The organism is Selenomonas sp. oral taxon 892 str. F0426, assembly GCF_000468035.1.
Taxonomy (GTDB): Bacteria; Bacillota; Negativicutes; order Selenomonadales; family Selenomonadaceae; genus Centipeda.
Map to the genome: position 1 here is coordinate 1 of NZ_KI260546.1, position 57,671 is coordinate 57,671.

At 55.9% G+C, this 57,671-nt stretch carries 49 protein-coding genes and 1 riboswitch (1 of these 50 running past the window's edge); of the genes, 46 read left to right on the top strand and 3 right to left on the bottom strand.

Annotation, left to right across the window (positions count from 1 at the left end):
- The 45 genes from infB to HMPREF1992_RS09695 form a co-directional block, all read left to right on the top strand.
- Nucleotides 1–2,011, top strand: a 2,011-nt coding sequence (gene infB, locus HMPREF1992_RS09475; protein WP_021685676.1) for a translation initiation factor IF-2, incomplete at its 5' end; no start/stop codon positions are given.
- A gap of 87 nt (nt 2,012–2,098) precedes the next feature.
- Nucleotides 2,099–2,473, top strand: a complete 375-nt coding sequence (rbfA, locus tag HMPREF1992_RS09480; protein WP_037359505.1) for a 30S ribosome-binding factor RbfA — start codon at nt 2,099–2,101, stop codon at nt 2,471–2,473.
- Nucleotides 2,470–3,417, top strand: coding sequence for a bifunctional oligoribonuclease/PAP phosphatase NrnA (locus tag HMPREF1992_RS09485; protein WP_021685678.1), 948 nt, complete (start codon nt 2,470–2,472; stop codon nt 3,415–3,417). The genes rbfA and HMPREF1992_RS09485 overlap by 4 nt, the downstream gene beginning before the upstream one ends.
- Nucleotides 3,418–3,421: 4 nt before the next feature.
- Nucleotides 3,422–4,297: a tRNA pseudouridine(55) synthase TruB gene (gene truB, locus HMPREF1992_RS09490; RefSeq protein ID WP_021685679.1), complete on the top strand. Its 876-nt coding sequence runs from the start codon at nt 3,422–3,424 to the stop codon at nt 4,295–4,297.
- Nucleotides 4,298–4,401: 104 nt separating this feature from the next.
- On the top strand, nt 4,402–7,323 hold the full coding sequence (locus HMPREF1992_RS09495) for an insulinase family protein (protein WP_021685680.1): 2,922 nt from the start codon (nt 4,402–4,404) through the stop codon (nt 7,321–7,323).
- Between the two features lie 76 nt (nt 7,324–7,399).
- A complete protein-coding gene (dapA, locus tag HMPREF1992_RS09500) occupies nt 7,400–8,287 on the top strand; it encodes a 4-hydroxy-tetrahydrodipicolinate synthase (RefSeq protein ID WP_021685681.1) in 888 nt (295 codons plus the stop codon).
- 70 nt (nt 8,288–8,357) lie between these two features.
- Complete coding sequence (gene mmuM / locus HMPREF1992_RS09505; protein WP_021685682.1) at nt 8,358–9,284, top strand: homocysteine S-methyltransferase; 927 nt, start codon at nt 8,358–8,360, stop codon at nt 9,282–9,284.
- A 21-nt stretch (nt 9,285–9,305) separates the two neighbouring features.
- Entirely contained in the window at nt 9,306–9,917 is a 612-nt protein-coding gene (gene folE, locus HMPREF1992_RS09510) for a GTP cyclohydrolase I (protein WP_021685683.1), read from the top strand.
- Complete coding sequence (gene folP / locus HMPREF1992_RS09515) at nt 9,886–10,734, top strand: dihydropteroate synthase (RefSeq protein ID WP_021685684.1); 849 nt, start codon at nt 9,886–9,888, stop codon at nt 10,732–10,734. The genes folE and folP overlap by 32 nt, the downstream gene beginning before the upstream one ends.
- A 1-nt stretch (nt 10,735) precedes the next feature.
- Nucleotides 10,736–11,113, top strand: coding sequence for a dihydroneopterin aldolase (gene folB, locus HMPREF1992_RS09520; RefSeq protein ID WP_021685685.1), 378 nt, complete (start codon nt 10,736–10,738; stop codon nt 11,111–11,113).
- On the top strand, nt 11,104–12,069 hold the full coding sequence (gene folK / locus HMPREF1992_RS11950) for a 2-amino-4-hydroxy-6-hydroxymethyldihydropteridine diphosphokinase (protein ID WP_021685686.1): 966 nt from the start codon (nt 11,104–11,106) through the stop codon (nt 12,067–12,069). Before folB ends, folK begins: the two co-directional genes overlap by 10 nt.
- Nucleotide 12,070: 1 nt before the next feature.
- Nucleotides 12,071–12,766: a uracil-DNA glycosylase gene (locus HMPREF1992_RS09530; RefSeq protein ID WP_021685687.1), complete on the top strand. Its 696-nt coding sequence runs from the start codon at nt 12,071–12,073 to the stop codon at nt 12,764–12,766.
- Between the two features lie 30 nt (nt 12,767–12,796).
- Nucleotides 12,797–13,924: a peptide-methionine (R)-S-oxide reductase MsrB gene (gene msrB / locus HMPREF1992_RS09535; protein WP_021685688.1), complete on the top strand. Its 1,128-nt coding sequence runs from the start codon at nt 12,797–12,799 to the stop codon at nt 13,922–13,924.
- Nucleotides 13,925–14,027: 103 nt separating this feature from the next.
- Nucleotides 14,028–14,245: riboswitch (cobalamin riboswitch) on the top strand.
- A 164-nt stretch (nt 14,246–14,409) separates the two neighbouring features.
- Entirely contained in the window at nt 14,410–16,344 is a 1,935-nt protein-coding gene (locus HMPREF1992_RS09540; RefSeq protein WP_021685689.1) for a TonB-dependent siderophore receptor, read from the top strand.
- A 16-nt stretch (nt 16,345–16,360) separates the two neighbouring features.
- Nucleotides 16,361–17,458, top strand: coding sequence for an ABC transporter substrate-binding protein (locus HMPREF1992_RS09545; protein ID WP_196801407.1), 1,098 nt, complete (start codon nt 16,361–16,363; stop codon nt 17,456–17,458).
- An 11-nt stretch (nt 17,459–17,469) separates the two neighbouring features.
- On the top strand, nt 17,470–18,498 hold the full coding sequence (locus HMPREF1992_RS09550) for a radical SAM/SPASM domain-containing protein (RefSeq protein WP_037359510.1): 1,029 nt from the start codon (nt 17,470–17,472) through the stop codon (nt 18,496–18,498).
- Nucleotides 18,499–18,512: 14 nt separating this feature from the next.
- The gene (locus HMPREF1992_RS09555) at nt 18,513–19,514 is read left to right on the top strand and encodes an ABC transporter substrate-binding protein (protein ID WP_231366987.1); all 1,002 of its coding nucleotides are present in this window, start codon (nt 18,513–18,515) and stop codon (nt 19,512–19,514) included.
- A 38-nt stretch (nt 19,515–19,552) separates the two neighbouring features.
- Entirely contained in the window at nt 19,553–21,448 is a 1,896-nt protein-coding gene (locus HMPREF1992_RS09560; RefSeq protein ID WP_021685693.1) for a TonB-dependent siderophore receptor, read from the top strand.
- A gap of 85 nt (nt 21,449–21,533) precedes the next feature.
- Nucleotides 21,534–22,565, top strand: a complete 1,032-nt coding sequence (locus HMPREF1992_RS09565) for an ATP-binding protein (RefSeq protein ID WP_021685694.1) — start codon at nt 21,534–21,536, stop codon at nt 22,563–22,565.
- 22 nt (nt 22,566–22,587) lie between these two features.
- On the top strand, nt 22,588–24,498 hold the full coding sequence (locus HMPREF1992_RS09570; protein WP_021685695.1) for a VWA domain-containing protein: 1,911 nt from the start codon (nt 22,588–22,590) through the stop codon (nt 24,496–24,498).
- A gap of 24 nt (nt 24,499–24,522) precedes the next feature.
- Nucleotides 24,523–25,623, top strand: a complete 1,101-nt coding sequence (locus HMPREF1992_RS09575) for an adenosylcobinamide amidohydrolase (protein ID WP_037359513.1) — start codon at nt 24,523–24,525, stop codon at nt 25,621–25,623.
- Entirely contained in the window at nt 25,620–29,303 is a 3,684-nt protein-coding gene (cobN, locus tag HMPREF1992_RS09580; RefSeq protein WP_021685697.1) for a cobaltochelatase subunit CobN, read from the top strand. The genes HMPREF1992_RS09575 and cobN overlap by 4 nt, the downstream gene beginning before the upstream one ends.
- On the top strand, nt 29,300–30,286 hold the full coding sequence (locus HMPREF1992_RS09585) for an ABC transporter substrate-binding protein (RefSeq protein WP_021685698.1): 987 nt from the start codon (nt 29,300–29,302) through the stop codon (nt 30,284–30,286). The genes cobN and HMPREF1992_RS09585 overlap by 4 nt, the downstream gene beginning before the upstream one ends.
- A 9-nt stretch (nt 30,287–30,295) precedes the next feature.
- A complete protein-coding gene (locus tag HMPREF1992_RS09590; protein ID WP_021685699.1) occupies nt 30,296–31,108 on the top strand; it encodes an AAA family ATPase in 813 nt (270 codons plus the stop codon).
- On the top strand, nt 31,098–32,402 hold the full coding sequence (locus HMPREF1992_RS09595; protein ID WP_021685700.1) for a nitrogenase component 1: 1,305 nt from the start codon (nt 31,098–31,100) through the stop codon (nt 32,400–32,402). Before HMPREF1992_RS09590 ends, HMPREF1992_RS09595 begins: the two co-directional genes overlap by 11 nt.
- Entirely contained in the window at nt 32,395–33,672 is a 1,278-nt protein-coding gene (locus tag HMPREF1992_RS09600) for a nitrogenase component 1 (protein WP_021685701.1), read from the top strand. Before HMPREF1992_RS09595 ends, HMPREF1992_RS09600 begins: the two co-directional genes overlap by 8 nt.
- A gap of 80 nt (nt 33,673–33,752) precedes the next feature.
- Nucleotides 33,753–34,718 carry an ABC transporter substrate-binding protein gene (locus HMPREF1992_RS09605; protein WP_021685702.1) on the top strand — a complete coding sequence of 322 codons (966 nt, stop codon included), beginning with the start codon at nt 33,753–33,755 and terminating at the stop codon, nt 34,716–34,718.
- A gap of 27 nt (nt 34,719–34,745) precedes the next feature.
- Nucleotides 34,746–35,585: an ABC transporter ATP-binding protein gene (locus HMPREF1992_RS09610; protein ID WP_021685703.1), complete on the top strand. Its 840-nt coding sequence runs from the start codon at nt 34,746–34,748 to the stop codon at nt 35,583–35,585.
- Nucleotides 35,582–36,613 carry an iron ABC transporter permease gene (locus HMPREF1992_RS09615; protein WP_021685704.1) on the top strand — a complete coding sequence of 344 codons (1,032 nt, stop codon included), beginning with the start codon at nt 35,582–35,584 and terminating at the stop codon, nt 36,611–36,613. Before HMPREF1992_RS09610 ends, HMPREF1992_RS09615 begins: the two co-directional genes overlap by 4 nt.
- Before the next feature lies 1 nt (nt 36,614).
- Nucleotides 36,615–37,340: a TonB family protein gene (locus tag HMPREF1992_RS09620; RefSeq protein ID WP_021685705.1), complete on the top strand. Its 726-nt coding sequence runs from the start codon at nt 36,615–36,617 to the stop codon at nt 37,338–37,340.
- A 17-nt stretch (nt 37,341–37,357) separates the two neighbouring features.
- Complete coding sequence (locus HMPREF1992_RS09625) at nt 37,358–39,382, top strand: TonB-dependent siderophore receptor (RefSeq protein WP_021685706.1); 2,025 nt, start codon at nt 37,358–37,360, stop codon at nt 39,380–39,382.
- Between the two features lie 98 nt (nt 39,383–39,480).
- The gene (locus HMPREF1992_RS09630; RefSeq protein ID WP_021685707.1) at nt 39,481–40,449 is read left to right on the top strand and encodes a TIM barrel protein; all 969 of its coding nucleotides are present in this window, start codon (nt 39,481–39,483) and stop codon (nt 40,447–40,449) included.
- An 82-nt stretch (nt 40,450–40,531) separates the two neighbouring features.
- Nucleotides 40,532–42,451, top strand: coding sequence for a TonB-dependent siderophore receptor (locus HMPREF1992_RS09635; RefSeq protein ID WP_021685708.1), 1,920 nt, complete (start codon nt 40,532–40,534; stop codon nt 42,449–42,451).
- Nucleotides 42,452–42,618: 167 nt separating this feature from the next.
- On the top strand, nt 42,619–43,722 hold the full coding sequence (locus tag HMPREF1992_RS09640; protein WP_021685709.1) for a methyl-accepting chemotaxis protein: 1,104 nt from the start codon (nt 42,619–42,621) through the stop codon (nt 43,720–43,722).
- Between the two features lie 249 nt (nt 43,723–43,971).
- Nucleotides 43,972–44,631, top strand: coding sequence for an amino acid ABC transporter permease (locus tag HMPREF1992_RS09645; RefSeq protein WP_009655492.1), 660 nt, complete (start codon nt 43,972–43,974; stop codon nt 44,629–44,631).
- Entirely contained in the window at nt 44,624–45,343 is a 720-nt protein-coding gene (locus tag HMPREF1992_RS09650; RefSeq protein ID WP_021685711.1) for an amino acid ABC transporter ATP-binding protein, read from the top strand. The genes HMPREF1992_RS09645 and HMPREF1992_RS09650 overlap by 8 nt, the downstream gene beginning before the upstream one ends.
- A gap of 1 nt (nt 45,344) precedes the next feature.
- A complete protein-coding gene (locus HMPREF1992_RS09655) occupies nt 45,345–46,232 on the top strand; it encodes a DMT family transporter (RefSeq protein WP_021685712.1) in 888 nt (295 codons plus the stop codon).
- A 26-nt stretch (nt 46,233–46,258) separates the two neighbouring features.
- Entirely contained in the window at nt 46,259–47,239 is a 981-nt protein-coding gene (locus tag HMPREF1992_RS09660; protein WP_037359521.1) for a cell division protein FtsZ, read from the top strand.
- Nucleotides 47,240–47,271: 32 nt separating this feature from the next.
- Nucleotides 47,272–48,060 carry an HD domain-containing protein gene (locus tag HMPREF1992_RS09665; protein WP_021685714.1) on the top strand — a complete coding sequence of 263 codons (789 nt, stop codon included), beginning with the start codon at nt 47,272–47,274 and terminating at the stop codon, nt 48,058–48,060.
- Nucleotides 48,061–48,087: 27 nt separating this feature from the next.
- Nucleotides 48,088–49,749, top strand: a complete 1,662-nt coding sequence (locus HMPREF1992_RS09670) for a glutamine--tRNA ligase/YqeY domain fusion protein (RefSeq protein ID WP_021685715.1) — start codon at nt 48,088–48,090, stop codon at nt 49,747–49,749.
- A gap of 58 nt (nt 49,750–49,807) precedes the next feature.
- Nucleotides 49,808–50,104 (top strand): hypothetical protein, encoded by a 297-nt coding sequence (locus HMPREF1992_RS09675; RefSeq protein ID WP_037359523.1) that lies wholly within the window; start codon nt 49,808–49,810, stop codon nt 50,102–50,104.
- Nucleotides 50,105–50,134: 30 nt separating this feature from the next.
- On the top strand, nt 50,135–51,421 hold the full coding sequence (locus HMPREF1992_RS09680) for an SLC13 family permease (RefSeq protein ID WP_021685717.1): 1,287 nt from the start codon (nt 50,135–50,137) through the stop codon (nt 51,419–51,421).
- Between the two features lie 93 nt (nt 51,422–51,514).
- Nucleotides 51,515–52,441, top strand: a complete 927-nt coding sequence (locus HMPREF1992_RS09685) for a DUF1848 domain-containing protein (protein WP_021685718.1) — start codon at nt 51,515–51,517, stop codon at nt 52,439–52,441.
- 222 nt (nt 52,442–52,663) lie between these two features.
- Nucleotides 52,664–52,960, top strand: a complete 297-nt coding sequence (locus HMPREF1992_RS09690) for a zinc-ribbon domain containing protein (RefSeq protein ID WP_021685719.1) — start codon at nt 52,664–52,666, stop codon at nt 52,958–52,960.
- A 92-nt stretch (nt 52,961–53,052) separates the two neighbouring features.
- Nucleotides 53,053–53,823 carry a basic amino acid ABC transporter substrate-binding protein gene (locus HMPREF1992_RS09695; protein ID WP_021685721.1) on the top strand — a complete coding sequence of 257 codons (771 nt, stop codon included), beginning with the start codon at nt 53,053–53,055 and terminating at the stop codon, nt 53,821–53,823.
- Nucleotides 53,824–53,884: 61 nt separating this feature from the next.
- Here the strand turns inward: HMPREF1992_RS09695 and HMPREF1992_RS09700 are convergent, their stop codons facing one another.
- The 3 genes from HMPREF1992_RS09700 to uraA all read right to left on the bottom strand — a co-directional run bounded on the left by HMPREF1992_RS09700 (nt 53,885) and on the right by uraA (nt 57,456).
- The gene (locus tag HMPREF1992_RS09700; RefSeq protein WP_037359527.1) at nt 53,885–55,177 is read right to left on the bottom strand and encodes an ATP-binding protein; all 1,293 of its coding nucleotides are present in this window, start codon (nt 55,175–55,177) and stop codon (nt 53,885–53,887) included.
- Nucleotides 55,178–55,330: 153 nt separating this feature from the next.
- The gene (locus HMPREF1992_RS09705; RefSeq protein ID WP_021685723.1) at nt 55,331–56,200 is read right to left on the bottom strand and encodes an RluA family pseudouridine synthase; all 870 of its coding nucleotides are present in this window, start codon (nt 56,198–56,200) and stop codon (nt 55,331–55,333) included.
- The gene (gene uraA / locus HMPREF1992_RS09710) at nt 56,197–57,456 is read right to left on the bottom strand and encodes a uracil permease (RefSeq protein ID WP_021685724.1); all 1,260 of its coding nucleotides are present in this window, start codon (nt 57,454–57,456) and stop codon (nt 56,197–56,199) included. The genes HMPREF1992_RS09705 and uraA overlap by 4 nt, the downstream gene beginning before the upstream one ends.
- A gap of 160 nt (nt 57,457–57,616) precedes the next feature.
- On the opposite strand from uraA, the gene HMPREF1992_RS09715 reads away from it, so the two are divergent.
- Nucleotides 57,617–57,671, top strand: the 5' end (the start) of a protein-coding gene (locus HMPREF1992_RS09715) for a type I phosphomannose isomerase catalytic subunit (RefSeq protein WP_037359530.1). It continues 911 nt past the right edge of the window; the window shows 55 of its 966 coding nt (coding positions 1–55); the start codon lies at nt 57,617–57,619; the stop codon falls past the right edge of the window.

Consider the following 57,671-nt stretch of genomic DNA (forward strand, 5'->3'; position numbering starts at 1 on the left):
CGGCGAGAACAATGCCGCAGGCGGCGACCGCAGCCGCAGCGGACGTGGAGGCGCACGTCGCGACCGTGAGGAGCGCACAGATCTGCGTCAGGCAGAGCGCAGTCGCGGCGGCGCACGCAAGGGGCGCAAGGGGCGCGCAGCAGCACCGGCTCCGGCGGCGAAGGCAGAGATCGCGCGCCCGAAGCACATCAAGCTGCCGGAGACGATTGCGGTCAAGGATCTCGCGTCCAAGATGAGCTATACGGCATCGGATATCATCAAGAAGCTCATGCTCATGGGCGTTATGGCGAGCATCAATCAGGAGATCGACTACGACACGGCAAGCCTCGTGGCGGCGGAGTTCGGCGTGACGACGGAGGAGCTGCCGCCGGATGTCGATCCGACGCTGATCCCCGAGATCGAGGACGATCCGAAGACACTCAAGGATCGTCCGCCTGTCGTCACCGTCATGGGACACGTCGACCACGGCAAGACCTCGCTGCTCGACGCGATCCGCAACACCTCCGTCAGCACGCATGAGGCGGGCGGCATCACGCAGCACATTGGTGCATATCAGGTGGTATGTCAGGGCAAGAAGATCGTCTTCCTCGATACGCCGGGACATGAGGCATTTACGGCAATGCGTGCACGCGGTGCACAGATCACGGACGTAGCGATCCTCGTTGTCGCGGCGGACGACGGTGTCATGCCGCAGACCGTCGAGGCGATCGATCATGCGAAGTCGGCAGGGGTGCCCATCATCATTGCGATCAACAAGATCGACAAGCCGGGCGCGAACCCCGACCGCGTCAAGCAGGAACTCATGGAGTACGGGCTTGTCTCCGAGGAATACGGCGGCGACACCATCATGGTGCCCGTCTCCGCGAAGCAGCGCATCGGCATCGACGATCTGCTCGAGAATATTCTGCTCGTTGCCGAGGTTGAGGAACTTAAGGCGAACCCGAATCGTGAGGCGCGCGGCGTCATCATCGAGGCGAAACTTGACAAGGGGCGCGGTTCGGTCGCAACCGTCCTCGTTCAGAGCGGCACACTGCGTATCGGCGACTCCATCGTCGTCGGCACGGCGTACGGCCACGTCCGCGCAATGATCAACGACCGCGGCGACAACGTGAAGAAGGCGGGTCCGTCCATGCCGGTTGAGATTCTCGGCCTGAACGATGTTCCGTCGGCGGGTGACATTCTCGCCGTCGTTGACGAGAAGCAGGCGCGCTCGATTGCGGAGGCACGTCTCGGCAATCAGCGCCGTGATCTCATCAAGTCGAAGAGCGTCTCGCTCGATGCGCTCTTCCAGCAGATTCAGCAGGGCGATATCAAGGATCTCAACATCGTCGTCAAAGCCGACGTGCAGGGATCCGTCGAGGCGCTCAACTCTACGCTCCTCGGACTCAACAAGAATGACGAGGTGCGCGTGAACATCGTGCACTCGGGCGTCGGTGCGGTCAGTGAGTCGGATATCATGCTCGCGACGGCATCGAAGGCGATCGTCATCGCGTTCAACGTCCGTCCGGATGCGAATGCGCGCCGTCTTGCCGACACGGAGAACGTGGACATCCGTACCTATCGCGTCATCTACGATGCGCTGAACGATGTCAAGGATGCGATGAGTGGAATGCTCAAACCGAAGTACAAAGAGGTTATTCAAGGACGTGTCGAGATCCGTCAGGTCATGCGGTTCTCAAAGGCCCTTGTCGCGGGTTCGTATGTCCTCGAGGGCAAGATCCACAACAACTCGAAGATCCGCATCCTGCGTGACAATGTTGAGCTCTTCGATGGGGAGCTTGACTCTCTGCGACGCTTCAAGGATGAGGTGAAGGAGGTCGCTGCTGGATACGAGTGCGGCATCTCCATCGTCGACTTCCGTGATTTTCAGGAGGGCGACATCATCGAGGCGTATACAATGGAGGAGATTGAGACCTCCATCGCCGAGGCAAACAAGGCTGCGGAGCAGAAGCGCGAGGCGCAGGCAGCAGCCGCTGCAGCAGCAGCTGCTGCGGAAGAAAATGCAGAATAAGTATTTTTGAATATGGTGCAGTTCTTTGGTGCTTTTTTGCGCCGAGGGCTGTGCCAATTTCTATACAGAACTGAAAGGAGGCGTACCTTGGCAAAGGTTCGCGTTGAAAAACTACAGGAACTGATCAAACAGGAAGTCAGCGACATCATCTTCAACGAACTGAAGGATCCGCGTATTGGATTCGTAACGGTCACATCCGTTGCGTGTACGGAGGATCTGCGTGAGGCGAAGATCTACGTCAGTGTGATGGGCGATGAGAAGAAGGCACGCGACAGCCTGCATGGTCTGAGCAGTTCACTTGGCTTCGTGCGCCGTGAGATCGGCAAAAGGATTCGGCTCCGTTTTACGCCTGAGATCAGCTTTGCACTCGATACGTCACTGAACTACAGTGATCATATACAGAGGCTTCTCAATGAGCTGCACGAGGATAAGCCTATGATGGAAAAGGGGGATGAGGAATGAAGATCACAATGAAAGAGGCAGCACGCCTGTTGTGTGACGCGCAGACCATCATCCTCACCTCACATATTCGTCCCGATGGGGACTCGATCGGCTCTACGCTTGGACTGATGCACTATCTCAGATCGCTGGGAAAGGACGCACGCGTGCTGATCGATGATGAGCTGCCGCGCATCTTCAATATTCTGCCCGGGACCGAGACCATCGAACGCCCTGCAAAGGGGCAGCGCTATACGGCGGATTTGCTCGTTGTCTGTGATGTCGAGTTAAAGCGTACGGGGGCAGTTGTTCCGTCTGTCGATGCTCTGCACATCCTTAATATTGATCATCATGTGACGAATGATGAGGAGGCGGAGTATCTCTATCTGAATCCGGAGTATGCTGCGACCTGTGAGATCATGCATGATCTCATCCTGGAAATGGGAGGCACATTTACACTGGATATCGCTACTTGCCTTTATACAGGGATGGCGACGGATACAGGGTTTTTCCGCTTTTCGAATACACGCCCGCACACAATGCGTGCGGCGGCAGATTTCCTGGAGATCGGCGTTAAGCAGAGCAAGATTGCGATTGCGATGGAAATGAAGTCGTACGACGAAATGATGGCTCAGGTCAAGGCTATCCGTAATCTTGAGATGTTTTACGATGGCAAGGCAGCAGCCGTATTCATCGATGAGGAGAAGGCAAAGGAAGTCACAACAACGGAGGGGCTCCTCGATAAACTGCGTGTAATTGAGGGGACACAGGTTGTCTTCTTCATGAAGTGGCTTGAGAAGGATACCTACCGCGTCAGCATGCGATCGAAGGGCACGAACGTTTCGCGTATTGCGCAGGGCTTCGGCGGCGGCGGACATATCCGTGCGGCGGGGTGTACACTGCACGGCTCCTTTGAGGAGTCGAAGAAGCGGATTCTTGCTGCGATTGGGGAGGAGCTGAGCCGATAAGACCGTGGACGGATTTATCAATGTATTGAAACCAACGGGGCTTTCGTCGCACGATGTCGTCGATATCGTGCGGCGTATTTTTAAGCAGAAACGCGTCGGACACGTGGGGACACTTGACCCTGCAGCGGCAGGCATTCTGCCCGTTGCACTTGGACGTGCTGCGCGCCTCGTGGAGTATATGGAGGGGGCGGACAAATCCTACCGCGCGGAGATCGCGTTCGGCTATGCGACGGATACAGGGGATGTCTATGGCGAAGTTACGGAGAGCGTTCCGAAGCCCGTGCTTCCCTCGGAGGAGGAGCTGCGGGGCATACTCCTGCGCTTCGTTGGGGAGATCACGCAGAAACCGCCCGTCTACTCTGCAATCAAGGTCGGAGGACAGCGGGCTTATGATCTTGCGCGCCAGGGCGCAGAGGTGGAGATACCGGCGCGCAGAGTTATGATTCACCGGTTGGAACTCGTCCATGCGGATCCGGCACACGCCCGTATTCTCGTCGACGTGGACTGCGGCAAGGGAACATACATCCGCGCGCTCTGCACGGATATCGGTGCGGCACTTGGACTTCCAGCGACGATGCGGTTTCTCCTGCGCACGCGTGTCGGCGGATTCAGTCTTTCGGATTCGTATACCCTTGAGGAGCTGACAGAGGCGGGAGCGGCGGCACTATGTGCGCCTGATACGCCGCTCGATCTGCCGTGTTACGAACTCGACCCGCAGCGTGTGAAGGCGTTCTACAGCGGGCTCTCAACCTCGGAGCGGCGTATTGAACTCGTTGATGAATTTTACCGCGTGTATGCGGAGGGGATCTTTCTCGGCATCGGACGCTATGATGCGGCGGTACGGGAAATGTATCCCGCAAAGGCATTTTTGCCCACATGACACCAAGCCTCCCCAGCTTCGGCGGGGGCTTTTTTGTTGCGCTCGTTTTGAGAATTTCCCTCTCTGTGCTATAATGGCAAGAATGAAAAAGGAGGATATTTCACATGAAGATAGATGATATTATTCACGGCTTTCGCCTGATCCGCTCGGAGGAGATCAAGGAGGCGGACGGGCGGGGACATACATTCGTTCACGAGAAGACGGGCGCACGGCTCTTCTTCCTCGAGACGGCGGATGACAACAAGGTCTTTTCGATCAGTTTTCGTACGCCGCCCGTTGATGATACGGGAGTGGCGCATATCGTGGAGCATTCCGTGCTCTGCGGCTCGCGCAAGTACCCGCTGAAGGAGCCGTTTGTCGAACTCGTGAAGGGCTCGCTCAACACGTTCCTCAATGCGATGACGTTCCCCGACAAGACGATGTACCCTGTTGCGAGCCGCAACGATCGTGATTTTCAGAATCTCATGGACGTGTACCTCGATGCGGTATTCTACCCCTCGATGCGGACGAATCCGCAGGTTCTCATGCAGGAGGGGTGGCACTACGAGCTGGATGATGCAGATGCACCGCTTCGCTACAGCGGTGTTGTCTACAACGAGATGAAGGGCGCTCTCTCAGCGCCTGATGATCTGCTCGGCAGCCGTATTATGGCGGCGCTCTATCCAGACACAACGTATGGCTGCGAGTCAGGAGGCGACCCTGATGCGATTCCTGGACTCACGCAGGGGATGTTCCTGGATTTTCACGCGCGGTACTATCATCCGTCGAACAGCTACATTTATCTTTATGGCAATCTCGATATTGAGAAAAAACTTGCCTACCTCGACAGCGCATACCTCTCGCATTTCGAGCGAATTCCCGTGCCGTCACGCATTGAGCGCCAGAAGGCGTTTGACGGACTTGTCAAGGCAGAGCATTTCTATCCAATCGGGACAGAGGAGCCTCTCGATGAGAACAGTTTCCTCTCACTCAACTGGGTGATCGGCGATACGTCTGACCAGAGACGTGTCATGGCTCTCCAGATCCTCGACCATGCCCTCCTGCGCATGCAGGGCGCCCCTCTGCGTCAGGCACTTATCGACGCGGGGCTTGGTCGTGATGTGGATTCGAACTATGAGAGCGATGTCCTGCAGCCGTTTTTCAGCATTGTTGTAAGCAAATCAGAGACATCGCGCGCGAATGAATTCGTGCGAATTATCAAGGATACGCTGACGAAACTCGCGAACGGCGGTCTTGACCATACACTAGTCCAGGCAGCGCTCAATACTCTTGAGTTCCGTCTGCGCGAATCGGATTTCGGTTCCTCGCCGAAGGGGCTGATCTACGGCATCCGCATGATGAAGACGTGGCTCTACGATGGAACGCCTGAGGACTATCTCCGCTATGAGGATGTGCTTGCCGAGCTCAAGAAGGGACTGGAAGACGGTTATTTCGAGCAGGTGATCCGCGAGGCATTCCTCGAGAATCCGCATGAGGCGCTCGTGACGCTTGCGCCGAGCCGTACACTCGGACAGGAGCGCGAGGCGGTACAGGAGAAGATCCTTGCGGAGAAAAAGGCCGCGATGAGTGCCGAGGAGATTGCAGAGGTCTTGAACTCCTGTGCGGCACTCAAAGAGGCGCAGGAGGCACCGGATACGGAGGAAGCTCTTGCGTCTATTCCCATTCTCGCACGGTCGGACATCCGTGCAGAGGCAGAGCGTCTGCCTCTCGATCTGCGTGAGATTAAAGGGACACAGATTCTTTACTCCGACATCGAGACGAATGGCATCGTCTATCTGAATTTTTACTTCCCCATGGCTGCAGTCGCGCAGAAGGATCTGCCCTATGCCTATCTCCTCGCGGAGATGTTCGGTGCGGTCGATACCGCGCGGCACAGTTACGCAGAAATTTCCATGCTGCGGAATCTCTATACGGGAGGTTTTGGCGCGGATATTGTTGCGTATACGCGCGCGGGTGAGCCGGACTCTCTTCTGCCGCGTTTCAAGCTGCGTGCGAAGGTACTGAAGGAGAACCTGCCGCGTCTCTTTGAACTCCTCGCAGAGATCATGACAGAGAGTGACTTCTCTGGGAGCAAGCGCGTGCGCGAGCTGATTGACGAGGAAAAGACAGGCATGGAGCTGTCTCTGCAGCGTGCGGCAAATCAGGTTGTCGCCTCACGTATTGCAGGGTATTTGACTCCGTCCGGACGCTATGCTGAGGTGGGAGGACTGCCCTTTCACGATTTCCTACGCGCCTTCAAGGATGACTTCACGGCACGCCATGCAGAGATGCAGACGGCATTTCGCCGCATCCTGCCCCAGATCTTCAATCGCAGTGATCTTATGGTCAGTGTTACGGCACCTGCAGCAGACTATGACGCGATTGCGGCGGAGATCGCAGCGTTTCAGCAGAAACTCACATCGGAGACATTCCCTGCTGCCCCCTATACGTGGGAAATTGCCCCGAAAAATGAGGGCCTGATGACACAGAGCCGTGTGCAGTATGTGGCAAAGGGGGCGAACTTTATCAAGCTCGGTTACAGCTACACAGGCGTGCTGCGCGTGCTCGAGACACTCCTGCGCTATGATTACTTCTGGACGCGTATCCGCGTACAGGGGGGGGCGTACGGGACGATGACACAGTTCAACCGCAACGGCTTTATGGTATTTTCCTCCTATCGCGATCCGAATCTTGCGGAGACGTTCGATGTTTTGAACGAAACGGCGGACTATGTGCGGACATTTGATGTGTCGGACCGCGAGATGGACAAGTTCATCATCGGTACGATGAGCGGTGTGGATGCGCCGCTGACCCCGCAGATGAAGGGGGATATTGCAGCGACATTCCACCTGCGCGGCATCACCTGGGAGGATCGCCAGCGTGCGCGTGAGGAGATCCTGACGGCACGTCAGGAGGATGTGCGTGCACTCGCACCGCTCGTGGAGGCAGCGATGCGTGAAAACGTGCGCTGCGTGCTCGGCGGCGAGGAGAAGATTCGTGCAAACAAGGCTCTTTTTGGGGAGATTCGCCCCGCCCTGCGCACCTGATATGCGATAAAGTTTTTGACTTTTCGTGCCCTGCGTGGGATAATATGAGCAGCTGAAATTGAAGGGAGAACTTGCCATGAAAAAGACCATTTTCCGTGGTGCGGGCGTTGCCGTCATTACGCCGTTTACGGAGACAGGCGTGAACTATCCCGAGCTTGGACGTATCATTGAGGATCAGATTGCGGGCGGAACAGACGCCATTATTATCACGGGCACGACGGGAGAGTCCGCAACGATGACGGACGCGGAGCATCGTGAGGCGATCCGTTTTGCAGTGGAGCAGGTGAAGGGGCGCATCCCAGTCGTGGCTGGAACTGGATCGAATGAAACCTCCTATGCGATTGAACTGTCGAAGTATGCGGAGAAGGTTGGGGCGGATGCGCTCCTCCTCGTGACGCCGTACTACAATAAATGTACGCAGAATGGTCTCGTCGCGCACTATACGAAGATCGCAGACAGTGTCAATCTCCCCGCGATTCTCTATAATGTGCCTTCACGCACGGGTGTGAATATCAAGACGGAGACATATGCCGCCCTGGCAAAGCATCCGCGCATCGTTGCGGTGAAGGAGGCAAGCGGTGACCTCTCGGCGATCCTGCGTCTGCGCGCGGCGGTCGGCGATGAGCTTGCAGTCTATTCGGGCAACGATGACCAGATTGTGCCGATTCTCTCGCTTGGAGGTTTCGGTGTCATCTCCGTGCTCTCAAATGTTGCGCCAAAGACGACCCATGATATCTGTCAGCACTATTTTGATGGCAATGTTGCAGAGGCAATGCGTCTCCAGATTGCGTACACGGATCTCATCGATGCACTCTTCTGTGAGGTCAACCCAATCCCGGTCAAGACGGCCATGCGCCGCCTCGGCTATGAGACAGGTCCACTGCGCATGCCGCTCACGGAGATGGAGCCTGCCAATGCGGCGAAGCTGGATGCGGCTCTGCGTGCGCATAATCTGGTGAAATGATTCGATTGGGCGCTCTCCTCTTGTGCAGGATTGCCGTGGAGGAGGGCGTTTTTACTATGTGGGGACAGTTGTGAATGTGATCGAGGAGCGCCTTGCGGTGCAGGACGTGATTGTGCTCGACGGTGCGTTTGCGACAGAGCTTGAGGCGTGCGGATTTTCCGTGAACGATGCACTCTGGTCGGCGAAGGCGCTCTTTGAGCGTCCCGATCTTGTGCGTGAGGTTCACCTGGACTACCTGCGCGCAGGAGCGGATGTCGTGACGAGCGCGAGTTATCAGGCGACGGTGGAGGGCTTTATGAAGCGCGGCTTCTCTAAAGAGGAGGCTGCTGCACTCATACAGAAGTCCATTCAGTTGGCGCAGGAGGCGCGCGATCTGTATCTTGCAGAGCGCGAGGGAAACGGGCGGGTGCCGCTTGTGGCGGCATCGGTTGGACCATACGGAGCATATCTTGCCGACGGCTCTGAGTATCGCGGCGACTATGGTATCGACGAGGATGCACTTGTCGCGTTCCATGCGGAGCGACTTGCACTGCTTGCAGAGGAAAAACCTGATCTGCTCGCCTGTGAGACGATACCCTCGTTAGTCGAGGCGCGTGCGATTGTGCGCGCGCTGCGCGAAAGAGAGATACGGATTCCCGCGTGGTTCTCGTTCTCCTGCCGCGATGCTGCGCACATCAGTGATGGCATGGAGATTGCGGTATGTGCGCGGTGGCTGGACACTGTGCCGGAGGCTGCAGCGATCGGGCTGAACTGTACGGCACCGCAGTACGTAGAATCGTTGATTGGCGAGATCCGAAGGGAAACGACAAAGCCCATCGTCGTTTATCCGAACTCCGGTGAGACGTATGATGCCTCAGATAAATCATGGCATGGTGCGGCAGAGGATTTCGGTACGATAGCCCGCCGCTGGCGCACGGCAGGAGCGTGTCTCATCGGCGGCTGCTGCAGGACGACGCCGCGCGAGATCGCAGACATAGCTGCATGGGCAAAGAATTGAACAAGGTGAGGTGACGGAGCGATGGAGGAAGCATGCACGACGGTCGACCTCGCGCGTGCAGAGCGCGCCATGCGCGAATTTCTCACGGCGGTCGGAGTTGATCTCGCTGCACAGGGAATGGAGGAGACACCCGCACGCGTGGCACATCTCTATACGGAACTGTTCTCGGGGCTGCACGAGGACACGCGGGATCTCTGGACAGATGTACTGACGGAGGAGACGGACGGTCTCGTTGCTGTGCGTGCGATTTCGTTCCACTCCATCTGTGAGCATCATTTGCTCCCATTCTTTGGGACGGCGCATATTGTCTATCGTCCGCACGCAGGTCGCGTGGCGGGCTTTGGCGTCTTCACGCGTCTCGTCGAGCGCATGGCGCGGCGTCCGCAGCTGCAGGAGCGGCTGACAACGGATATTGCACGCGAGATGGAGCAGGGACTCGGTGCGGAGGGGGTGCTCGTCGTTGTCGATGCACGTCAGCTCTGCATGACGATGCGCGGAGCGCGTGCACACGGTACGAGGACGACAACCTCGGCGTGTCGCGGCATCTTTCGCGATGACAAAACGATGGAACTGCAGGCATGGCAGATGTTAGGTGAGTGGAATGACGGCAGAGAGAATATATCGCTTCCGTGACGGCAAGGAACTGACGATTGGCGGGCGTACGCTCGTCATGGGGATTCTGAACGTGACACCGGATTCGTTTTCGGACGGCGGCAGGTGGAATACGCGGGACGCGGCACTCCGTCACATGGAGGAGATGGTGCAGGACGGCGCCGACATCATTGACGTCGGTGCGGAGTCGAGCCGTCCCGGCTTCGTCCCAATGGGGGCGGCAGAGGAGACGGAGCGGCTGCTGCCGCTTCTTGAGGCGGTTTTGCAGGAATGCCCCGTACCCGTCTCCGTGGATACGTTCAAGGCGGAGACGGCGCGGGCTGCACTCGCTGCGGGGGCTGATATGCTGAACGATATCTGGGGGCTGCAGTATGCGGAGGAGTCGGGAGAGATGGCACGCGTCGCAGCCGAGGCAGATGCGCCCGTTGTTGTGATGCACAATCAGAATGGGACGGCGTACGATGGGGATATTGTCGGTGAAATGCGTGCGTTCTTTGAACGCTCATTTGCACTGGCAGACGCGGCAGGACTGGCGCGGGACAAGATCATCCTTGACCCCGGGATCGGTTTCGGCAAAACGGCGGAGCAGAATATGCACGTTATGCGCCGTATGGATGAACTCATCTCGTATGACGGTACGGATTATCCCGTCCTCCTCGGAGCGAGCCGCAAGAGCTTCATCGGTGCGGCGCTCGGTCTGCCCGTCGAGGAGCGCATGGAGGCGACGGGGGCGGCGTGCGTCCTCGGCATTGTGCGCGGTGCCTCGATTGTCCGCGTGCATGATGTGAAGCCGATCGCACGTATGTGTCGCATGACGGATGCAATTCTGGGGACGTAATATGGATCGTATTTTTCTGCGTGGAATGCGCTTTATGGCTTGTCACGGGGTTCTTCCGCACGAGCAGGAGATTCCGCAGCCGTTCGAGGTGGATGTGGAGCTTGGTCTTGATCTGCATGCGGCGGGAGAGAGCGATGATCTCAGTGATACGGTGAACTATGCCAAGGTTTACCGTGCGGTATCTTCCATTATGGATGGAGCGTCGAAGCAGCTGATTGAATCACTGGCGGAGGAGATTGCGGATGATCTCTTTTGGCAGTTTTCTCCGCTGCGCTGGGTGCGCGTCACCGTTCATAAGCCCACAGCGCCGATCAACGCGTTCTTTTCGGATGTTGGTGTGACAATCCTCCGCCGACGTAAGGATGTGCAATGGGAATAGCGTACATCGGGCTTGGATCGAATCTCGGCAATCGTGGGGAAACGATGCGTGCGGCTCTGCGGCGGATGGCGGAGCACCCCCATCTGCGCGTGGAGCGGATGTCGCATTTTTACGAAACCCCGCCGTGGGGAAAGACAGATCAGCCCCTGTTTTTGAATGCGGCGGCGTGCATTTCATTTGACGGAAGTGCACACGAGCTGCTCGGGGTACTCCAACGCACTGAACACGAACTCGGGCGCGTGCGTCATGAACACTGGGGTGCGCGGACAATCGATCTCGATGTCCTCCATGTCGAGGGGGCAACGTGTGCGGATGCAGCGCTGAGGCTGCCGCATCCCTATCTCACGGAGCGCGCCTTTGTGCTCGTGCCGCTGGCGGAGATTGCGCCCAATCTGATGGTGCATGGACAGTCCGCTGCTGCATGGCTTGCCGCGGCCGATACGGAGGGCATTGTGCGTGCGCGTGAACTCTCTGAGCCGTACCCAGTTGAACTGATTGCCGCCTGTGATGAGGAGGGGGGCATTGGACGGGCGGGGCAGCTGCTCACGGATTGCCCCGAGGATATGGCTCATTTTCGTCGGACGACGATGGGCGGCATCCTTGTCATGGGGCGGCGGACGATGGAGAGCCTGCCTGGACGGAGACCGCTCGCGGGGCGGGAGAATGTTGTGCTCTCACGGACGATGGAGCGGGCGGAGGGCTTTCATATCGTGCATGATCTTGCGGAACTGTGGTCGCTGCTCGGTACGATGACGCATTCCATGCCGCGGCCGATCTTTGCTGTCGGCGGCGTGGAATGCTATCGAACGCTCCTGCCGTACACGCGGCGGGCATACATCACGCGCCTGCCGGGGGCGTATGGAGCAGATGTATTCTTACCCCCGCTTGAAGGCTTTGCATTGACAAACAGTCGGGGCGGAGAGACCTGTATGTTTGAAATTTACGAGAGAGTTTAGCATGGCAAAGGAAATCTTTCACAACGATTGGCAGGAGCTGCTTGCAGACGAAATGGCGCAGCCGTACTATCGGGAGCTGCGCCAATTCCTCATTGAGGAGTATCGAACGAAGCGCATCTATCCCGATATGTTTGCGATCTTCAACGCACTGCACTATACGAGCTTTGCGGATACGAAGGTCGTCATCCTCGGGCAGGATCCGTACCACGGCGACGGTCAGGCGCATGGGCTTTCGTTCTCTGTGCAGGTCGGCATCGACCCGCCGCCGTCGCTGCTGAATATCTACAAGGAGCTGCAGGACGATCTCGGCATCGTACCGCCCGCGCATGGCTGTCTCATCCCGTGGGCGAAGCAAGGCGTGCTGCTCCTCAACACCGTGCTGACCGTGCGCGCCCATGCGGCAGCCTCCCATCAGGGCCATGGCTGGGAGCGGTTCACAGACCACATCATTCAGCTGCTCGGCGCGCGTGAGCGGCCGCTCGCCTTTATCCTCTGGGGCAGCCCCGCACGGAAGAAGCGCAGCCTCATCACGAATCCGCGCCACCTCATCGTCGAGTCGCCGCACCCGAGTCCGCTCTCGGCGCATCGCGGCTTCTTCGGCAGCCGTCCCTTCTCGCGTGTCAACGACTTCCTCACGCAGACGGGGGAGACGCCAATCGAGTGGCGTCTGCCTCCGGCGAGCGAGATCGAGGCGTAGATAAAGCTTTCCTATAGAAAGGAACACAATATGAAAATCAAGGTACTGCGCAGCATCTGCGCACTCGGACTGCTTGTCTGTTTCGGCGGCTGCGGCACGTCCGCTGTGACCTCGGCAGAGATGCCGCATGAGATCGTACAGCAGAATGTCCCTGTGTACGGACAGAAGGAAATCTATCTCGCGGGCGGATGCTTCTGGGGAACGGAACTCTATGTAGATCTGATCCATGGTGTTGTCTCCGCAGAGAGTGGCTATGCGAATGGGACTACCGCAAACCCCTCCTATCGTGAGGTGTGCAGCGGCAGCGATCATGCAGAGACGGTTCACGTTGTCTATGACCCGAAGATCGTTTCGCTTGATGAGATTCTCACGGCATTCTATGACTCCATCGACCCGACGACGAAGGATCGGCAGGGCAACGACATCGGACGTCAGTACCGCTCCGGAATCTATTATGTACCAAATACGGACGGCAGCGAGAGTGCGGATGCCGCCGTGGTCCGTGCCTCTCTCGATGCACTGCAGAAGCGCATCGGGAAAAAGGTCGTCATTGAGGTGGAACCGATTGTGAACTTCTACCGCGCGGAGGAGGATCATCAGGAGTATCTCGAGAAGAATCCGAACGGCTACTGCCATATTTCACCCGCACTCATCGCTAAGATGCGCGAGAAGCGTGCGGCTGCAGAGCGTGTGGAGGTATCCAATTCGACGCGTACCTACGAAAAACCGTCGCAGGACGAACTCAAGGCACACCTGACGGATCTGCAATACGCTGTCACGCAGGAAAAGGCGACCGAGCGTCCTTTCTTTAATGAATACGATCATGAATTCCGCGAAGGGATCTACTGTGACATTACGACAGGGGAGCCGCTCTTCATCTCGACGGATAAGTTTGACTCCGGATGCGGCTGGCCGGCATTCTCCCGACCGATTGACGATGCCCTGATTGCAGAGCACGAGGATCGCTCCTATGGCATGGTCCGCACAGAGGTAACAGCTGCATCCAGCGGCGCACATCTCGGACACGTCTTCGATGATGGGCCTGCGGCATTGGGTGGCCTGCGCTACTGCATCAACAGCGCTTCCCTGCGCTTCATTCCGAAGGAGGACATGGAGCGGGAGGGATATGGGGACTATCTCTATCTGTTGGAGCGGTAGATCATAAAAATTCTAACATAATAGAAATGATCTGAAAATATTCACTTAAATATATTGACAAGCAGTTCATTCGATGTTATCTTTATCGGAGTCTTTGAAAAACTTTATAGCAATTGGATCAGGTACGAATGTTTAATAGAAAATCCGGTAAATGGAATATTTCCAATGAAGCCGGAGCGGTCCCGCCACTGTGACAGTGAGCGAACCCGCTTGGAAATACAAATCGTATTTCCACGAATGCCACTGGGGGCATGCCCCTGGGAAGGCGCGGGCGAGCGACGAACTGGAGCCAGGAGAACTGCCTGATTGACAATCGCCGTTTGACCTGCGAGTGATAGGGATGGGGATTTTGATCCTTTGATTGAACATGTATAGCCCTTTTCTGCGATTGCAGGAAGGGGCTTTTTACTTACCTTAATGCCTTAAAGTTTTCCAAAATATGAATGCGGCGTATGGCGTACGAAAAAGAAAGGTGACAAAGGGTCATGACGAGAGAGAAAAAGTGGACGTTGGCAGTGCTTGCGGCATTTGCCGGGGCAAGTGTTGTTGGGACGGCGTATGCCGCGGAGCAGGCATCGATGGAGCGAATGGAGACGCATGCGCTCAGCGATACGGTTGTGACGGCACAGCGACGTGAGAAGCGCGATCTTGATACACCTGCAACAACAACGATCATCACGGCAAAGGAGATCGAGAAGGCGGGCTACCGCAACGTCTTCGAGGCCATCGATCAGCAGATTGGCTCAACGAGCACCTCCTATGGCGAGGCAGGGCAGGACTTTGGCTTTGCAGCGGGACGTCTCACATTGCGCGGCTATGACCGCGGCACCCTTGTCATGGTAAACGGTGTGCCGATGAATCTCAAGAACTACCCGAGTACGGAAAATATTCCGGCGAACATGGTCGAGCGCATTGAGATTGTCAAGGGGGCAGCGTCAACGCTTTACGGTGCTGAGGCGATGGGCGGTGTTGTGAACATCATTTTGAAAAAGCCGACCGCACAGGAATCGGAATTCAAACTCAGTCAAACGGTCGGAAACTATTTCAAGAAGAGTGAGGCAATCTATACGGGTGATCGAATCATGGTCGATGTGAGCCGCGAGTGGTCGAAGGATTTGCCGCACTCCAATGGCTTTGGCATCAGCAAGATTTCGTGGGTGGATTGGTGGGTTGGCAAGGGAAAGAAAAGCCGCGTTGGTGTAGCGGCGCAGCTGACGGATGAACTGTCTCTCAATTATAACTATATGGAGGGAGATATTACACGCGGAGGACTTCGCTATAAGAAAAACGGCGCCGGCACAGCTCTTGTCCCTGAGGGAACGAAATATAACTACCGTTATAATGATCTCCGCCATACGGTCAGTCTCGTTTATCAAGGCAAGGAGAATGGCATCCACGCAGTCCTTGGCTACAACTACCGCAAGACCGATGGATATGACTATATTGCGAACAGTAAAAATAGCAGCAATGCGGTGATGGACGGTCAAATCCTTGACGTGCAGAAAAACTGGAAGCTTGGGAAAGACTCCATGGTGCTGGGCTATTCCTATAAGCGCGAGGGAATTGATCTGACTGAAAAGAAACGTTCTGCGGTGCGGACGGGCAACTCCCTCTATGCCTCTTACAGCAAACAGTTCACGCCAAAGTTCAACGTTACGCTTGGCCTGCGCGGAGAATTCATCAACGATCCTGAGGAGGATCAGCGTGTCTTTATGCCGCAGTTCCAGACGAACTATCAGTTTGATCGGAATACAGCTTGGTATATCAACGTCGGCAAGGCATTCCAGATGCCGACGGTAGACGATAGCTTCCGCTATAATAATTTTAATCCGACTGGTCTAAAGCCGGAGAACGGTTGGACATACGAAACGGGGGTCAAGATTCGTCGCGGTAATGATACGTGGAAGGCCGCCGTATATCACATGGATATGAAGAATAAAATCGGCTGGCGCTATGATAGGGCGACAGATACGCATTATGCAGTCAATACGGGACAGTTCCGTAATACAGGGATTGAGTTAGAGTATGCAAAGCACTTCAATGATGCGTGGAGTCTGACGCTTGGGGGGGCTGTGTCCAATCCGGAAATACAGAATCCGACTGGAATAAATAAGGACTGGGTACAGGATGCCGGCCGCATCGAAGGGGTTGTCCGTCTCGACTATCAGATGGCAAAATGGCAGGGCAATCTCAATCTCAAGTACCTTGGCGATCGTGAATACACTGCGCAACGGTACGGTGCTGCGCAAGATGTGCCCGATAAGATTCAGCTCAATATGAACGTGATCTACACAGCGGGCAAAGACGACGTGGTGTCGCTCGGGATCTACAACCTGCTGAACCGTGAAAATTACTCCAACCGTTACGGCAACCTCGATCTAGGGCGCAACTTCCGCCTGACCTATACGCATGCGTTCTAAAGGAATCGCTAATAAAATAAAGTCCACTGGATTGGTACAGATTTTTCGTCCTGTCGAGGAGACAAACCGGACGCATAGCAAGAGCTATGTGGAGGATTTGTCGACAAAGAGAGGGCGGAAAAGATGTGCCAAGGCAGTGGTGCTGAATTTATCAGTGCTTCCTAAATTACAGCTCTGCGCGCTTCTCCTCCTCCTTGCAGCCGGTATTCTCTCCGGCTGCAAGGAGGAGCAGAATGCGGCAGAGCCATCTGTGTTTTATCGTGGAACGGATGGCATGGGGGTAGAGGTCGTCCTGCGGGAAAAGCCGCAGCGCGTCGTCTCGCTTGGCCTTGCGACGGATGAGATCCTGCTCGCCATTGCACCGCCCGAGCAGATTGCTGCGCTCACTGCCTACGCGGATGATCCCGGACTCTCCTCGATGACGGAGGTGGCGAAGGCTGTCCCCGTGAAACTAAAGGACCGGAGCCCAGAGCGTGTGCTTGCACTGCATCCGGATCTCGTTTTTACCACGGACGGCGTGCCAAAAGAACTCGTGGAGAGTCTGCGCGACCTCGGGCTGACGGTCTATGCCTCACGAACCCCGAAGCGCATCGAGGGTATTTTTACCCGCATCGAGGAGATCGGTCGGCTGACTGGGCAGGAGGAGAATGCTGCGGCCCTTATTGCTGAAAAGCGTGCCCGTCTTGCCGATGTCGAGCGCCGCGTTGGGGACATCCCTGAGGCGGAGCGGCCGATCATTGTGGCTTTTGCGTTCAGCGGCGTATTCGGGCAGAAGGACGGCCTCTTTGACGATATGTGCCGGCATGCATCCCTGCGCAATGGGGCTGCGATCGTTGGCCTGACGGTCGATACGCCCGTCTCGATGGAGCAGATTGTTGCACTCGATCCGGATGTATTCCTCCTGCCGACATGGAGTGCGGAGGGGGAAAAGACGGAGGACTTTCGCCAAAAGCTCCGCAATGATCCTCTGTTCATGCATGTCAAGGCGGTGCGGGAGAATCATCTCTATGCCGTGCCCGATACCTACCGCTACAGCGCGGGGCAGAACGCGATTGAGTGCGTCTATGAACTCGCACGTGCGGTTTACCCCGAGCGCTTTGCAGATGTGAAGTAAAGGAGACTGCGATGCCGCTGCGGATGTTGGTGCTGAGTCTCACGGGAGACTGCAATCTTGCGTGCCGCTACTGCTATGCATCCGGCCAAGACCGCAGAACAATGACGTGGGAGACGGCACGCCGTGCGATTGACCTCGCAGTGGAGGGCGGAGCCCCGTTCATCCTCCAGTTCTCGGGCGGTGAGCCGCTGCTGGCACTTCCTCTGTTGCGCCGGACTGCAGACTATATCCGCACCAATCGGATACGGGCGCGCATGGACCTCCAGACGAATGGGACACTGATTACGGATGAGACGGCAGACTTCCTGCACGGTGCGGGCATCGGCATCGGCGTCAGTCTCGACGGCAGGCCCTCTGTTCACGATATGCTCCGCTGTCATCCCGATGGACGCGGCACCTCGTCGGACGTGATCGCCGGGGTTCAGCGCCTCGCACAGCGCGGCATTGAGATCGGTCTAACCTGTGTTGTTACGGCGGAAAATGTTGGGGAACTCCCCGGCATCATAGAGATGGCATACTATCTCGGCAACGTGCGCCGCGTAGGGTTTGACCTCCTGCGCGGACAGGGACGCGGCGCGGCTGTTGCTCCTGCACGGCCGGAGGATATTGCACATGCGATGGCGCGTGTCTTTGACCTTTGCAGAAAACTTGAACGACTGACCGGGCAGCACATTGCTGTCGCACAGGCAGAGCAGGCTGCGTGCCTTGCGCATCGCACGGATGACGGATTCTCTCACTGTCATGCGATGAACGGAACCGGGATTCATGTGGATGCCGCGGGGCGGATCTATGCCTGCTCTTCCTTTGTCGGCAATGCGCGCTTTCTGCTCGGCGACGTGGAGCATGGCATTGATGTCCGGCGGCAGGAAGAGACCGCGCATGAGATGCAGAATGCAATGGGCTTTTGCAGGATGTGTGTGGATTTTTCAGCTTGCGGCGGCGCATGCTATGCACGCTGGGCGGGGCAAGAACATTCTGCTGCGTCTGATGCCGAATGTGCGTTGAAGCGATCTGCGATGAAGATAGCAGTGGAGAAATGACATCGGGGGCTTCTATGGCTGGAGTAAAGTATATATCGCAGGTTGTGTTGGTTGTTCTTTTGCTCTGTTTGATACAGCTGACCGCCGCCTGCGGCACTGTCAATAAGGATCGTACGGCAGAAGGCGGATACTCTGTTACGGATATTACGGGACGAACAATTCATTTTGATGCTCCTCCGCAGCGTATTGTTACATTGTCTTCGACGCTTGATCAAATCGTTCTCTCCGTCCTTCCGCCGGAGCGTATGGTGGCAATCAATGCGAGCATGAAGGAGCATATCAACTCCAATATGGTTGGGATTGCGGATCAGGTTGAAGAAACAATGCGCCGCCCAAGCGTGGAGTATATTGTCTCTCTGCACCCAGATATTGTCCTGATTGCAGACTGGCAGTATCTTGAGCTTGCCGATCCGCTGCGGGATGCGGGACTCAAGGTCGTCATTGGGCGAGGCCCTCACAATCTGGCGGAGGTGCGGGATCTCGTCCGTCTCACAACGGATGCGATTGGAGAGCATCGGCGCGGTGATATATTGCTGTGTAAGATGGATGAAAAACTGGCTGAGATCACGGAGAAGGTGCAGGCGATTCCTGAAAATGAGCGCAAGACGGTGGTTTTCCTCTCTCTCATGCCTTCATATGGGGGGATTGGGTCCAGTTTTGATGATGCCTGTCACTATGCGGGGGTTATCAATGGCGTTTCTGCCTATGGACTGCACAATGGGCAGGAGGTGACGAAAGAGGTCATTCTTGCCATCAATCCTGACATTCTGTTCCTGCCGGATTATCCATGGAAGGGAGAGGAATGGCTGGCTGCCCATATTCGGAGCTACACAGAGGATCCGGCACTCCAGCCGCTCAAAGCGCTGCAAAACCAGCATCTCGTTACGCCGCGCTCGTCATTCCTCTACAACTGTTCGCAAGACTTTGTCTATGGGGTGCAGGAGATTGCCTACCGGGTTTATGGGGATGATTTTTATCTGTCGGATGATGCGCACATCTCGGCAGTTGATGAATAGGTGTTGTTGTGTGTTTGTGTTTTAGGAGGAAAATTGGAATGAGCGGATATCTTTCAAAGAGAATTATCATGAATATGACGGCGGCACTTGCTTTTGGAATTGTGTCCACGGGGCTGGGTCATGCACTTGCTGCGGATGTGGATTCGTCTGCAAGTGAGCATATGCTGGACGAAACCGTCGTTACAGCAACGCGTACACCCAATAAGGAGCTGAAGACGGACGCTAATGTAACGGTGATTACGGGCAAGGACATCGAACGCCGTCACTATACGGATCTCAAACAGGCACTGCGTGACGTGCCGGGTGTTACGGTCAACCAATATGCACAGGCGGGATACAACAACAGCGATGCAGTGTACATCAATGGATCTGATGATGTTGTCGTACTTGTCGACGGCGTGCGCCAGAACTATGCGGGAGGGAAGGCAGGATCGATTGTTTCCGCGATGAAAGATCTCGGCGGCATCGACCGCATCGAGGTGCTCCATGGATCGGCATCGACGCTCTACGGCTCAGATGCAAAGGGCGGTGTCATCAATATCATTACGAAAAAGACTAAAGGAATGAAGACCACGCTCGGTATCGGTTACGGCAGCTACAGTCGTCAGCAGTACAGTATCACGAATGCCGGAGGCGTAAATGGATGGGATTGGCGCATCAAATACCAGAAGGATAAGAGCGGTGACTTCAAGGACGCACACGGCGATACAACGCCGTCGAAGCTCGATGCAAACTCAGTCGGCGTGCATCTTGGCAAGCAGCTGAGCAAGGCATCCTATCTCGCGTTTAATCTGCGTTCGTATAAGGACTCGGATCGCTATCAGGCACTCTATGAAAAGCGGATGGGGCAGGCACCGAAGGATGGGGAGTATGATCGTGTCGACGGGAATCTCATCTGGAATGTGCAGATTGATGATACAACAAAGAATCAGATGTCCATCGCACGCAGCAAATATGACTATATGGCTGGAGGATATGGACTTACCGTTTGGACAACCAAATTCAGCAATCAGCTTGACAAGAAACTGGGCGATCACCTGCTGACGGCGGGATTCGATTATACAAAGGATGAGACGGATGGAACACAGCTGACAAATCGCGGGCTGTTCAACCGCTCCTTCTATTTGCAGGACCAGTGGAACATTCTGCCGGAACTAAAACTGACAGCGGGGATTCGTCATGACAATAACTCATCGTTTGGAAGTCACAACAGTCCGAGTGTCAGCCTCGGCTATGACATTGATCCCGTGACGCACGCCTATGCGTCGTACAGTGCATACTTCCTGACACCGAGCCCAAGTAATCTGTACAGCACCCGTTATGGAAATCCGAATCTCAAGCCTGAGTCCGGAAACACGAAGGAAGTCGGTATTGCACGTGATTTCGGAAGGGGACTTAGTCTTACGGCGAGTTACTTTAAGAGGCATTCCAAGGATCGCATTGGATATAACGGCGGAACCGGAAAGTATGCAAATGTCGGAGATGAGGACGCACATGGATGGTCGCTGCAGCTCGCAAAGCGTGTCGACTCGCATCTGCGGGCACGTCTCGGCTATACGCGGACCCATGTTGGTGCAACAGCGCAGCGTCAGTTTAACGTAGACGGTTATATGCCGAAGGATCAGTGGAACATTGGTGTCGATTATGTCAACCGTGCATTCGATGCCTCGCTGCTCGCACGCGGAATCGTCGGTCGCCCGGGGCCGTCCGATGCGATTGGTAAATTCTTCCCAACCGATAACTACTGGGTGGTTGATCTGGCGATGAACTACAAGGTTGCTGAGGAGACGAAGGTCTATCTGAAGGTCAACAATATCTTCAACCAGTTCTATGCCGAGCACTCCAATGCCCGTATAAGCTGGTGGGGGGCTGCCGAACAGTGGTGGACGGCCCCCGGACGCAACTTTATGATCGGTGTGGAGCAGAGCTTTTAACCGATATTTTGTGCGGAGGAAACAAGGGAGAGCTATGGCAATTTGACCGCCATAGCGCTTTCCTTCCTCATGAAAGGAAATATGAATGAAGAAGAGGGTAACATACCCATTTACAGCTATTGTTGGACAGGAGGAGATGAAGAAGGCGCTCCTGCTCAGCGTTGTCATGCCGTCGCTTGGCGGTGTGCTGATCAAGGGCGAGAAAGGGACGGCGAAATCCACTGCTGTTCGTGCTGCTGCAGCACTCCTGCCGAATTTGCGGGCGGTGACCGGCTGTGCCTGTCACTGTGATCCGTCGCTGCCGGATCTCTACTGTGATGCCTGCCGTGCAAGGCGGGGATTCGGAGAAGAGCTCAGGGCAGAGGAAATTCCGATGCGTGTGGTGGAACTGCCCGTCAGTGCGACGGAGGACCGCGTGGTTGGAACACTCGACATGGAGGCAGCGATTCAGCACGGGCGCAAGGAATTCGAGCCAGGCATTTTGGCGGCGGCGAACCGCAACATCCTCTATGTAGATGAGATCAATCTGCTCGAGGATCATATCGTCGACATTCTGCTCGACTCTGCGGCAATGGGTGTCAACACTGTGGAGCGTGAGGGCATCTCCTATGCCCATCCGGCGCGCTTCGTTCTCGTTGGGACGATGAATCCGGAGGAGGGGGACATCCGCCCGCAGCTCCTCGATCGTTTTGCGCTCTCCGTGATCGTTGCAGGTGAATGTGAAGCCGAGACGCGCGTTGAGGTGATTCGCCGCAGGATTGCCTATGAGCGCGATCCCGATGCCTTTGCTGAGGCCTATGCAGGCGCCCAGCAGGAGCTGCGTGAACAGATCACTGCGGCGCGTGCGCGTGTCGCCCACGTGGCGGTGCCGGATGAAATCCTCGGCTATGCAGCTCAGATCTCGTTGGCGCTCGGCGTCGACGGACACCGTGCGGATATTACGCTGATCAAGGCAGGCATTGCTCATGCAGCGCTTGCAGGACGCATGGCGGTGACGGCAGAGGATCTGCAGCGCGTCAGCCGTCTCGTCCTCGCACACCGTATGCGCCGCCGTCCTTTCGAGGAAGGGGCGGTCGACTGGAGTGCGGTGGATGCGATCTTGGGAGAAAGTGCATAAGTAGCTTTTCGGAGGAAAAAACTTGGATACTCCGCGTTATCCGCTGACTGCCGTTGTCGGGCAGGAGCACGCACGGCGCGCACTTTCGATTGCGCTCATCAACCCGCGTGCGGGAGGCCTCCTGATCTCCGGCACGCGGGGCACGGCAAAATCCGTTCTCGTTCGTGCGGCAGCACCGTTTACACCAGCTGGAAAAATTACGGAACTGCCGCTTGGAGCGTCGGAGGATATGATCTTCGGCACAATCGACGTGGAGACGGCCCTGCAAAAAGGCGAGCGGCGCCTGCGGCACGGCCTGCTGCATCGTGCACGCAATACCTTTCTCTATATGGACGAGGTCAACCTCCTGCGTGAGGATATTCTGTCTACGGTTTTGAAATGCGCAGGGGATGGTTCTTTTCGCCTCGAGCGGGACGGGCTGTCGTTCACCGAGGAGGTTTCCTACACGCCTGTCGGCACGATGGATCCCGCAGAGGGCACGCTTCGCCCTGCTCTGCTGGATTCTTTCGGCATGTTTGTGACGATGGAGGAGGAGGGGGACGCGGCGCAGCGAAGTGAGATCGCCGCACGTGTACTCGCATACGAGCGCGATCCGGCATCCTTTCATGCCTCCTATGCTGCGCAGGAGGAGGCATTCGGAGCGATGATCAGCCGTGCCCGCGCATTGCTGCCGCGCGTAGAGGCCCCGTCTGCCATTCTCCATTTTGCGGCCGCCTGTGCTGCGCGTGCATGTTGTGTCGGCAACCATGCGGAGATTTATCTCATCGAGGCGGCGTGTGCGATTGCAGCGCTCGCAGGAAGATCGTTCGTCATGCCTGCGGATGTGGAGGAAGCCGCGGAGTTCGTGCTCGTGCATCGGATGAGCCGCCCGCAGGAGGAACAGCAGCCGCCGCCCGATGCTGGAAATACACCGGAGCAGGGCGGGAATGACTTGCCGAATGAGCCGCAGGAAGCACCTTCTCCGCAGGATGACGGAGGGGCGGAGAGTCCTCATGAAGTCTCGTCGGAGAACGAATCCCAGAATGCTCCTCAGGACCGGGAGGACGATCCGTCCTCGCCGGAGGAGACGCATGCAGATGGAGACGATCGTGTCGCAGCACCGCTTGAGAACATCATGGCGCGACTCTCGCTCCTCTCCATGACGATGCGTGCGCAGGGAGGAAAGAGCGGAAAGCGCGACATTGTTCAGACGCATACGGCGGACGGACGCTGTCTGCGCACGGAACTGCCGCGTTCTGGTGCCCGGCTCGATCTCGCGCTCTCCGCGACGCTGCGTGCAGCAGCCCCGTATCAACGCACGCGTCAGGGAACGCAGACGGTTGTGATCCGTCCTGAGGATGTGCGTGTTTGGGTGCGTGCGAAACGCGCGGCAGCAAATATTCTTTTTCTTGTCGATGCGAGCGGTTCGATGGGAGCACGCGAGCGCATGAGGATGGTGAAGGGCGCGATCCTTGCCCTCCTGCAGGATGCATATCAAAAGCGCGACCGCGTGGGGCTGATTGCCTTTCGGCGGGATCGTGCGGAGACACTCCTCCCCATGACACGCAGCGTGGAACTGGCGGAAAAGCAGCTGCGCGATCTGCCGACGGGCGGACGGACGCCGCTTGCCGAAGGGCTCGCCTGTGCTCTGCAAACGCTGCGAGAACTGGAGCGCAAAGGCTGTGAGAAAACCGTGCTTGTCCTGATCACGGATGGTCGGACGAATGCGGCGCGGGATGGAGATGACGGCGTACAGCGTGCCCTGTGCGCAGCGGAAGAGATCGCAGGAACGCAGGCACTCACGCTTGTTCTTGATACGGAGCGCGGTGTGCCGCGGGTTGGGGCTGCACCGGAGATTGCCCGCCGCATGGAGGCGCGTTATTATACGTTGGAACAGCTCTCAGCTGAGGGGGTGCTCGAGATTGTCCGCGCATCCCGCAGCATGCAGATGTGATTGCACAGGAGGTCATCAGACATCGTGGAACTGGCCAAGCTGACAACGGGGGACGTTGCTTACCGATATGACAAGAGCATTGCACTGTTCTTTTCCGGTGCACGCAAGGTGCTCAGCACATCGCTTTACAACGGGGGATACCATGAGGACTTTACAGCGGTGTTCAACCGCGATATGACGCAGGGGGCAGGCATGCCCTGTGAGGAGTTCGCTTCAACCTATGTGGAGAGCATGCGCATCGTTGCGCAGAGGATCGGTCTGGATCCGGATCGTACGACGGGGATGGGGACAGCCGCACAGATGGAGAACGTCTCCATACAGTCGCGCAGCTACAAGGAACTTACAGTGACTGCCATTGTAACGGGAGGTGTGGAGACCAACGGAGGACGTGTCGGCGATCCGGCATCGTATTACAAGACTGTTCCGAAGAAATGCGGAACGATCAACATCATCCTTGTGATCGACGCAGATCTGCCGCCGGGGATTCTCGCACGTGCACTCGTTACCTGCACCGAGGCAAAGACAGCGGCGCTGCAGGAGCTCATGGCAGACAGCCGGTACTCGTGTGGGCTTGCAACGGGCTCCGGCACAGATCAGACGATCATTGTCGCCAATGCGGAGTCCACCCTGTACTTCGAGGGGGCAGGCAAGCATTCCAAACTCGGCGAGCTGATCGGACAGGCGGTGATCGCGGCGGTCAAGGAGACGCTCGCAAAGCAGTCGGGGCTCACTCCCGCACATCAGCATAATCTTCTGCGTCGTCTGCGTCGTTTCGGCATTACCGGAGACTCTCTCTGGCACGACTATGAGGCACGAGGCGTGACGAGGCGTCTCATCAAACCTCAGTTTCTCCAGATGCTCCATGCAGTGGGGGAACATTCGGGGGGATTTGCCCTTGGTGTGGGCTATATCCACCTCTATGACGAATTCCTGTGGGGGTTGCTGACAGAGGAGGAAACATGCGCAGCAGGCGGGCGTCTCCTCACGGAGATGGCGCACTGTGCTGGTGTGCCTCTACCGGCAGTGCCTCAGGGGGGAGAGTCCTATATGGACGCGATGGCAACATTCCTTGTAGATTCTGTTTGTGTGAGGGCAGAGGAGCTGCCGGAAGGAGAGACGTTATGAAGATTGCGCTCTACACCAACATTCTGCGCGTTACTGTGCTCGCACGCCGATGCACCGCCTATATGGAGGAACCCGAGGTGTGCGTCTGCCCTGTCAGCGGCATGGACGATTGGAATGCGATGCGCGCAGAGGCAGATCTCCACATCTTCCTCTGGATGGGCACAGGACTCGACAATGACTTCTTGAAAAAGGCGTCACGCAATTTGCAGAGGAATCGGACGCCGCACCTGATCGTCGTGGACAATGCCGATCATGATAAGGTGACATATGGGTTCTCGGAGGAGCAGATTCAGACGGCATGGGCATATTTTCGCTATGACGGCGAGGAGAATATGCGCAATCTTTTTTACTGGCTCGGCAGCGCGTTTGGCGGGCTTGCCTGCACAGCAGAGCCGCCGCGTCCGCTCGCGTGGAACGGCGTCTACCATCCGGACTGGGCGGGGGATCCCGAGGACATCGCGGGATATCTCGCCTCGCATTATGAGGAAGGGCGTCCGACGGTCGGCATGATCTTCTACCGTTCGGAATGGATTACGGGGGACTTCACCTACCATACTGCGCTCGTTCGTGCAATCGAGGCGGAGGGGATGAACGCGGTCGCTGTGTTTTCCAATTCCTACCGTGACGAACGCGTAGAGTCGCCGACGTTGATGGATGCGATCCGCAAGTACTTCTGCAGGGATGGAGAGTCCTTTGTCGACGTGATCATCAGCACGATGAAGTTCTCTATCAAGGCAGGCGGCACGCGCATTGAGGATCTCTATGAACTCGGCGTGCCCATTCTCGAGGCGTATACGGTACTTGCAGAAAAGGAAGAGTGGGAGCGCTCTCCGGCGGGACTCGACCCTATGGAGGTCTCAATGAGCGTTGCCATGCCGGAGTTTGACGGCGTGATCCATGCTGTGCCGGTCGCAGCGAAGGTGCGCGACGAGTATGGTGAGATCAGCTATGCGGCACTCGATGAGCGTATGGAGCGGATCGCGCGCAAGGCACGCAAGTGGGCGGCGCTGCGGCATAAGCCGAACGCGGAGAAGAAGATTGCCATTGTTTTCCACAACTATCCGCCGACGAATGCGAACATCGGAAGCGCTGCGGGGCTTGATTCGCCGGAGAGCGTGCTTCGTCTGCTCGCGGCAATGCGTACGGCGGGCTATCTTATGGATGAGATTCCGGAGAGCAGCAAGGCGTTTATGAAGCTGCTGACGGATCACGCGACGAATGACCGCCGCTTTATGAGCGCGGCACAGGCAAAGTCTGCCGATGGACAGCTGACGGCAGAGCAGTATCGCGCATTTTTCACAGAGCTGCCGGAGCAGGTGCGATCGCAGCTGACAAAGGACTGGGGCGATGCACCCGGCGATGTGTTCAACTATGACGGGACCCTGCTCATCCCGGGCACGCTGAACGGGAATCTGTTCATCACGGTGCAGCCACCGCGCGGGTTTGGTGAGGATCCGGGGAAACTCCTGCATTCACCGGATGCTGCACCGACGCATCACTACATCGGGTACTATCACTGGCTGCGTGACATCTGGCAGGCGGATGCTGTGATCCACGTCGGAACGCACGGATCGCTCGAGTGGCTGCCGGGAAAGAGCACCGGACTGTCCAATACCTGCTATCCGGATGTGTCGCTGGGCGATCTGCCCGACATCTACCCCTACTGGATCACGATTGTTGGGGAGGGGATTCAGGCGAAGCGCCGCGGTGCGGCATGCCTCATCAGCCATCTCTCGCCGCCGATGCAGCTGGCAGGAGGATTCGAGGAACTCGAAGAGCTCGAGCAGGCTCTCGATGAGTACGTCCACTTCCGTGCGACGCAGCCGGACAATATTGAGGCTGCGCAGGATATCGTCCGTGAAAAGGCGGCCGCCTGCCATTTTGAGGATGAGATTGATGAGGGCGATGACTTTGACGATTATACGGCGCGCCTCCACAACTATGTGACAGACATCAAGAACATGCAGATTCGCACGGGCTTGCACATTCTCGGGCGTGCCCCCGAGGGTGAGGGACTGATCGACTTCCTGTGCGCACTTGTGCGCATGGAACATGGGGGGGAGAAATCCCTCGTTCGCCTGCTTGCCGCGCAGGCAGGCTATGACTATGAGGAACTCCTCACACACAGCGAGCGTATGACGGCAGATGGGATGACCTATGGCAGGAAACTGGACGCGGTCGAGGCAGAGATGCGCGCGCTCATCTCCTTCCTTGCAGCACATGACTATGCACCGGATGCCATCGAGCAGGCAATGGCACTTCCCAGGATTGCCGCTGCCTCTGCGGAGGTGCGTGCATCATTTTCCCATGCATTGCACGAGATTGTGGAGGATATGGTGCCGCGTCTGCGCCGTACAGAGGGGGAGATTACGGAGACGCTGCGTGCGCTCACAGGCAGATACATCGAGCCAAGCCCTGCGGGAGCACCGACGACAAACGGCGTGGATGTGCTCCCAACGGGGCGGAATTTCTACGGTCTCGACCCGCGCTGTATGCCGACGCCTGCTGCATGGGAGTACGGAAAACAGCTCGGTGATGCCCTCATCGAGCAGTATATCAGCGATGAGGGGCGCTATCCGGAGGCAGTTGGGATTGTCTTCTGGGCGGGCTCGAATATGCGCAGCCACGGGCAGTGCATCGCAGAGCTCTTCTATCTCATGGGGGTGCGTCCCATATGGCTGCGTCCCTCGCAGCGTGTCTGCGGTCTCGAGGTCATCCCCATCGCGGAGCTGAAGCGGCCCCGTATCGATGTGACGGCACGCATCAGCGGACTGTTTCGCGATGCCGTTCCGAATGCGGTGCATTGGGTCGATGAGGCAGTGCGCATGGTGCGCGATCTCGATGAGAGCGACGAGGAGAACTATGTGCGCAAGCATGTTCTCGCAGATACCGCTTGGCTTGAGGAGCAGGGGGAGAAGCGAGAGAGTGCATGGGAACGCGCCTCCGTACGCATCTTTGGCGACCCACCGGGTGCGTATGGTGCGGGCATCGGTGACCTGCTCGAATCGAAGGCATGGGAGACGCTTGACGATCTGGCGGCGGTCTATACGCGGTTCTCGGGAACCGCATATGGCGGTGACGGATACGCGCGCGGCTATGACCCCGAGGTGTTTCAGCGCCGCATGGCGGGGCTTGATGTCACAGTCAAGAACGAGGACACACGCGAGACGCATATGTTCAGCTCGGATGACTACAACGCCTATCACGGCGGCATGATTGCGACTGTACGGGCACTGACGGGCAAGGCTCCGCGTTCCTACACGGGCGACTCGAGTGACCGGCAGCGCATTGTCCTGCGCAGCGTCGCAGAGGAGGCAGCACGCCTCTTCCGCGGAGAGGCGATGAATCCAAAGTTCATCGAGGGCATGAAGGAGCATGGCTACAAAGGGGCGTCCGATCTCGCGAACTATCTTGCGCACAGCTATCAATGGGATGCGACAAGCGGCGTGATGAAGGATTGGATGTACGAGGGCTACGCGCGGAAATATGTGCTGGATGCGGGCATGCAGGAGTGGATGCAGGATGTCAACCCGTGGGCACTTCACCGCATGGCGGAGACTCTGCTCGAGGCACAGCAGCGCGGCCTGTGGAACGCATCCGAGGAAATCCTTGCAGAGGTGCGCAGTCTCTATCTTTCCATTGAGGGTGATCTTGAGGAGCGTTCGGAGGGGACCGTATGAGCTGCAAAAAACAATTCATTGCCTTTTTCGTAGCGGCTCTCACCGTATGTTTTCTCACGGGCTGCATCGACCTTTCCAAAGAGCCGACAGGCGGCTATCAGGTCACGGATGTGGAGGGGACGGTCGTTACATTCAAGCACAAACCTCAGCGCATTCTGACTGTCAGTGCCGGTACGGATGAGCTGATGCTCGGACTTGTGGAGCCGGAGCGCATGGCGGCGATCAATGAATCTCTCGCCGATCGGGAACATACGAATATCCCGTGGGTGTGTGACCGGATTCCAACGGTCATCCCCCGCAGCCCGTCGGTCGAGCAAATTGCGGCGCTGCATCCGGATCTCGTCGTTGTGACGCCGTGGATGCCGCGTGAGAACATCGATGCCATCCGCGAGCTGAATGTGCCCGTTCTTGTCTGCAAATCTGCTGCGACCATGGAGGATATTCATGATAATATCCGACTCTATGCGGCGGCTGTCGGTGAAGTGGAGCGTGGGGAGAAACTCATCGGCATGATGGAGGAAAAACTCGCGGAGATTCGCAGCAAGATAGCAGCGGTTCCAGAGGAGAAGAAGCATAAGAGCATTGCTCTCATCTCCATCATGGTGAACTACGGCGGTGCGGGATGCACCTTTGACGAACTTTGCCGCTATACGGATTCGATCAACGCCAAGGCGGCGGCAGGCAATCGCATGGGGCAGGAGATGACGAAGGAGCAGCTCGTTGCAGCGAACCCAGACTACCTCTTTTTCCCAAGCTATGAAGATGGTGCGACCAACGAGGAGAACTACGGACGTCAGTATCTGGAGGACCCCTCGCTTGCGCAGATGACTGCCGTGCGGGAGCGACAAATCGGTCATCCGTGGGCGCGCTACGTTTACAATCTCTCGCAGGACATTGTGTATGGTATTCAGGAGACGGCGTGGATTCTCTATGGTGACGAGTTCAAACAGTCGCGGCATGAGTTTCTTACGGCCGTGGAATAAGGTGATCCTATGAAAAAAATTGCCTTCTACGGAAAGGGCGGCATCGGAAAGTCCACGACAGCCGCAAATGTATCTGCCGCGTTCTCTCGCATGGGACGGCGCGTCTGCCAGATCGGCTGTGATCCGAAGAATGACTCGACGCGCCTTCTGCTCGGCCGTATTGCGCCCTCCACGATCCTCGATCTGGAGCGGGAGAAAAAGGGAGCTGCGCTGACGCTCGCAGACCTCGTGCATGAAGGGTTCAGCGGCATTCGCTGTATTGAGGCCGGCGGGCCGGATCCCGGCGTTGGCTGTGCAGGACGCGGAATTATCGTTGCGCTCGAGCGCCTCAAGGCACTGCATGCGTTTGATGACCTCGATGTCGTTCTCTACGATGTCCTCGGCGATGTGGTCTGCGGCGGCTTTGCCGTGCCCATCCGTGAGGGCTATGCCTCGGAGATATACATTGTTTCCTCGGGCGAGCTCATGTCACTCTATGCGGCAAACAATATCGCGAAGGGGGTGCGCCGTTTCGCCGAGCGCGGTGCGGTGAAGCTCGGCGGCATCATCGGCAACGGCAGGGATGTCCTGCGCGAGCGAGAGCTGCTCGAGGCGTTTGCTGCACGTATCGGCACACAGCTCATCACCTACATCCCGCGGTCGCGCGCTGTGCACGAGGCGGAGATTCATCGGCAGACGCTCATCGCCTATGCGCCTAATTCGGAGCAGGCGCAGCACTATACGGCACTCGCGCAGGCGATCGATACGAATGAAATGCTGACCGTTCCGACACCGATGGAGTTCGAGGAGCTCGAGGATCTGGTGGAGCGCTATGGGGATTGAGGTCAAGCGCGTCGGCGTCCGTCGGACGAACTGCAGCTGCAGCATGCCGGGCGTCTGGCGTGCGCTGTCCTTTGTGCGCGGCGCACTTGTTGTCTTTCACAGCCCGCGTCCGTGTGCGCATATTGCGCACGGCATGGATGTGAGCAGCTTTCACCGGCTGACGGCAGCGGGGACCTCCGTACATCTCTCTCCTGTGCCGCTCCTGACAAGTGGCCTTGGAGAGAACGAGGCGATTTTCGGCGGCGAGGACCGACTGCGGGAGTGCATTCGTTTTGGCGCAGAGAAGTATCACCCGCAGGCCGTATTCATCGCAAACTCCTGCGTCAGCGGCGTGATCGGTGATGATACGAAGGCGATCGCGGAGGAGATGGAGGAGGAGCTGGGGATTCCTGTCATGGCGGTGTCGGCGCATGGTTTCCTCGATGGAGAGTACTATGCGGGCTACCTCGATGCTGCACGTGCGCTCGTAGACCGCTTCATGCATCCCGCAGAACGGAAGCCGGGAACCGTTGCCCTCCTCGGTGACTGCGGGGGCATGCACGGAGAATATGTGAAGGAGCTGCGGCGGCTGCTCGCCCTGCTCGATCTCAAGGTGACGGCGCAGTTCCCGTCGTATCTGGCGCTTGATGAGATGCAGGCGGTGCCGGAGGCGGAGCTCATCATTCTCCTCGGACGTCGGATGGACGATGAGAAGCAGGCACAGCTTGCAGCACTCGCGGAGCATATGCATGAGCGCTTTGACACGCCGTATCTCGCCGATGTTTATGCCGTCGGCGCGGAGGAGACAAAGACCTGGCTGCGCCGTGTCGGCGCACTCTGTCACCGAGAGGAGGCGGCAGAGCATGCCATCGCATCGGAGGAGGCGTCCTTTTCCGCAGTTGTCGAGAAGGCGCGTGCTGATCTCGCGGGGCGAAGATGCGGGCTTGCGATTGGCCGCGACCTTACATGGTTTCAGCCGGAAATCATCCTGCGCCTGCTGAACAAGGCCGGCGTTGCGCTGTCCGGAATCGTGCTGTTGGACTGTTTTATGCCTGCGCGGCGTGAAGTGATGGAGGAGGCACTGCGGTGTCTGACCGATGTCCCTATCTATTACGAGGGGGATGCAGCAGCGGATGAGATGCTGCATGCGGCAGACTTCGTTCTCACGACCCATGAGCTCGTTGATGCGAAGCTGCGCCAGCTTTTCCTCGCATTGCTGCCGTCGGTCGGATGGTCGATGGAACGTCGGCTGCTGGACGATATGCGGCAGATACTGCACCGGCATGAGAGCAGAGGAGGGTTGATCTATGGCTGAGCAGGAGAAATCCTTCGACGATGTTTGTATGTGCACGGATACCTGTGCACTTGCAGGTGCATCTGCCTTTTTTGCGGGGCTGCGGGATGCTGTCATTGTCGTCAACGGACCTCTCTGGTGCTATTTCTTTGCGATGCGGCATATTGAGCACAGCCAAAGCACGATCTCACACCGTATGATCTGCACGCAGCTGGATAATGACGCCATTGTATTCGGCGCGGAGGAATATCTGCACGAGGCTCTTGCCCCGTATGTGGAGCAGCCGCCTCCGCTGCTCGCGATCATCAGCAGCTGTGCAGCGGGCCTCATCGGCGACGACATTGAGGCGATTGCGCGCGGGGCAGGGCTCTCCTGCCCGATCGCCGTGCTGGACAGCAGCGGTCTCGCAGGGAGTTTTGCCGATGGCTGGGATAAGGCTGCATGCGCCGTGCTTTCAGCATTTCTGCCTGAACGGCACGCGGGACAGGCGAATGCGGTCAATCTCATCGGCGTGACGAGTGCCTACTACAACGGGGAGAACGATGCGCACGAACTGATGCGGCTCCTTGCGCTGGCGGGATACCGTGTCAATGCTGCTCTGGGCTGCGATATGTCTGCGGCGGATCTGAGCGGTCTGACGCAGGCAGCGCTGAATATTGTTGTGCATGACGAACTCGGGGGCGGTGTTGCACGCCTGCTTGCGGAGACCTGCGGCATGCCCTGCATTGCACCTCTGCCTCCCTACGGCCGCGCGGGAACGCGGAAGTGGCTCGCAGAGATCGGACGTGTGCTGCCCGCTCCCCGTGCCGATGCTGCGGAAGAGGAGATCACGCGCGTTACGCGCGAGGACTTCCTGCGCATCAACGAGTGCAAAAGCCTCTGGGGAGAACTCCGCTATGAGACGGCACTCATTCGTGCGCCCCGCTCCACGGCTTGGGGGATCGCGCAGGCGCTGCGTACGGAGTGGGCAGATGTCTGTCATCTCGCCGTTGCGGCGGACGCTGAGGGCGTGCCGACAGCAACTCCGATTGCGGATGAGCTCCTAAGCGAGACAGATGCACTCCGGATACAGGAGCTGCTCTCCACGATGGAAAACGGACTTCTGCTTGCGAGCAGCAATGAGTCGGCGCATATCAATCCGAAGCGAGCTCAGTATTTTGGCGTCGCCTATCCTATGCAGGATGCACTTCATCTGACTGATTGTCCCTTTATGGGATTGCGCGGCGCCCGTCATATAGAGGAGCAGTTATGGAACGGCAATATCCAACGACGAAAAATTTTAATCTTGTAGCATGAATCTCAGTTAATGTTTTATGGTATAATTCGGCCATAATCAATGGAAAGGAGAAGGCTGTGCATCAGAAAAATATCATGATCTTTTTCCTCTGCGTGCTGAGCATTCTGCTTACCGCATGTGGTGTACCAAGTGGCACAGCGGAGAAGACGGCAGCCTATACGGTGACGGATATTGAGGGGACAGCGATCGATTTTCCCGCACCGCCGAAGCGTATCCTCACACTCTCAATGAGTACGGATGAGACAATGCTCGGCCTCGTGGAGCCGGAGCGCATGGCTGCGGTCAATGGTCTGCTCGATGATCCCGTCAGTTCCAACATCACAGGGCTTGTCAAGGAGATCCCGCGGCGCATCGGCAATCCAACGATTGAGGAGATCATGGCTCTGCAGCCGGATCTTGTCGTCGTGCCGGATTGGGGAGATCTCACTATGGTGCCCTCTCTGCGCGAGGCGGGACTCAAGGTCATCGTCTGCAAGGGAGCGCGAAACCTCACGGAGATTCGTGAGACAGTTGCACTTCTCGCTGAGGCAGCGGGGGAACCGGAGCGTGGGCAGAAACTGCTCTCCATGATGGATGAAAAGCTGACAGAGATCCGGGAAAAGGTGAATAAGATCCCGCAGATAGAGCGCAAGCGTGTTGTCCTCATCTCGCTCATGGGGGGGTATGGCGGGCTTGGCAGCAGCTTCGATGAAGCATGTCGCTATGCGGGCGTCATCAACGGACGTGCCGAGCTTGGCATTCGTGATTTTCAAGTGATGACGAAGGAGCAGCTCGTTCAGATCGATCCTGATATACTCTTCCTGCCGACGTATAACGACCAAGGTAATTATGATGTTGCCAAATTTCGCAGAGACTATCTGGAGGATCCGTCCCTGCAGACCATGAAGGCAATTCGAAACAAGGCGTTTGCAGAGCCGTTCGAGGGCTATATCTATAACTGCTCACAGGATTTTGTCTTTGGTGTGCAGGAGATTGCGTACCGCGTATATGGGGATGCGTTCAAGCAGGGAGAGTCCGAGCATCTTTCAGCCGTTCCTTGACAGTGTGGGGGGATTTATTTGAGTGAAATGATTCGTGCTGAGACCATCTATGCTGGATACAATGGGCAGGTCATCTTGGAGAATGTGTCATTTACCGTGGGAACGGGGGAGATCGTCGGGCTGATCGGGCCGAATGGCGCAGGAAAGAGCACGCTTCTCAAAACACTGAGAGGCATTCTTCCCCTGCTTTCAGGATCTGCCGCGCTGATGGGTGTGGACATTGAGACGCTTCCTGCCAAGGATTTTGCGCGTCGTGTGGCGTATCTGCAGCAGCACGTGGAGATGACCTTTGCTTATACGGCACGCGATGTCGTTCTCTCTGGGCGCTACCCCTATCTCTCGTGGTGGAGTCAGGAAAAGGCGGAGGATCTTGCAATCGCCGAAGCGTGCATGGCGTATACGGGCGTGTCGGAGCTCGCAGATAAGCCCCTTCACGCCATGTCGGGCGGACAGCGTCAGCGTGTGCTGCTCGCGAAGGTACTTGCTCAGCAGACGCCCGTCCTCTTTCTCGATGAGCCTGCGACGGGGTTGGATCTCATCTATCAGGAGGAGATCTTTCGCTTTTGCCGTGAACTCGCTGCGGCGGGCAAGACGGTTCTGCTCGTGGCGCATGAGCTGAGTCTTGCCGCACGCTTCTGCTCGCGGTTGTTGTTAATCGCACACGGGTCGCTCCTCGCTGACGGAGCTCCGCAGGCTGTCTTGACGGATGAACTCCTGACGAAAGCATACGGAGCGCCTGTGCGTGTTGTCGAGAACCCGCTGACCCGTCATGCGGAGATCTATACGGAGGCGTCTGATGGGAGAGAGAACGCGCATCTTCTCAGCGTTATTCTGGAGAGATCAGAGAGAGGGGAGACAGTTGTATGAGTTTTGGACGATCACAGATCTTTCTGTGTGCTCTTGTCGGTGCACTCCTCTTTGCGATTCTCCTGTCTATGAGTTCTGGGCAGTATGACATTCCGATGGAGGCTGTTGCTGCCTCCTTTGCGCACGCGGCGGGACTTCCGATCCTCACGGATGTCGTCGTGACACCGGAGCAGGAGGCAGTGCTGTGGCACATCCGTCTCCCGCGTACTCTCGTTGGCATGATGGTCGGAGCAGGCCTCGGCGTTTCGGGCGCTGTTCTTCAGGGCATCTTTAGCAATCCGCTTGCCGACCCCGGCATCATTGGCGTATCGAGCGGTGCCTCTGTCGGTGCTGTGCTTGCCATTGGCATCGGCGTGACGGCGGGGAGCGTGCTCACACTGCCTGCCTTTGCCTTTGTCGGCTCCATGCTGGCAGTGGGTCTCACCGTATCGTTATCGATGCGGCATGGGCGGATTCCAGTCATGACGCTCCTGCTCTCGGGGGTTGTCGTTGGGATGTTTCTCGCCGCGTGTACGGCGGCGATCCTCACCGTGATGAACGAGCAGAAGATGCAGCAATATCTCTTTTGGACGATCGGGGGACTTGACTATCGTCGTTGGGATCACGTCCTGCTCGGCATCGGGCCGATCGCTGTCGGTGCATCCATCATGGTGCTCCTTGCACGTCATCTGAATCTGCTCGCCTTTGGTGAGGTGGAGGCCCGTGCAGCGGGGATGCCCGTGACGGCATTCCGTCTTCTTTTCCTCGTGCTTGCTTCACTCACGACGGCGGCAGGTGTCTGTATCAGCGGCAACATCGGTTTTGTGGGGCTGGTCGTGCCGCATATGGTACGACTCCTCATTGGCCCCGATCATCGACGTCTGCTGCCAGCGAGTCTCCTTGCGGGTGCGGTATTCCTTGTCCTATGTGATTCTGTGGGGCGTATCCTGCTCCACGGCATGGAGATTCGTGTCGGCATCATGACAGCATTCATCGGTACACCGTATTTCCTGTATCTCCTGCGCAGACACATGAAGACAGGAGGATGATATGGAGAGTGAAATGATTGAGAACTACGGAGAACGTAAGGCTTTTGGGCTTTCTCTCCTGGTGCATTTCATCCTCTTTCTGATCGCATCAGCGTTGGGCCTCTTCTCGATCGCGGAGCAGAGCGGGCAGAGGCCACCAATTGATGTTGTGCTTTACGATTCGGGCGGAGAAGCAGGCGGTGCAGCGGGAGATGCCGCACCTGCGCCTGCTCCTGTGGTCGCTATAGATGACATCGTCGTGGAGGATAAGACACTGCCGCAGCCTGAGGAAAAGCCGCAGCAGCCGCAGCGTAAGGTGCAGCATGCTGCACGCGCAGCTCCTGCAGGAGCAGAAACAGGAAGCGGACAAGCGGCGAGCGGGGGCGGAGGCAATGCATCTGTCGGAACCGGAATCGGAACAGGAACAGGCACGGGAGACGGCAGCGGCGGAACGGGAAGCGGAACGCTGCCCGCTCCGCCAAAGGAGCGTATTGCGGCAAGTCTGCGCTCCGAGTCTGCGCCCGAGTATCCGCAGGAACTCATCGATGACGATGTCGAGGGGGTTGTGACGATCAAGATCCTTGTCGCAGCAGACGGCTCTGTCGAGTCCGTCAGTGTCGAGTCCTCATCGGGGTATCGCGCGATGGACAGAGCTGCGGTCGCTGCAGGCTGGCGATTTCAGTTTAATCCAGGAGACAATGGCCGGCGGGGCGTTTGGACAAAGACGTTCCGCTTTCAGTTGAATTGATTTTATTTTTATGGAGGATGACAACGAAGATGTGGCATAAGAAATTCCTTGCAGCGGCAGTTGCACTTTCGGCAATGACGGGTCAGGTTTATGCGTCGGAGACGTCGCATACGGGGACAGAGGTCGATGAACTGATGCCGACCTACTCTCTGGGTGAGGTCGTTGTGACGGCGACGCGCACGCAGAAGCGAGATGTGGATGTCCCTGCCGCGACGACTGTTATTACGGCGGAGGATATCAAGGACAGCGGCGCATCGACTGCGTCGGATGTTCTGTCGATGGCAAACGGGTTTGCATATAAGGCGTTCGGTCCCAACGGTGCGGCCATGGGAACAATGAGCAATGATCTCAACGTGCGCGGATTCAAAGGCGGGACACTTGTCCTCATGAATGGAAATCCAATCTCGTGGCGCGGTAAATACAATCTTGAGGCAATTCCTGCGAGCAGTATTGAACGCGTCGAGATTGTCAAGGGCAGTGGGGCGGTCCTCTACGGCAGTGATGCTGTTAGCGGTGTGGTCAATATTATCACAAAAAAGACAACGACGAATGAAGCTCGCGTGGGCTTTGGCAAGTACGGACAGCGTAAGTACGGCGTGACCATTGGAGATGAGCGGTTTGGCTTCTACTACGGTTATGACCAGTGGAAGACGCGCGAGGGTGCCAGCTATAGTGATGAGAATAAAACAAATCGCTTCCGTGGTGAAACGCGCACCGATATTCATGACATAGAGAAACGAAATGCAGGATTTACGTACAAGATCAATCCACGCCTCAATTTTCTATTGAACTACTATAAATCCGACGTAACGTATCAGCGCACCGTTACGGATGTGAGAAGGTCGTCGATCGGCGTGCGTGTAGGCGACCCGTTCAACAAGAGAAAATATGAGATCAAACGCTATACGAGTCAGCTCAACTACCGCGACAGGGATTGGAAGGGCAGCATTTACTTCAATACGGGGACAACGGAGGCAATTGGGCCCGTCCATATTGTCACAAGAGACCCCGCTCCACGAACACCTATTACAGATGCTGATTACTGGTACAATACGCGCGAGAAGAATCGTACGTTCGGTATGGATTTGCAGAGGACATGGAGGCTCGACCGTGCGACAGCGACAGTCGGGTTTAATCTTGAACATGAAACATATCATACACTGCCCGCGCACAATACTAAAAAAGGGAACAGCTATAACCGCAATAACTGGGGCCTGTTCGGCCAGTGGGAGCAGCGTTTCGACGGAAAGAATACGGGCATCTTCGGCCTGCGCGAGACCTGGACAACTGGAGCGACGAAGAAACAGAATTACAGCAACCTCAGTGCGTCGGCGCAGTGGCTGCATAAGCTCGATCGCGACAGCAGCCTCTATGTGAACATCAGTCAGTCGTTCGTCATGCCGACCTTCGCGCAGATGTATAAGGACAACAGCATGCAGCTTCCCTCGCCGGACCTGAAGCCGCAGAAGGGTATCAACTATGAAATCGGCTGGAAAAAGATGAGCGGCGGTCATTCGTGGAAAGCTGCGCTCTTCCATATGGATGTCAAGGACAACATCACGGCAAACCTGAACCGATCGAGAACTTCTTATCAGTACACGAATGAGGATTTTCGCAATACAGGACTTGAAATCTCGGATGATATCAAGGGGAAAAATGGCTTCTCGTATCAGTGGGGGCTGACGTGGCAGAACCCGCAGACCAAGAGCAACAGTACGGCGAAAAAAGCGCTCGGCTGGGAAAGCACCTTTGGCAAGATACAGCTCACAGGAGGGGTTACCTACAAAAAAGACAAGTGGGCATCTTCACTTTCCGCATCCTATCTCGCTGCCCGTACACAATCGCCCTCGAATGCACCTGCCTACCGATCGAAGCCGTATCTCCTCACTTCGTGGAGCACGAGCTATGCACCGGACGAAAACAGTGCGATCAGTCTCCGCATCGAAAACGTGCTGGATCGGCATGATGTGATTACGCACACAGGATCGGACTACTACGTCGCCCCCATCAACTATCTCCTCAGCTACAGCTATAGATTCTAATACGACCCGCCTGACCTTTCTTTACAAGCTATGAGAACAGTGTTACAATATCTTTACAATGATATTGATATAATCTTTCTTGTAGAAACAGGGTCTATATGCTGGAACTAACGAATCTGTCCAATGCGGACTGCGATATGGAGAAGATCCTCCAAAACGATGCAGGGATTATTCCTGCCGTTCTTCGTGCGCACGGATTGGATGGCATTGAGTTCATGCTATGTGCACCGTGGAATCAGGAAATGTACCCCTCTGAATACATCAGAGGGGTACATCTGTTGTTTTGGCCGACGTGGGTGGATTTTTGGCGCGGCGATCGCGCAGCGCTCATGGAGGAGTTCGGCAGCGAGGAGAACATTCGCGCATACTACGGAGCATCTGACACCAGCGAGTGGGTGGAGCGATGGAAAGAGAACCTGCGGCAGGCAGCGCTCTGTCAGCCGGAGTATCTTGTCTTTCACGTCGCTCACAATCGCACCTCAGAGATGTATCAGCGCAAATTTTCGGCAACAGATGAGGATGTTATACGAGCGACCATTGAACTGGTAAATCAGATCACCGATGAGATACCGTCGGGGTGTAAACTTCTCTTTGAGAATCTCTGGTGGCCGGGGCTGACCTTTCGAAAGCCACAGCTTGCCGAAATGCTGTTGGATCAGGTCAACTATGCCGATGCGGGCTTTATGCTCGACACTGGGCATCTGATGAACACGAATTTTGACCTGCAGAACGAGAACGAAGGTGCGGACTATGTGGTGCAGACCTACCGCGATCTCGGCGAATTGGGAAAATGCATCTATGGAGTACATCTGCATCAGTCTATTTCTGGCAGCTATACGAAGGAGATGATGCGGCGGTATGCAGGGGAGCATCGTCCGCTTGATTGGAGCGAGGCGATGGCGTATGTTTTGCAGGTCGATCTGCATCAGCCGTTTCAAACAGAGGCTGCACGGAAAATTATTGATGCGATACAGCCGGATTATCTTGTGCACGAGTTCACACAGCGATCACGCTGTGACTTAGAACAAAAACTGCGTACACAACGCTTTGCGTTGGGGCTTTTGTAAAATGCTTTTGCCTGTTGGAGTCCATGCCGACAGTTCATAAGATGGGATTCCCTTACGAGTAAAAAATTAGGAGGAGTTCAGGATGAAGAAGAGTATTCGTATTGCTGTGACAGCGGCGCTTGCCTTTGGTGCACTGTCTGTGGGAGGGCAAGCGTATGCTGCAAATGACAATAACTCTACGGATGATCATTCACTGGGAGAGACCGTCGTCACGGCGACGCGAACGCCCAACAAAGAACTGAAGGCGAATGCAAATATTACGGTGATTACCGGAAAGGATATTGAGCGCCGTCACTATACCGATCTGATGCAGGCTCTGCGCGATGTGCCGGGCGTCACGGTCAACCAGTATGCTCCGGCGGGCTACAACAACAGCACCAAATTCTATATCAATGGGTCAGAGGATGTGGTCCTCCTGATCGATGGTGTCCGCCAGAACTATGCGGGTGGCTTTGCCGCATCTTTGACGTCTGCGTTGAAGGATCTCAGTGGCATCGACCGCATCGAGGTACTGCATGGCTCAGCGTCGACACTCTACGGCTCGGATGCAAAGGGCGGCGTCATCAATATCATCACGAAGAAGGCGCAGGGAGTGAAGACGACACTCGGCGTCGGCTACGGCAGCTATGGACGCCAGCTCTATAGCGCAGCAAACGAGGGCAATGCGAACGGCTGGGATTGGCGTGTTAAGTACCAGAAGGATAAGAGCAGTGACTTCAAGGATGCGCATGGGAATAAGACACCGTCTGAACTTGATGCGGACTCGGTCAATCTTCATCTCGGCAAGGAATTGAGCAAGGCGTCCTATCTTGCCCTTAACTTCCGTTCCTACAAGGATTCAGACCGCTATCAGGCACTCCATGAAAAGCAGCAGGGACTTCCAGTTAATCTTGGGAACTATGATCATTTTGATACCAGCCTGATTTGGAATGTGCAGATCGACGACTCGACAAAGAATCAGATGAGTGTCTCCCGCAGTAAGTATAATTATGATCTTACCACTTACAGCTTGGATTGGCTGACGCTCTTGCCCGTGAAATCTTTTTATGAGTTTGATGTTCAGACATGGAGATTTAGCGACCAGTTTGACAAGCAGCTTGGTGATCATCTGCTGACAGCGGGCTTTGAGTTTACGAAGGATGATACGACGATCAAGAACGGCGGTGCTGTAAGTATCGGTGATCGCACTCTTTTGAACCGCTCCTTCTACCTTCAGGATCAGTGGAGTATCATTCCTACACTAAAACTTACGGCAGGCATTCGTCATGACAGCAACTCTGCATTCGGCAGCCACAACAGTCCGAGCGTCAGCCTTGGCTATGACATCGACCCGTTGACACATGCTTATGTTTCTTATAGTGAATATTTTATCACGCCGACACCGAACCAGCTTTATGCGCCGACGTATGGAAATGCAAATCTCAAACCTGAATCCGGCAATACGAAGGAAATCGGCATTGCACATGACTTTGGCAGAGGTCTCAGTCTCACGGCAAGTTACTTTAAACGGCATTCGAAGAACCGTATCGGCTACCATCCTATGACATATCAGAATATTAACGTCGGGGATGAAGATGCACATGGATGGTCGCTCCAATTTGCGAAACGCGTTGATTCCCATTGGCGTGCGCGTGTTGGATATACGCAGACACATGTTGGCAAGACGGAACAAAGAGGTGAGAACGTCGACGGTTATCTGCCCAAGGATCAGTGGAATATCGGTGTGGATTACCGCAACCGAGATTTCGATTCCTCGCTCCTTGCGCGTGGCATGATTGGACGTCCGGGTCCCGTGAGCGGTGCATTCCCAAGCAATAACTATTGGGTCGTCGATCTTTCCATGAACTATAAGGTTGCGGATGCGACGAAGGTATATCTCAAGGCAAACAACATATTCAACCAGTTCTATGCCGAACACTCGAATGTGAAATGGGGCGCTCCTGGACAGTGGTGGACAGCACCCGGCCGCAACTTCATGGTCGGCGTTGAGCAGAGCTTCTAATTATTTATAGAAACTTACAGAATAAGGACAGCTGCACGTAATTTTATGCAGCTGTCCTTTCTAATTCAATATAAAAATGCAAGGAATTCTCAAGTCACGCTTGCATATGTGTCCTGATATGGTACAATAAACCTAATATCGGGAGCAAATTTTTTGGAGGGAATGCTATGCTTGAAAAGAATATGGACGGGGCAGCAGGAGCACAGGATGTGTCCAGTACGATTCAGGAGATCGTTGCGGGGCATGAGAAGAATGAGCTCTTTGCGAAACTGCGCGGCAGCGAGCCGTATGCAGCCGAGCTGAATGCGCTGATCGACTGCGTGAACGAGGAGCTTGAGTACCAGCGCTTCCGTCTGCGCACGGTCAACGAGGCGATTAAATCTGGTATGTGGTATATGAAGATCAATCCAGATTTCAGCATCGCCTATGCGATCTGGTCGGATGAGTTCCGCCGTATGATCGGTTTCCGCGGAGAGTCGGATTTCCCGAATACACTTGAGTCGTGGAGTTCGCGTCTGCATCCGGACGATGTGGAGGAGACGTTCTCTTCCTTTAACACCTGTATCAAGGATCTCAGCGGGCGTACGCAGTACAATGCAGACTATCGCCTCAAGATTCACGACGGCAGCTATCGCTGGTATCATGCCTCTGGTAATGTCGTGCGCGATAAGAATGGACATCCTGAGGAGATCATCGGTGTCTTTGTCGACATCAATGAGGAGAAGAGTAAGCAGGAGGAAATCGAGCAGAATACGCAGCGCAAGGAGAAATTCTACAATGAACTAAGTACGATGCTCAGCAGTCTGTATGAGTCCATCGACGCAATCACCGCGAGCGTGAGCCAGACAATGGAGCGCACGATGGAGATCTCGAACGTACAGGAGGAGATCACGAACGCCGCAGAGGATACACGCGGCCAGACGGAGAATACGCTCAAAATGTCCGAGCTCGTTATGACGATCTCGAAACAGACGAACCTTCTCTCACTGAATGCCTCCATCGAGGCTGCCCGTGCCGGTGAGGCGGGACGTGGATTCTCTGTCGTGGCAGAGGAGGTCGGAAAACTCGCTGAGAGCAGCCGCGATGCTGCGAGCAAGATCCTTGAGGCGCTTGGCTCGATGGAGAAGGCCGCGAGCCACATTACCGACCGTATCAGGTCGATCAACGATCTAATTGAGAATCAGGCGGCGAACATGAAGGAAATCAGCGCCTCTGTCGAGGAGGCAAAGGCGATGTCGGACAGCATTGAGGCACTGTCCAAGAAGCTGTAATGGCTGCCGTTGAATTGAGTATTTGATTTGGTAAAATGACCTTCTATGTGATTTTTGCACATAGAAGGTCATTTGTTTCATTGTGATGTTTAGGTGATAAGGCTTTTCCTATTGGATTTGTAATCCTACACTCCGCATTCGGTTAAGAGCCTGAATTTATTGACAGCGCTCTGTGATTGAAATATAATATGAAGGACGGCTTTTTATGCAAGAATATTATGGATTTCTACGGGGAGAATGGTTGGGCTTATGACTTTTGATATGAATCTCGTCGTCAACTCATTCCCGCTGCTGCTTATTGGTGCGGGGGTTACGATACAGATTACGGTCCTCTCGACGGCGATCGGCTTTGTGATCGGTCTGATCGTAGGGGTGGCGCGCATCTCGAATCTGCGCGTGCTGCGTATGCTCGCGGAGGTCTATGTGGAGTTCTTCCGCGGGACGCCGCTGCTTGTCCAGATCTTTCTCTTTTACTTTGCATTGCCCGTCATCACGGGGCAGCGTATCGATCCGTTCATTGCGGCGATCTCGGCGTGCGGCATCAACTCGGGTGCGTACGTGGCAGAGATCTTCCGCGCGGGCATTCAGTCGGTCGATGACGGTCAGATGGAGGCGGGACGCTCACTCGGCATGACATGGCTACAGACCATGCGCTACATCATCGTGCCGCAGGCGTTCAAGCGCGTCATCCCTCCGCTCGGCAACGAGTTCATCGCGATGCTCAAGGACTCGTCTCTCGTCTCGGTTATCGGCTTCGAGGAGCTGACGCGCCGCGGGCAGCTCATCATTGCAAAGACCTATGGCTCGTTTGAAATCTGGATGAGCGTCGCTGTCATCTATCTCGTGATGACGCTGACGATCTCGCGCTTTGTTGCATATCTGGAACGGAGGTATCGCGTCCATGATTGAGATTAAGGGACTGCGCAAGTCCTTCGGCGCGGATGAGGTGCTGAAGGGCATCGATCTCTCCATTGATGAAAAAGAGGTCGTCGTTATCATCGGCCCTTCCGGTTCGGGCAAGAGCACGCTGCTGCGCTGCATGAACCACCTCGAGGAGCCGACTGCGGGCGAGGTCGTCGTTGACGGCATTACGCTTTCGAGTGAGGCAAATATAAACAAGGTGCGCGAAGAGGTCGGCATGGTGTTCCAGCGCTTCAACCTCTTTCCACATATGACGGTGCTTGAGAACATCATGCTTGCACCGATGAAGGTAAAGCACACCGCACGGGATGAGGCGGAGAAAACAGCACGCGAACTGCTTGCGCGCGTGGGGCTTGCGGAAAAGGCAGATGCCTATCCGGACAATCTCTCGGGCGGACAGCAGCAGCGTGTCGCGATTGCGCGTGCGCTTGCCATGCGCCCGAAGGTCATGCTCTTCGATGAGCCGACCTCGGCGCTTGACCCTGAGATGGTCGGTGAGGTGCTTGATGTCATGCGTGCGCTCGCGAACGAGGGCATGACGATGGTCATTGTGACACATGAGATGGGCTTTGCCCGCGAGGTGGGCGACCGCCTGCTCTTCGTGGACGAGGGGCGCATCATCGAGTCCGGCGCACCGCGCGAGGTGTTTGAGCATCCGAAGGAGGAGCGCACGCGCAGCTTCCTGTCAAAGGTGCTCTGAGATGCACCTGCGCGGGAGTCTCTTGCTGCTGACGGCATCACTGCTGTGGGGGACGACCTTTGTTGCTCAGATTCTCGGCATGGAGGGGCTCGGTCCCTATACCTATGCGGCAGCGCGCTTTGCACTTGGTACGCTCTTTATGTGGGCGCTCTGGTATGCCTATCGCGGCAAGCGTATGACACAGAAGCGTGCAGGGACGTTCCGCTCGGGCTTTCGGGCGGGTATTCCCGTTGGACTTGCGATGTTTGTGGGGGTAACCCTGCAGCAGGTCGCGCTGCTCTATACGACGGCGGGAAAGACGGCGTTTATCACGACACTCTACATTGTGCTTGTGCCGCTTGCCGCCGTTCTGCTCGGTCAGCGCGTACGTGCGGCACAGTGGGGCGGCGCGGTTCTTGCTTTTACAGGAGTCTACTTCCTTTCCGCGCACGGAGAGACCGAGTTAAATACGGGAGATATACTCGTATTCATTTCCTCCTTTTTCTGGATGGCACAAATCTTGCTCATTGACCGCTATGCAAGTACGGTCGATGTCATCGAACTCTGTCTGATGCAGATGCTGGTCTGTACGTTTGGGAATACGATGCTTGCCGCCGCTTATGAGCCGTTTGCATGGAGCGCCGTCGCGGGCGCAGCATTCCCCATTCTCTACGGGGGGATTCTCTCCTGCGGTGTCGCCTACACCTGTCAGATTCTCGGGCAGGCGTATGTGGAGCCAACGCAGGCATCCATTCTCCTCTCGCTTGAGGCGGTATTTGCCGCTGTGTCGGGGTGGATCGTTCTCGGGGAGACGATGAGCGGCATTCAGCTGTTCGGCTGTGCTCTCCTCCTCGGCGGTGCACTCATTGCGCAGATGCGCGGTACAGGGAAACAGCAGGAATTTGATTGAATCGATACTTCGATAGGAGTATGTATATGCCGGCAGCTGAAATTATCAAACCGAAAATCACAATCAAGGTGGTCGGCGTGGGCGGCGGCGGCAACAATATCGTGCGCTGTGTGCGAGAGAAATATGACCTCGACATCACGCTCATCGGCATCAACTCTGATCTGCGCCAGCTGAATACGCTGCACAAGCAGGGAATCGCGGTGCTGCCCATCGGCGAGAACTTGACAAATGGGCGCGGTACGGGCGGTCGTGTCGAGATTGGAGAACAGGCTGCACGTGAGGGAGAGAAGGCGATTCGCGCCATACTGGAGGGGGCAGATCTCGTCATCATTGCAGCAACGATGGGGGGCGGACTCGGTACGGGAGCCGCACCTGTCGTGGCGGAAATTGTAGAGGACATGGGGATTCTCTCGATTGGCGTCGTGACCACACCGTTCCACTTCGAGATGGCGCGCAAAATGCAGACGGCACAGACGGGCATTGCACGCATGCAGGGACATACAGATGCCTTTATCACGATCCGTAACGACAACTTGCTCAAGATCGCGCCGGATCGCAATATGTCCTTTGTCGACGCCTTTGCCCTCGCGGATGAGGTGCTGCGGCAGACGGTCGGCTGTGTGGCAGAGCTCATTCTCACGACGGGGGTCATCAATGTCGATTTCTCCGACGTGACGACGATTTTCCGCCAGAGCCCGTCGAGTGACGCACTGCTCGCCATCGGGGTGGAGGAGAGCCCCCAGAAGGCTGTTCGCAAGGCGATTGAAAGCCCTCTCATTGATCGGGGGATTGAGGGGGCGCGCGGCGTCGTACTCAATCTCACGGGAGATCCCAAGATGAGCATGCGCGATGTGGATGAGGCCGTGCACTATATCCATCGAAGCGCACATCCTGAGGTCAATGTCATTGTTGGACTCGTTGTGCAGCCGGAGATGTCGGGGAAGGTGCAGGCGACGCTCATCGCGACGGATTTTGATGACGCCTATGCTGCGGCAAGCGACGGCTGACTGCAGTACAATATGTGAAAGGGGGAACGCTGATGACAGAACTCCTGCATGAGATGCATGCGTGGATGAATGACTATATGCGTTCCTTCCGGACGGACGAGCCTGACGTGATGTTGGGGATACAGCTCAAAGAGATTCATACGGGCTATGTTACGACGAATGCGCGTGCACTTGCAAAGCATCTGGGATGCAATGCACACGATACGGGACTTGCTGAGATTATCGGGCTCTTTCACGATGTGGGGCGTTTTCGACAGTATGCCATATATCAGACGTTCAACGATGCCTCCTCGGAGGATCATGCCGATCTCGGACTGAAGGTGCTCGCGGAGGAAGTAGACTTTCTGGAGCGGCTCACCCCTGCGGATGCGGACCTTGTACGTTTTGCCATCAAGTACCACAACAAGAAGGAAATCGCGCCGACGGATGATGAGCGAAAGCTGTTTTTTGCAAAGCTGATCCGCGACGCGGACAAGCTCGACATCTATCGCGTACTGCTGCCGTTTCTTACGCCCGAGGGGGCGGAGACGGCGCCGAACTTCGTACCATCGGACGCGGCGCAGGAGGTCAGTCCCGACTTCGTGGTAGACTTCGCGGCGGGACGACAGGCCGACTACTATCGTCTGCGTACGCACGGCGACCGCAAGATTGTGCGCCTCATGTGGATCTATGACATCAATTTTATGTGGACACTGCGCCGCATTGTCGAACGCGGTTATGTGGACGCCTTTATTGAGAGCCTTCCAGCGCAGGAGGGGATTGCCGAGGGAGTCGCACGTCTGCGCGCCTACATCGAGCGGCTCTGCGCACAGAACGATTGATTGGAATTATACGGATAGAGGGATACCATGGCGGAAGTAAAGACATCGAATTTTATCCGGAACATCATTGACGAGGATTTGCGAGAGGGGCGTCACTCGTCAGGAATCCATACGCGATTCCCGCCTGAGCCGAACGGCTATCTGCACGTTGGACATGCAAAGTCTATCTGCCTCAACTTTGGAGTCGCAGAGGACTATCATGGTCTCTGCAACCTCCGTTTTGACGATACAAATCCGACGAAGGAGGATGTTGAGTATGTGGATTCCATTCAGGAGGATATCCGCTGGCTCGGATTCTCATGGGCAGATCGTCTTTTCTACGCATCGGACTACTTTGAGCGAATGTATGAATATGCAGTCGAGCTCATAAAAAAGGGGCTCGCCTATGTGGATGATCTCTCGGCGGATGAGATCCGCGCTCATCGCGGTACGCTGACGGAGCCGGGGAGGGAAAGTCCGTACCGCAATCGTTCTGTGGAGGAAAATCTAGACCTCTTCACGCGCATGCGTGCGGGTGAGTTTCCGGATGGGGCGCGCGTCCTGCGTGCAAAGATCGACATGACCTCGCCAAATCTCGTTATGCGCGACACCGTCATTTATCGCATTGCTCACGTTTCGCATCACAGGACAGGTGACGCATGGTGCATCTACCCGATGTATGATTTTGCCCATCCTCTTTCAGATGCCATTGAGGGCATTACGCACTCCCTGTGCACGCTTGAGTTTGAGGAGCACCGCCCATTCTACGACTGGCTGCTCGAGTCGCTCGGTTTCCCCACAGGGGCGCGTCCGCGTCAGATCGAGTTTGCACGGCTCAATCTCTCGGGGGCGATCACGAGCAAGCGTAAGCTGCGTGAACTCGTCGAGGGAGGGCACGTGCGCGGCTGGGACGATCCGCGTATGCCGACGATCTCCGGTATGCGCCGCCGCGGCTACCCGCCTGCGGCAGTGCGTGCGTTCTGTGAGGAGATCGGGGTTGCCAAGAGCAACAGTACGGTCGATAACGCGATGCTTGAACACAGTGTACGTGATGAGCTGAACCAGAATGCACCGCGTGTCATGGCTGTATTGCGTCCGGTCAAGCTCGTTCTCACCAACTATCCAGAGGGGGAGACCGAATATCTGGTCGCGGAGAACAGTCCCACGCATGGCGGGCAGCGTTACGTGCCGTTTGGCCGTGAACTCTATATTGACCGCGAGGACTTCATGGAAGATGCGCCAAAGAAATTCTTCCGGCTGAAGCCGGGCGGCGAAGTACGCCTCAAGCATGCCTATATCATCAAATGCGAGGAGGTCGTCAAGGATGCCGCAGGCGAGATCACAGAACTGCGCTGTACTTACGACCCAGAGACACGCAGCGGCGGCGCGGCTGCGAACCGCAAGGTGAAGGGGACGATCCAGTGGGTTGCGGCAGAGCATGCGCTCACGGCGGAGGTGCGTCTCTATGAGAGCCTTCTGCGCGATGCGTCCGAGGGGGAAGAGGAGCATTTCATCGATGCGCTGAATCCGCACTCGCTCGAGATTCTTACAGATGCAAAGATCGAGCCGAGTGTTCGTCTGACGGCAGCAGGTACGAGCTATCAGTTCCTGCGCGTCGGTTACTTTGCTGTTGACCCGGATACAACCCCGGATCATATAGTATTCAACCGCGTTGTTGGGCTGAAGGACTCATGGAGCAAGGCGAAGTGAGTTCTCCGCCGCGTGTGGTATCATGTCGTCCGATGCGGGCGGCATAAGGAGGTTTGCTGTGGCAAAGATACCGAAGAACCGATCTGACAAAGATATGATGCAGGGCTTTGAGGAGGAGGAAACCCTCGCCGAGGTTCTGCTGAAAAAGGAGCGGCAGGAGGAGGAACGTGCGCGTATACAGGCGGCACAGGAGCCTCCCGCCGACCTTGCCCGTGCTGGACTTTCGTCCGCGCAGGCAGATGAACTCGGCCGAGCGCTGATGGAGCTGAAACTGACACTTGCCCAGGAAGACGTGCAGCACTATAAGCTCAAGATCCAGCGTAAGGGTCGGCAGGTGATTATCACGGCGACGTGATTGATCTCGTAACGAGAAGAAGGATGTGTAATGATGGAAAATGCAACGATTGCGGCGATTGTCATCTTTGTCGTCGCATATGCGCTCATCATCTCTGAAAAGGTGCACCGTACGATCGTTGGATTGTTCGGCGCAATGCTCATGATACTCTTTGGCATCATTGATCAAGAGACGGCCGTTCACCACATTGACTTCAACACCCTGGGACTGCTCATGGGGATGATGATCATTGTGAATATCACGAGCGAGACGGGGCTCTTTAACTACCTCGCGATCTGGGCAGCGCAGAAGGTAAAGGCGCGTCCGGTTGCGCTCCTTGTCGTGCTCTCGACCATTACGATGGTTTGCTCGGCGCTGCTGGACAATGTTACGACGGTGCTTTTGACCGTGCCTATTACGTTCAGCATTACCTCGCAGCTCAAGGTAGACGTTATGCCGTATCTCATCGCGCAGATCCTGTCATCGAACATCGGCGGCACGGCAACCCTCATCGGCGATCCGCCGAATATCATGATCGGCAGCGCGGTTGGGCTTGACTTCATGGCGTTTATCGATAATCTCACACTTGTCTCTATTATTATCTTTATCTTGGTACAATTCATCCTTATTGCACTTTATCGCAAAGACCTGCATACACAGCCGGAGCTGCAGGAAAAAATCATGCGCTTGCCTGCAGATGCGCAGATCACGGACCATGCTCTGCTGAAGAAATGTCTTGCAGTTATCTTCCTCACGATTACGCTGTTCGTTCTGCACGGCAATCTCGGTTTGGAGTCCGCAACCGTTGCACTTTCTGGTGCAGGACTGCTCCTGCTGCTCACGGCAACGGAGGACGAGGAAAAGATTGTCAAGATACTCTCCAAGATTGAGTGGCCGGCCATTTTCTTCTTCGGCGGCCTCTTTATCCTCGTCGGTGCACTCGTTGAGACGGGCGTTATCCGTATGCTTGCGGCTGAGGCAATCCAGGCGACGGGCGGTGATGTCGAGGCAACGGCAATCCTAATCCTCTGGATGAGCGCATTTGCATCCGCCTTCATCGACAACATTCCGTTTGTTGCAACGCTGATCCCCCTCATTCAAGACATGGGCCAAATGGGCCTCAGCAACCTCGATCCGCTCTGGTGGTCCCTGGCGCTCGGCGCATGCCTAGGCGGAAACGGAACGCTGATCGGTGCGAGCGCAAACGTTGTCGTTGCATCCATGTCGGCGCAGCGTGGACGTCCCATTTCCTTCATCGGGTTCATGAAAATTGCGCTGCCCATCATGACGTTTACCATCGCTATTGCAAACATTTACGTCTATATCCGCTATCTCTGAGTATTTCTGACATCAAAATCCCCGGCATCTGTGGCTGCCGGGGATTTATCTTTACGCGGAATGTGCTGTTCTAGAAAAGAGAGGAGGGCGCATATGATCCTCAATACAGGAATGCGTACAGACATCCCTGCGTTCTATGCACCGTGGTTCGTGAACCGCTTGCGCGCAGGCGAAGTGTGTGTGCGCAACCCTTACGATGCACAGCACGTCACGCGTTACCTCCTTGATCCGCGCGTTGTCGATCTCATCGCCTTCTGCACGAAGAATCCCGCGCCCATGCTCCCGCATATGGGCCTCCTCGCGCCGTACGGACAGTTCTGGTACGTCACCATCACGCCCTACGGCGGGGATATTGAGCCAAACGTACCGCCGTGGGAGGAAGTTGTGCAGAGTTTTCGTCAGCTCTCGAAAATCATCGGCGTGCATGCGATCGGCTGGCGTTATGATCCCATTATCATCGACGAACGGCATACAGTCGATTGGCATCGGCAGCAATTCGCCGTGATGGCAGAGATGCTTGCAGGGGCGACGGAGATGGTTGTCATCAGTTTTCTTATGCGGTACGCCAAGACGCGGCGGAATTTCCCGGAGGGGCGCGATGTCACACGGACCGAACGGCTTGAACTTGGCGCATATATCATTGATACGGCGAAAAACTGCGGCATGATTGTCTACCCCTGCGGCGGAGGAGATGAACTCGCCGCCTTCGGAGCGGATACGGGCGGCTGCATGACCCCGCACATCTATGAGCGTGCGCTTGGGCGACGCATTCGCTTTCCGAAATACCAGCGGCAGCGAAAGGAATGTGACTGCTATCTCGGCGCAGACATCGGCACGTATGACAGCTGCCCGCACCTCTGCCGCTACTGCTATGCGAATACGCACGTTGCCCGTGTTGTGAAAAATCGTCGCCGTCACGATCCTGCCTCGCCTTTTCTCATCGGGTACGCAGAGGCGGGTGATCGCGTGCATAATGCGGTGCAGGAAAGCTGGCTGGATGTGCAGGAGAGGTTGTTTTGATCAATATCATAAGGCATAGAAAAAATGCTTGCACTTTATGAAAAACATCTGTATAATACAGAGCGTTGAAATCCGTTCCTCAAGACCTGATAGTCGTTCAATGAACGAGTGAAGCTTTGCTTATGCAATCAATGCTTGCCCGTACCATAATCTCAGTGAACGCTTTCCCAGTTCGGCGAATGGAGAGACTAACTAATATTTTTCAAGGGAGATTGTGGAAGAATGGCATTTGAAGACAAGACACTCGTGTGCAAGGAATGTGGCGGCAACTTCGTATTCACTGCTGGTGAGCAGGAGTTCTACGCGGAGAAGGGCTTTGAGAACGAGCCGGCACGCTGCCGTGACTGCCGCGACAAGCGTCGCCGTGGTCGTGACGAGCAGAGCAGCGGCGAGCGTCAGATGTTCCATGTGGTCTGTGCCGAGTGCGGCAAGGACACGGAGGTCCCGTTCGAGCCGAAGACGGATCGTCCGGTTTACTGCCGTGACTGCTTCAGCTCGAAGCGCGCAGCACGTTTCTAAGGATTTTTGAGGAGGCTCTGCCTCCTTCTATGGAGGGATTGCAGCATTCAGTGCGGCGTCCCTCCTTTGATTTTATTTGAGGAGGTTTCCCCATGAAACTGAAGAAATTGGCACTCGTTCTGACCGGTGCTCTCGTGAGCCTCGCTCTCGTCGGCTGCGGCGGCGGCGATCAGGCAAAGCAGGAAGCTAAGGTGCTGCGCGTCGGCTCTGCGATCGACTTTGCACCCTTTGAGTTCCAAGACGAGGGACAGAAGGACTATCAGGGCTTCGACATGGATCTCATCCGTGCCATCGCGAAGGAGATGGGCAGTGAGGCAGAGATTCAGAACATCGGCTTTGACGGGCTCATTCCCGCACTGCAGGCAAAGAACATCGACGTCATCATCAGCGGAATGACGATCAATGATGAGCGCAAGCAGAAGGTGGGCTTCTCCGATCCGTACTATCAGTCGGGACTTACGATGATTGTGCGCAGCGATGAGGAGGCGATCAAATCCTTCAAGGATCTCAAGGGGCATAAGGTCGCTGTCCAGATCGGTACGACCAGTGCAAACATGGTCAAGGAGATGGAAGGCGTCACGGTCACGGAGCTCAACACTCCTGCTGACTGCTTTATGGAGCTGAAGGCACGCGGCGTAGATGCTGTCGTCAATGACCGTCCTGTCAACGACTACTACATTAAGCAGTCGCAGGCAGTCGGCGTGAAGTCCCTCGAGGACAAGCTCTCTGCAGAGGACTACGGCATTGCGATGGCGAAGGACAATGCAGACCTTCAGAAGAAGGTCAATGAGGCGCTCAAGAAGCTGCATGAGAACGGCGAATACGACAAGATCTATCAGAAGTGGTTTGGTACAGGCAAGTAAAGGCTGGATAACATAAGGAGCACCGCAGATGGAAGCGTTCCGTCTGCGGTGCTCTTTTCTTTTATAGAAGCTCGATTGTCTTTCTTGCGAGATATAGAGGAATATTGGTGATTGTGCCATCCTTTTGATAGCTGCGCTTTGAAAAGCGCAGGGCATATTTTGGATTGTGGTCGGCAATGTACCGCTTGAATGAGGGGGCAGATTTACGCTCGCCGGCCTTTACCTCTACGGGGATGATATCGCTGCCGGCTTGTAGTACGAAATCTATCTCACTGTTCTTCGTACTGTAATAGCGCGGCTCGCATGCAAACCGTGTACGAAGCTGCTGCAATATGTAGTTTTCGGTCAATGGACCTTTGAACTGATAGTCGCTTTTTAGGAGAATCGCACTGTTATCGATCCCTGCCATATACTTTAGCAGTCCTGTGTCAAAGACAAAGAGTTTGAACTGATCGAGCTTGTCAAATGCGGCGAGAGGGTGCTCCGCCTTGGAAACATTGTAGACGCGGTTGAGCATGCCCGCAGACACCAGCCATTCGATTGCCTCCTCGAATTCGCGTGCCCGGCCCCCGCTGCGAACAGCCCCGTACATGAATTTCTCATTTGACTTGGCAAGCTGTGCAACAATGCTGCGGAATACGAGGAGAATGCGGCCACTGTTGACGTTTCCGTTGTGTTTGGAAAAGTCGTTTTCATAGATTGTGATGAGTTCCCTCTGGATCTCGGATATTCTGGCGGGATCTTTATATCTTTCCCAAGAGGCGACACATTCCGGCATTCCGCCGATGATGAGATAATTGTTGTAGGCATCAAGCAAACGCTGATGAAAAATATCCTCGATGTGCTGATCTTTCTGTATGCTTTCATAGTATGAATAAAGCGTTGGGTTTATTGCTGCGAGGAATTCATCGAAGGTCAGCGGCTGGATGTCGAGTAGATTGACCATGCCGACGGGGTAGGATTTGGGTGCGGCAAGGAGTGTTCCAAGCAGACTCCCCGCAGCAATGACGTGGTAGTCATTCGCCTTTTCCTTGAAGTATTTGAGCGCGTTCAACGCAGCGGGACATTCCTGAATTTCATCGAAGATGAGAAGCGTCGTATGCGGCTCGATTCTCTCACCTGCGACGATGGAGAGCAATTCCACGATGCGGTGGGGATTTTTGTTCGTTTCAAAGATGGAGGTCAGTGCATCATCTTCATCAAAATTGAAATAGACAGAGTTGCTGTAGTGGGATTTCCCAAATTCCTTCATCAGCCATGTTTTGCCAACTTGACGTGCTCCTCTCAGAACGAGAGGCTTGCGATCTTTGCGAACTTTCCACTGCAGCAATGTATGGATTGCATTGCGGTTCACAGGATCACCGTCCTTTCCTGAACATTGGGATAGTACAACACGTTTTTCTGACTATTATAACTGGATTTTACACATTTTTCTAGATAAATTTAGACCCAAATACACGTTTTTCTGCGATACAGATCAATGAAAATGCTTGCTAGGCGCTCGCTTTCATGGACTCATTAAAATGCGTGCCATATCCTCCGGCAGAGGGCTTGTGATCGTCAGGTTTTCACGCGTGCGCGGATGTGTGAGTGTAAGGTGCGCAGAGTGGAGGGCGTGACGTGCTATCAGTTCTGTGCTGCCGCCGTAGAGGTCGTCACCAAGCAGGGGATGACCGAGGTGGGCGAGATGGACACGGATCTGGTGGGTGCGCCCCGTCTCAAGCTGCAGGCTCAGGAGTGTATGACCGCCGTTTGTCCACTCCGTTTTGTAATGGGTACGTGCGGGCTTTCCATCGGGTATAACACGGCGCAGGATGATGCTTGGCAGTGCGCGCGCAATGGGGGCATCAATCGTACTGGAGCTTGGCGTCAGCGTTCCATCAACCAGTGCCAAATACTCACGTTCGAGCGTGTCCTGCTTTGCGATCTGATACTGGACCTCGGGATGCTTTGCGATGAGCAGCAATCCTGTTGTATTGCGGTCAAGGCGATGGCAGGGATGGAAGCCGAGTTCTGTGCCGCGTGCCTCGTAGAGGCCAAGCACTGCGTTAGCAACGGTTCCATGTGCCTCCCTTGTTGTTGGATGGACAAGCTGCCCTGCGGGTTTGTCGATGATCAGGAGATCATCGTCCTCGTAGGCAATCTTCAGCGGAAGCTGCTCAGGAATCACGGAGGATACGATGGGCAGATCATAGGAGACCGTATCTCCTGCGCGCAGGACGGTACGTGCTGCAATCATGGGGACCCCGTTCACGGCGAATGTTCCGCTGTGTTTAATCCGCTTCCACAAGCTCGAGGAAATCCCGCACGAACGCATGAGATACGCCTTTGCTGGACAGGTCTCGCCGTCTGCCAGCGTGATGATGTGTTTCGTCATTCGCTCTTCTTTTGTTCCTGTCCGCGCAGGGCGAGGATGATGCGAAAGGAGATCGAGAGGACAATGGCGATGACGGTCGCAAGTGCCATGCCGCGCAGTGTCACCGTGCCGATGGTAAGGCTCGCGGTTGACACGCCGACGCCCATGACGATGGATGTGAGGAGGAGGTTCATCGGGTTGTTGTAGTCCACCTTTGCCTCGACGAGGATGCGGATGCCGGAGGCGGCGATGACGCCGAAGAGCAGCATGGAGACGCCGCCCATGACGGGCGTTGGGATGCTCTGGATGAGTGCGGCGAGCTTGCCGAGGCAGGAGAGCAGGATCGCAAAGATGGCGGCACCGCCAATGACCCATGTGGAGTAGACCTTTGTGATGGCGAGCACGCCAATGTTCTCTCCGTATGTCGTGTTCGGCGTCGAGCCGAAGAAGCCGGAGATGATTGTCGAGACGCCGTTGCCGAGGAGAGAGCGGTCGAGCCCCGGGTCCTTTGCGAGGTTGCGCCCGACGATATTGCCCGTCACAATGAGATGCCCGATGTGCTCCACGATGACGACGATGGAAGCGGGCAGAATGATGAGGATTGCGCGCAGGTCAAACTCTGGTGTGTAGATGGTAGGAATTGCGAACAATGGAGCACTCTCAACGTGCGAGAGATCGACAATGCCGACGGTGAACGCAATGACATAGCCTGCAACAACGCCGATGAGAATCGGGATGATGGAGAGGAAGCCGCGAAATGCCATCGAGGCAAAAATTGTGATGGCAAGCGTCGCAATCGAAACAAAAATGACGGTTGTGTCGGTGTTTTCGCCCGTCAGTCCCGCCATATTTGCCGCTGTTGGCATCAGCTCAAGACCGATGACGGCGACAATCGCACCCATCGAGGCAGGCGGAAAGATGACATCAATCCAGCTCGTTCCAATTGTATGTACGATGAAGCTGACAATACAGAAGACCATACCAACGATGATAAATCCGCCGAGCGCCGACTCATAGCTGTACTGAGAGAGGACAAGAAAAACGGGGGAGAGGAAGGCAAAACTCGATCCGAGATACGCGGGAATCTTCCCCTTGCAGAGAATGAGATAGAACAGGGTGCCGATTCCATTGAAAAGCAGCACTGTCGCTGGGTTGACGTGAAAGAGGATGGGGACGAGCACCGTTGAGCCAAACATGGCAAAGAGATGCTGCAGGGAGAGAGGGATGGTCGTCAGGAGCGGCGGTCGCTCCGTGGTATCAATCGTTTTTTGGGACATGCTGAGTCACTCCGTTTCAGAATCATAGAATATGTGCGTCCCTATGATATCATAGTCAGCGACAGGGAACAATGACGATTTATATGTATCTTTTGCACTTGCAGTTTTTTGTGCATTTTAGTAAGATGGTCCCATACATATATGATTCAGGGAGAGATTGATGAAATATCCAATGAAGCTCCGAGCACCGCTCAAGGATTACCTCTGGGGCGGGA

Coding starts and splice junctions, on each gene's coding strand:
- HMPREF1992_RS09485 (WP_021685678.1), top strand. CDS start 2,470: ATGAAGATCACAATGAAAGAGGCAGCACGCCTGTTGTGTGACGCGCAG.
- HMPREF1992_RS09495 (WP_021685680.1), top strand. CDS start 4,402: ATGAAGATAGATGATATTATTCACGGCTTTCGCCTGATCCGCTCGGAG.
- dapA (WP_021685681.1), top strand. CDS start 7,400: ATGAAAAAGACCATTTTCCGTGGTGCGGGCGTTGCCGTCATTACGCCG.
- folE (WP_021685683.1), top strand. CDS start 9,306: ATGGAGGAAGCATGCACGACGGTCGACCTCGCGCGTGCAGAGCGCGCC.
- folP (WP_021685684.1), top strand. CDS start 9,886: ATGACGGCAGAGAGAATATATCGCTTCCGTGACGGCAAGGAACTGACG.
- folB (WP_021685685.1), top strand. CDS start 10,736: ATGGATCGTATTTTTCTGCGTGGAATGCGCTTTATGGCTTGTCACGGG.
- folK (WP_021685686.1), top strand. CDS start 11,104: ATGGGAATAGCGTACATCGGGCTTGGATCGAATCTCGGCAATCGTGGG.
- HMPREF1992_RS09530 (WP_021685687.1), top strand. CDS start 12,071: ATGGCAAAGGAAATCTTTCACAACGATTGGCAGGAGCTGCTTGCAGAC.
- msrB (WP_021685688.1), top strand. CDS start 12,797: ATGAAAATCAAGGTACTGCGCAGCATCTGCGCACTCGGACTGCTTGTC.
- HMPREF1992_RS09540 (WP_021685689.1), top strand. CDS start 14,410: ATGACGAGAGAGAAAAAGTGGACGTTGGCAGTGCTTGCGGCATTTGCC.
- HMPREF1992_RS09550 (WP_037359510.1), top strand. CDS start 17,470: ATGCCGCTGCGGATGTTGGTGCTGAGTCTCACGGGAGACTGCAATCTT.
- HMPREF1992_RS09555 (WP_231366987.1), top strand. CDS start 18,513: ATGGCTGGAGTAAAGTATATATCGCAGGTTGTGTTGGTTGTTCTTTTG.
- HMPREF1992_RS09560 (WP_021685693.1), top strand. CDS start 19,553: ATGAGCGGATATCTTTCAAAGAGAATTATCATGAATATGACGGCGGCA.
- HMPREF1992_RS09565 (WP_021685694.1), top strand. CDS start 21,534: ATGAAGAAGAGGGTAACATACCCATTTACAGCTATTGTTGGACAGGAG.
- cobN (WP_021685697.1), top strand. CDS start 25,620: ATGAAGATTGCGCTCTACACCAACATTCTGCGCGTTACTGTGCTCGCA.
- HMPREF1992_RS09585 (WP_021685698.1), top strand. CDS start 29,300: ATGAGCTGCAAAAAACAATTCATTGCCTTTTTCGTAGCGGCTCTCACC.
- HMPREF1992_RS09590 (WP_021685699.1), top strand. CDS start 30,296: ATGAAAAAAATTGCCTTCTACGGAAAGGGCGGCATCGGAAAGTCCACG.
- HMPREF1992_RS09595 (WP_021685700.1), top strand. CDS start 31,098: ATGGGGATTGAGGTCAAGCGCGTCGGCGTCCGTCGGACGAACTGCAGC.
- HMPREF1992_RS09600 (WP_021685701.1), top strand. CDS start 32,395: ATGGCTGAGCAGGAGAAATCCTTCGACGATGTTTGTATGTGCACGGAT.
- HMPREF1992_RS09605 (WP_021685702.1), top strand. CDS start 33,753: ATGATCTTTTTCCTCTGCGTGCTGAGCATTCTGCTTACCGCATGTGGT.
- HMPREF1992_RS09610 (WP_021685703.1), top strand. CDS start 34,746: ATGATTCGTGCTGAGACCATCTATGCTGGATACAATGGGCAGGTCATC.
- HMPREF1992_RS09615 (WP_021685704.1), top strand. CDS start 35,582: ATGAGTTTTGGACGATCACAGATCTTTCTGTGTGCTCTTGTCGGTGCA.
- HMPREF1992_RS09620 (WP_021685705.1), top strand. CDS start 36,615: ATGGAGAGTGAAATGATTGAGAACTACGGAGAACGTAAGGCTTTTGGG.
- HMPREF1992_RS09625 (WP_021685706.1), top strand. CDS start 37,358: ATGACAACGAAGATGTGGCATAAGAAATTCCTTGCAGCGGCAGTTGCA.
- HMPREF1992_RS09630 (WP_021685707.1), top strand. CDS start 39,481: ATGCTGGAACTAACGAATCTGTCCAATGCGGACTGCGATATGGAGAAG.
- HMPREF1992_RS09635 (WP_021685708.1), top strand. CDS start 40,532: ATGAAGAAGAGTATTCGTATTGCTGTGACAGCGGCGCTTGCCTTTGGT.
- HMPREF1992_RS09640 (WP_021685709.1), top strand. CDS start 42,619: ATGCTTGAAAAGAATATGGACGGGGCAGCAGGAGCACAGGATGTGTCC.
- HMPREF1992_RS09645 (WP_009655492.1), top strand. CDS start 43,972: ATGACTTTTGATATGAATCTCGTCGTCAACTCATTCCCGCTGCTGCTT.
- HMPREF1992_RS09650 (WP_021685711.1), top strand. CDS start 44,624: ATGATTGAGATTAAGGGACTGCGCAAGTCCTTCGGCGCGGATGAGGTG.
- HMPREF1992_RS09655 (WP_021685712.1), top strand. CDS start 45,345: ATGCACCTGCGCGGGAGTCTCTTGCTGCTGACGGCATCACTGCTGTGG.
- HMPREF1992_RS09660 (WP_037359521.1), top strand. CDS start 46,259: ATGCCGGCAGCTGAAATTATCAAACCGAAAATCACAATCAAGGTGGTC.
- HMPREF1992_RS09665 (WP_021685714.1), top strand. CDS start 47,272: ATGACAGAACTCCTGCATGAGATGCATGCGTGGATGAATGACTATATG.
- HMPREF1992_RS09670 (WP_021685715.1), top strand. CDS start 48,088: ATGGCGGAAGTAAAGACATCGAATTTTATCCGGAACATCATTGACGAG.
- HMPREF1992_RS09680 (WP_021685717.1), top strand. CDS start 50,135: ATGATGGAAAATGCAACGATTGCGGCGATTGTCATCTTTGTCGTCGCA.
- HMPREF1992_RS09685 (WP_021685718.1), top strand. CDS start 51,515: ATGATCCTCAATACAGGAATGCGTACAGACATCCCTGCGTTCTATGCA.
- HMPREF1992_RS09690 (WP_021685719.1), top strand. CDS start 52,664: ATGGCATTTGAAGACAAGACACTCGTGTGCAAGGAATGTGGCGGCAAC.
- HMPREF1992_RS09695 (WP_021685721.1), top strand. CDS start 53,053: ATGAAACTGAAGAAATTGGCACTCGTTCTGACCGGTGCTCTCGTGAGC.
- HMPREF1992_RS09705 (WP_021685723.1), bottom strand. CDS start 56,200: ATGACGAAACACATCATCACGCTGGCAGACGGCGAGACCTGTCCAGCA.
- uraA (WP_021685724.1), bottom strand. CDS start 57,456: ATGTCCCAAAAAACGATTGATACCACGGAGCGACCGCCGCTCCTGACG.